At 70.4% G+C, this 57,671-nt stretch carries 53 protein-coding genes (2 of these 53 only partly in view); 21 read left to right on the forward strand and 32 right to left on the reverse strand.

The genetic code is table 11. The annotated features are described in order from the left end of the window. Positions 1 to 204: the final stretch of an enoyl-CoA hydratase/isomerase family protein gene (locus tag MMF94_RS30780; protein WP_241040915.1), read on the forward strand. The gene continues 942 nt to the left of window position 1, outside the view; only the last 204 of its 1,146 coding nucleotides appear in the window; the start codon falls outside the window, past its left edge; its stop codon occupies positions 202 to 204. 18 nt (positions 205 to 222) lie between these two features. Here MMF94_RS30780 and MMF94_RS30785 read toward each other — a convergent pair whose 3' ends face one another. The 3 genes from MMF94_RS30785 to MMF94_RS30795 all read right to left on the reverse strand — a co-directional run bounded on the left by MMF94_RS30785 (position 223) and on the right by MMF94_RS30795 (position 3,991). Next, entirely contained in the window at positions 223 to 738 is a 516-nt protein-coding gene (locus MMF94_RS30785; RefSeq protein ID WP_241040916.1) for a lipocalin-like domain-containing protein, read from the reverse strand. Between the two features lie 84 nt (positions 739 to 822). Further along, entirely contained in the window at positions 823 to 2,226 is a 1,404-nt protein-coding gene (locus MMF94_RS30790) for an FAD-binding oxidoreductase (RefSeq protein ID WP_241040917.1), read from the reverse strand. A gap of 310 nt (positions 2,227 to 2,536) precedes the next feature. Then, positions 2,537 to 3,991 carry an MFS transporter gene (locus tag MMF94_RS30795; RefSeq protein ID WP_241040918.1) on the reverse strand — a complete coding sequence of 485 codons (1,455 nt, stop codon included), beginning with the start codon at positions 3,989 to 3,991 and terminating at the stop codon, positions 2,537 to 2,539. Positions 3,992 to 4,139: 148 nt separating this feature from the next. On the opposite strand from MMF94_RS30795, the gene MMF94_RS30800 reads away from it, so the two are divergent. Together MMF94_RS30800 and ctaD are read left to right on the forward strand one after the other, a co-directional pair. Continuing rightward, on the forward strand, positions 4,140 to 4,790 hold the full coding sequence (locus MMF94_RS30800) for a TetR/AcrR family transcriptional regulator C-terminal domain-containing protein (protein WP_241040920.1): 651 nt from the start codon (positions 4,140 to 4,142) through the stop codon (positions 4,788 to 4,790). Positions 4,791 to 5,056: 266 nt separating this feature from the next. Then, a complete protein-coding gene (gene ctaD / locus MMF94_RS30805) occupies positions 5,057 to 6,811 on the forward strand; it encodes an aa3-type cytochrome oxidase subunit I (RefSeq protein ID WP_241040921.1) in 1,755 nt (584 codons plus the stop codon). A 240-nt stretch (positions 6,812 to 7,051) separates the two neighbouring features. Here ctaD and MMF94_RS30810 read toward each other — a convergent pair whose 3' ends face one another. The 13 genes from MMF94_RS30810 to MMF94_RS30870 form a co-directional block, all read right to left on the reverse strand. Further along, positions 7,052 to 7,432 (reverse strand): NUDIX hydrolase, encoded by a 381-nt coding sequence (locus MMF94_RS30810; RefSeq protein ID WP_241040922.1) that lies wholly within the window; start codon positions 7,430 to 7,432, stop codon positions 7,052 to 7,054. Positions 7,433 to 7,449: 17 nt separating this feature from the next. Beyond that, positions 7,450 to 8,796 (reverse strand): LLM class flavin-dependent oxidoreductase, encoded by a 1,347-nt coding sequence (locus tag MMF94_RS30815; protein WP_241040923.1) that lies wholly within the window; start codon positions 8,794 to 8,796, stop codon positions 7,450 to 7,452. 15 nt (positions 8,797 to 8,811) lie between these two features. Further along, entirely contained in the window at positions 8,812 to 9,717 is a 906-nt protein-coding gene (locus tag MMF94_RS30820) for an HpcH/HpaI aldolase/citrate lyase family protein (RefSeq protein ID WP_241040924.1), read from the reverse strand. Positions 9,718 to 9,825: 108 nt separating this feature from the next. After that, positions 9,826 to 11,025 carry a CaiB/BaiF CoA transferase family protein gene (locus MMF94_RS30825; RefSeq protein WP_241040925.1) on the reverse strand — a complete coding sequence of 400 codons (1,200 nt, stop codon included), beginning with the start codon at positions 11,023 to 11,025 and terminating at the stop codon, positions 9,826 to 9,828. 10 nt (positions 11,026 to 11,035) lie between these two features. Continuing rightward, the gene (locus tag MMF94_RS30830) at positions 11,036 to 12,349 is read right to left on the reverse strand and encodes an MFS transporter (protein WP_241040926.1); all 1,314 of its coding nucleotides are present in this window, start codon (positions 12,347 to 12,349) and stop codon (positions 11,036 to 11,038) included. A 427-nt stretch (positions 12,350 to 12,776) separates the two neighbouring features. Beyond that, positions 12,777 to 14,048, reverse strand: coding sequence for a sugar ABC transporter permease (locus MMF94_RS30835; RefSeq protein ID WP_241040927.1), 1,272 nt, complete (start codon positions 14,046 to 14,048; stop codon positions 12,777 to 12,779). Continuing rightward, positions 14,045 to 14,824 (reverse strand): ATP-binding cassette domain-containing protein, encoded by a 780-nt coding sequence (locus tag MMF94_RS30840; RefSeq protein WP_241040928.1) that lies wholly within the window; start codon positions 14,822 to 14,824, stop codon positions 14,045 to 14,047. Before MMF94_RS30840 ends, MMF94_RS30835 begins: the two co-directional genes overlap by 4 nt. Then, on the reverse strand, positions 14,821 to 15,927 hold the full coding sequence (locus MMF94_RS30845) for a substrate-binding domain-containing protein (protein WP_241040929.1): 1,107 nt from the start codon (positions 15,925 to 15,927) through the stop codon (positions 14,821 to 14,823). The genes MMF94_RS30840 and MMF94_RS30845 overlap by 4 nt, the downstream gene beginning before the upstream one ends. A 40-nt stretch (positions 15,928 to 15,967) precedes the next feature. After that, positions 15,968 to 16,567 (reverse strand): histidine phosphatase family protein, encoded by a 600-nt coding sequence (locus MMF94_RS30850; RefSeq protein ID WP_241040930.1) that lies wholly within the window; start codon positions 16,565 to 16,567, stop codon positions 15,968 to 15,970. Next, a complete protein-coding gene (locus MMF94_RS30855; protein WP_241040931.1) occupies positions 16,564 to 17,607 on the reverse strand; it encodes a 2-hydroxyacid dehydrogenase in 1,044 nt (347 codons plus the stop codon). The genes MMF94_RS30850 and MMF94_RS30855 overlap by 4 nt, the downstream gene beginning before the upstream one ends. Continuing rightward, complete coding sequence (locus MMF94_RS30860; protein WP_241040932.1) at positions 17,604 to 19,091, reverse strand: FGGY-family carbohydrate kinase; 1,488 nt, start codon at positions 19,089 to 19,091, stop codon at positions 17,604 to 17,606. The genes MMF94_RS30855 and MMF94_RS30860 overlap by 4 nt, the downstream gene beginning before the upstream one ends. Then, entirely contained in the window at positions 19,084 to 20,622 is a 1,539-nt protein-coding gene (locus MMF94_RS30865) for an FGGY-family carbohydrate kinase (RefSeq protein WP_241040934.1), read from the reverse strand. The genes MMF94_RS30860 and MMF94_RS30865 overlap by 8 nt, the downstream gene beginning before the upstream one ends. Positions 20,623 to 20,800: 178 nt before the next feature. Continuing rightward, positions 20,801 to 21,616, reverse strand: coding sequence for a DeoR/GlpR family DNA-binding transcription regulator (locus MMF94_RS30870; RefSeq protein ID WP_241040935.1), 816 nt, complete (start codon positions 21,614 to 21,616; stop codon positions 20,801 to 20,803). Positions 21,617 to 21,825: 209 nt separating this feature from the next. Here MMF94_RS30870 and MMF94_RS30875 point away from each other — a divergent pair, with 209 nt between their 5' ends. Beyond that, positions 21,826 to 23,097 (forward strand): cytochrome P450 family protein, encoded by a 1,272-nt coding sequence (locus MMF94_RS30875; RefSeq protein ID WP_241040936.1) that lies wholly within the window; start codon positions 21,826 to 21,828, stop codon positions 23,095 to 23,097. A gap of 107 nt (positions 23,098 to 23,204) precedes the next feature. On the opposite strand, the gene MMF94_RS30880 is transcribed toward MMF94_RS30875, so the two are convergent. The 11 genes from MMF94_RS30880 to MMF94_RS30930 all read right to left on the reverse strand — a co-directional run bounded on the left by MMF94_RS30880 (position 23,205) and on the right by MMF94_RS30930 (position 34,568). Then, a complete protein-coding gene (locus MMF94_RS30880; protein WP_241040937.1) occupies positions 23,205 to 23,546 on the reverse strand; it encodes a hypothetical protein in 342 nt (113 codons plus the stop codon). A gap of 11 nt (positions 23,547 to 23,557) precedes the next feature. Next, a complete protein-coding gene (locus tag MMF94_RS30885; RefSeq protein WP_241040938.1) occupies positions 23,558 to 24,865 on the reverse strand; it encodes a Rieske 2Fe-2S domain-containing protein in 1,308 nt (435 codons plus the stop codon). Between the two features lie 30 nt (positions 24,866 to 24,895). After that, complete coding sequence (locus tag MMF94_RS30890; protein ID WP_241040939.1) at positions 24,896 to 26,005, reverse strand: ABC transporter substrate-binding protein; 1,110 nt, start codon at positions 26,003 to 26,005, stop codon at positions 24,896 to 24,898. 43 nt (positions 26,006 to 26,048) lie between these two features. Then, positions 26,049 to 27,152 (reverse strand): ABC transporter ATP-binding protein, encoded by a 1,104-nt coding sequence (locus MMF94_RS30895; protein ID WP_241040940.1) that lies wholly within the window; start codon positions 27,150 to 27,152, stop codon positions 26,049 to 26,051. Between the two features lie 2 nt (positions 27,153 to 27,154). Next, on the reverse strand, positions 27,155 to 29,029 hold the full coding sequence (locus MMF94_RS30900) for an ABC transporter permease (protein ID WP_241040941.1): 1,875 nt from the start codon (positions 29,027 to 29,029) through the stop codon (positions 27,155 to 27,157). A 196-nt stretch (positions 29,030 to 29,225) separates the two neighbouring features. Then, a complete protein-coding gene (locus MMF94_RS30905; protein WP_241040942.1) occupies positions 29,226 to 30,116 on the reverse strand; it encodes an IclR family transcriptional regulator in 891 nt (296 codons plus the stop codon). A 139-nt stretch (positions 30,117 to 30,255) separates the two neighbouring features. Next, a complete protein-coding gene (locus tag MMF94_RS30910; protein WP_241040943.1) occupies positions 30,256 to 31,029 on the reverse strand; it encodes an IclR family transcriptional regulator in 774 nt (257 codons plus the stop codon). A gap of 31 nt (positions 31,030 to 31,060) precedes the next feature. Then, positions 31,061 to 31,726, reverse strand: a complete 666-nt coding sequence (locus tag MMF94_RS30915) for an RraA family protein (RefSeq protein WP_241040944.1) — start codon at positions 31,724 to 31,726, stop codon at positions 31,061 to 31,063. Next, entirely contained in the window at positions 31,723 to 32,388 is a 666-nt protein-coding gene (locus tag MMF94_RS30920; protein ID WP_241040945.1) for an RraA family protein, read from the reverse strand. The genes MMF94_RS30915 and MMF94_RS30920 overlap by 4 nt, the downstream gene beginning before the upstream one ends. Before the next feature lie 129 nt (positions 32,389 to 32,517). Then, positions 32,518 to 33,552: a DODA-type extradiol aromatic ring-opening family dioxygenase gene (locus tag MMF94_RS30925; protein ID WP_241040946.1), complete on the reverse strand. Its 1,035-nt coding sequence runs from the start codon at positions 33,550 to 33,552 to the stop codon at positions 32,518 to 32,520. A gap of 14 nt (positions 33,553 to 33,566) precedes the next feature. Further along, entirely contained in the window at positions 33,567 to 34,568 is a 1,002-nt protein-coding gene (locus MMF94_RS30930; RefSeq protein WP_241040947.1) for an amidohydrolase family protein, read from the reverse strand. 183 nt (positions 34,569 to 34,751) lie between these two features. Between MMF94_RS30930 and MMF94_RS30935 the strand changes: the two genes are divergently transcribed. Continuing rightward, entirely contained in the window at positions 34,752 to 35,975 is a 1,224-nt protein-coding gene (locus tag MMF94_RS30935; RefSeq protein ID WP_241040948.1) for a cytochrome P450, read from the forward strand. Here MMF94_RS30935 and MMF94_RS30940 read toward each other — a convergent pair. Next, a complete protein-coding gene (locus MMF94_RS30940) occupies positions 35,899 to 36,774 on the reverse strand; it encodes an L-histidine N(alpha)-methyltransferase (protein WP_241040949.1) in 876 nt (291 codons plus the stop codon). The genes MMF94_RS30935 and MMF94_RS30940 overlap by 77 nt on opposite strands. A gap of 29 nt (positions 36,775 to 36,803) precedes the next feature. Here MMF94_RS30940 and pdxR point away from each other — a divergent pair, with 29 nt between their 5' ends. From pdxR to MMF94_RS30960, 4 genes are all read left to right on the forward strand, one after another. After that, positions 36,804 to 38,285, forward strand: a complete 1,482-nt coding sequence (gene pdxR, locus MMF94_RS30945) for a MocR-like pyridoxine biosynthesis transcription factor PdxR (protein WP_241040950.1) — start codon at positions 36,804 to 36,806, stop codon at positions 38,283 to 38,285. Positions 38,286 to 38,430: 145 nt separating this feature from the next. Next, complete coding sequence (locus MMF94_RS30950) at positions 38,431 to 39,543, forward strand: zinc-binding dehydrogenase (protein WP_241040951.1); 1,113 nt, start codon at positions 38,431 to 38,433, stop codon at positions 39,541 to 39,543. 166 nt (positions 39,544 to 39,709) lie between these two features. Then, positions 39,710 to 40,684 carry a ribonucleotide-diphosphate reductase subunit beta gene (locus MMF94_RS30955; protein ID WP_241040952.1) on the forward strand — a complete coding sequence of 325 codons (975 nt, stop codon included), beginning with the start codon at positions 39,710 to 39,712 and terminating at the stop codon, positions 40,682 to 40,684. Between the two features lie 2 nt (positions 40,685 to 40,686). Next, entirely contained in the window at positions 40,687 to 41,160 is a 474-nt protein-coding gene (locus MMF94_RS30960) for a hypothetical protein (protein WP_241040953.1), read from the forward strand. 13 nt (positions 41,161 to 41,173) lie between these two features. Here MMF94_RS30960 and MMF94_RS30965 read toward each other — a convergent pair whose 3' ends face one another. Both MMF94_RS30965 and MMF94_RS30970 read right to left on the reverse strand, forming a co-directional pair. Further along, positions 41,174 to 41,818, reverse strand: a complete 645-nt coding sequence (locus MMF94_RS30965; RefSeq protein WP_241040954.1) for a UbiX family flavin prenyltransferase — start codon at positions 41,816 to 41,818, stop codon at positions 41,174 to 41,176. Further along, entirely contained in the window at positions 41,815 to 42,543 is a 729-nt protein-coding gene (locus MMF94_RS30970; protein WP_241040955.1) for an isochorismatase family protein, read from the reverse strand. The genes MMF94_RS30965 and MMF94_RS30970 overlap by 4 nt, the downstream gene beginning before the upstream one ends. Before the next feature lie 188 nt (positions 42,544 to 42,731). Here MMF94_RS30970 and MMF94_RS30975 point away from each other — a divergent pair, with 188 nt between their 5' ends. From MMF94_RS30975 to MMF94_RS31030, 12 genes are all read left to right on the forward strand, one after another. Beyond that, positions 42,732 to 43,568 carry an ABC transporter ATP-binding protein gene (locus MMF94_RS30975; protein ID WP_241040956.1) on the forward strand — a complete coding sequence of 279 codons (837 nt, stop codon included), beginning with the start codon at positions 42,732 to 42,734 and terminating at the stop codon, positions 43,566 to 43,568. Beyond that, entirely contained in the window at positions 43,543 to 44,367 is an 825-nt protein-coding gene (locus MMF94_RS30980; RefSeq protein WP_241040957.1) for an ABC transporter permease, read from the forward strand. The genes MMF94_RS30975 and MMF94_RS30980 overlap by 26 nt, the downstream gene beginning before the upstream one ends. Positions 44,368 to 44,370: 3 nt before the next feature. Continuing rightward, the gene (locus MMF94_RS30985; protein WP_241040958.1) at positions 44,371 to 45,423 is read left to right on the forward strand and encodes an ABC transporter substrate-binding protein; all 1,053 of its coding nucleotides are present in this window, start codon (positions 44,371 to 44,373) and stop codon (positions 45,421 to 45,423) included. Positions 45,424 to 45,441: 18 nt separating this feature from the next. Beyond that, positions 45,442 to 46,893, forward strand: a complete 1,452-nt coding sequence (locus MMF94_RS30990) for a UbiD family decarboxylase (RefSeq protein WP_241040959.1) — start codon at positions 45,442 to 45,444, stop codon at positions 46,891 to 46,893. Between the two features lie 40 nt (positions 46,894 to 46,933). Continuing rightward, positions 46,934 to 47,677 (forward strand): GntR family transcriptional regulator, encoded by a 744-nt coding sequence (locus MMF94_RS30995; RefSeq protein WP_241040960.1) that lies wholly within the window; start codon positions 46,934 to 46,936, stop codon positions 47,675 to 47,677. 37 nt (positions 47,678 to 47,714) lie between these two features. After that, positions 47,715 to 48,644 carry a LysR family transcriptional regulator gene (locus MMF94_RS31000; protein WP_241040961.1) on the forward strand — a complete coding sequence of 310 codons (930 nt, stop codon included), beginning with the start codon at positions 47,715 to 47,717 and terminating at the stop codon, positions 48,642 to 48,644. Between the two features lie 78 nt (positions 48,645 to 48,722). Further along, a complete protein-coding gene (locus MMF94_RS31005) occupies positions 48,723 to 48,914 on the forward strand; it encodes a hypothetical protein (RefSeq protein WP_241040962.1) in 192 nt (63 codons plus the stop codon). Between the two features lie 151 nt (positions 48,915 to 49,065). Continuing rightward, positions 49,066 to 50,088 carry an amidohydrolase family protein gene (locus MMF94_RS31010; RefSeq protein ID WP_241040963.1) on the forward strand — a complete coding sequence of 341 codons (1,023 nt, stop codon included), beginning with the start codon at positions 49,066 to 49,068 and terminating at the stop codon, positions 50,086 to 50,088. After that, the gene (locus MMF94_RS31015) at positions 50,081 to 50,980 is read left to right on the forward strand and encodes an alpha/beta fold hydrolase (RefSeq protein WP_277398861.1); all 900 of its coding nucleotides are present in this window, start codon (positions 50,081 to 50,083) and stop codon (positions 50,978 to 50,980) included. The genes MMF94_RS31010 and MMF94_RS31015 overlap by 8 nt, the downstream gene beginning before the upstream one ends. Further along, positions 50,977 to 51,870 (forward strand): FAD binding domain-containing protein, encoded by an 894-nt coding sequence (locus tag MMF94_RS31020; protein ID WP_241040964.1) that lies wholly within the window; start codon positions 50,977 to 50,979, stop codon positions 51,868 to 51,870. The genes MMF94_RS31015 and MMF94_RS31020 overlap by 4 nt, the downstream gene beginning before the upstream one ends. Beyond that, entirely contained in the window at positions 51,860 to 52,390 is a 531-nt protein-coding gene (locus tag MMF94_RS31025) for a (2Fe-2S)-binding protein (protein WP_241040965.1), read from the forward strand. Before MMF94_RS31020 ends, MMF94_RS31025 begins: the two co-directional genes overlap by 11 nt. Then, positions 52,359 to 54,731: a xanthine dehydrogenase family protein molybdopterin-binding subunit gene (locus MMF94_RS31030; protein WP_241040966.1), complete on the forward strand. Its 2,373-nt coding sequence runs from the start codon at positions 52,359 to 52,361 to the stop codon at positions 54,729 to 54,731. Before MMF94_RS31025 ends, MMF94_RS31030 begins: the two co-directional genes overlap by 32 nt. Positions 54,732 to 54,830: 99 nt before the next feature. On the opposite strand, the gene MMF94_RS31035 is transcribed toward MMF94_RS31030, so the two are convergent. Next, the gene (locus MMF94_RS31035; protein WP_241040967.1) at positions 54,831 to 56,507 is read right to left on the reverse strand and encodes a glycoside hydrolase family 13 protein; all 1,677 of its coding nucleotides are present in this window, start codon (positions 56,505 to 56,507) and stop codon (positions 54,831 to 54,833) included. Beyond that, a protein-coding gene (locus MMF94_RS31040; RefSeq protein WP_241040968.1) for an enolase C-terminal domain-like protein crosses the window boundary here: on the reverse strand, positions 56,504 to 57,671 show its 3' portion. Its footprint extends 23 nt past the window's final position; 1,168 of the gene's 1,191 nt are visible here — the last part of the coding sequence; the start codon falls outside the window, past its right edge; its stop codon occupies positions 56,504 to 56,506. The genes MMF94_RS31035 and MMF94_RS31040 overlap by 4 nt, the downstream gene beginning before the upstream one ends.

A 57,671-nucleotide genomic window follows, 5' to 3' on the forward strand; every position in this document is an offset into this window, starting at 1 on the left:
CGGGTGAGCTACCGCTTCCTGGACGGCCCCGACCTCGTCGAGGGCATCCGCGCCGCGGTGATCGACAGGAGCCGATCCCCGGTCTGGTCGCCGGAGCGGCTGAGCGATGTGACACCGGCGATGGTCGAGAGGCACTTCGCGCCGCTCGGCGCAGCGGATCTCGATCTGAGCCCGGTGCTGGGCCGGCGCGCCGGGAGGCCCTGACCAGGACGATGTGCGAGGTCAGCGCTTCCCGGACGCTCGGACGCCACCACCGTTGCGTGCGCCGGACGCCGCCGCCCGATCCCAGATCAGCACCGCGGTGTGCGGTCTGCCGTCGATCACTATCGGCGTGATCGTGGTCAGCTCCAGCCTCCGGCCGTCGAGCGTCACCTTGCGGTGGAGCGATTCCCCGACCCAGTTGGGCAGGAGACTCACGTCGATCTCGTGGACGACGACCGAGTTGTCGACGACGCGATACGCGCCCGAGTAGGCGAGGTACCCGTCCGCGGCGTCGGCACGCTCCGCGGCCGTCCCGTCGCCGGGGCCGGCGACCTGGTAGGGCGGCCGGCCGGGTCGCATGATCTGTACCGACACGTGACCGTCCGGGGTGTACATGACGTACCCCGAGGCGTCATCGCCCAGGGGATGGACCGTCCGCCCATCGTCGTCGCTGCGCGCTTCGTAGGACACCAGTTCCCATGCGCCGACGAGCTGTTCCTGCAGCGGCCGTGCGGATGCGACGTCGTTTTCCGGCACCGGGTGCTCCGTTTCGTGCGGCGGTTTCCCTCCACTCTATGCCGCAAGAAATCTTCGCATGTCCGGAAACGGGGTAAGGGACGCTCAGCCGGGCAGAATGTTCTGGTTTCGGTGGAACACGTTCTGCGGGTCGTATTCGGCCTTGATCCGGGCCAGCCGGGGGTATTTCTCGCCATAGGAGGCCCGTACCCGGTCGTCCTCGAACTCGGACATGGCGTTGACGTAGCTGCCGATCCCGATGGCGTGGGGCTGCAGAGCCTGCCAGCAGGACCGCACCCAGTCGCGGTCGGTGGCCATCTCCTCGTACTCGAGCGACACACCGGTGATGAACACGCCGAACTGGGGTGTGCGTGTACCGCCGAACGCGGTGTCGCTGTCAGGAACGTCGCTGTAGGCGCCGTCCAGCCGGACCATCAGGAACATGGACAGCGGTGAGGTCCGCAGCGGTGCCTGTGCGACGAGGATCTCGATGACCTCGTCGGACAGCTCGGTGAAGTTCGCGCTCTTCTCGTAGCAGTAGTGGCCCCAGGCCGTCCTTTCGTCGGAGAGCTTCTGCAGCTCGACGAAGGGCATCGGACCGACCGTGTCGAACAGCGGCGGCAGCTGCTCCCGGATCCGGGCGACCACCTGGTCGTGCGCCTCGGAGCCCTCCTCCTCCGGGCTGACGTCGGCCAGCAGAATGGCGTAACCGCGCTGGTTGTGAAACTGCTCGGGGACGAACGGAGCCGCCGGGGCGTCCGTCGCGGCCATCAGCAGCGTGAACTGCCGGGGCAGGTCGGCCAGCACCTCGCGGCCGAGCCGGAACATCTCGGCGGCCTGCTCCTGACCGTAGAACAGCATGGCGAACCGAATGTTCGGGCCGACCTCGTGGAGGCGGAACTCGAACTGCGTGACCACCCCGAAGTTGCCACCGCCGCCGCGGACGGCCCAGAACAGCTCCGGATTCTCGTCGGCGGCGGCCCGCACCACCTGTCCGGCTGCGGTGACCAGCCGTACCGACACCAGGTTGTCGATGCTCAGCCCGGCCGTTCTGGTGAGCCACCCCAGGCCGCCGCCGAGCGTCAGCCCGGCCACCCCGGTGTGGCTGATCATTCCGGCGGGTGCGGCGAGGCCGTGCTTCTGGGCGGCAGCATCCACATCGCTGAGCAGTGCACCACCACCGACCTTGACGCGCCGGGCTGCCGGGTCGACCTGCACGCTGTTCATCAGGCTGAGGTCGATGACCAGCCCGTCGTCGACGGTGGACATCCCTGCGATGCTGTGGCCGCCGCCCCGCACCGCGATCTCCAGGCCGGCGTCCCGGGCGAAGCCGATCGCCGCCACCACGTCGGCGTCCGACTCGCACCGGACGATCACCGCCGGGTGGCCGTCGGTGTCGGCGTTCCACACCCGCCTGACGTCGTCGTACTCGGACGACTCCGGGGTGACGAGCTGTCCGGTCAGCGCCGCACGGAGGGTGTCGGCGCCGGCGGCGAGTGTGCTGGCCATGTAAGAACTACCTCCAGTAGCCATGGACGACGGATTGCGCGTGCACCCACTCGGTCGGTTCGAAGAGATTGCCGGAGCCCATCGAAGAACCGGATCCGCTGCCTCATTGCAGGTATGCGTTACCGGCTCATGGGTACTCGTTTGGTGGCGCGCTATTCTCCGGTGGGCGGCGCCGCTTCCGACGATGCCGGAGGCGGCCGGGGGCGTCAAGGTCAATCACTGCGCGCATCGAATGCGCGATCGGTCGCAATTCGACGAACTACGCCGGTGTCTTCTCCGCGGACGAAAGTGGTCGTAGCCGATTTCTCGGTCAGTTCTCGTCGTGGGCGGCCGCCGAGTGGTGATCGGCAGGTGGGCGCCGGGGGATGACCAGCCCGACGGTGACGGCGGTGGCGGCCAGGATGGTCGCCGCGGTCACGAGCGCGGCATCGAACCCCGCGACGGTGGCCGGGACGAGGCGATCGGAGGACGCGAAGTCCGGGGAGCGCTGCAGTCCACGCATCGTGACCATGGCGGCCACCGTGTTGAGCAGGGCGGTTCCGACGGATCCGCCGAGTTGCTGCACGGCGTTGACGGCTGCGGCCGCCGCTGCGGTGTCGTCGGGCCGGAGACCGTGGGTACACGTGTTGACCGCGGCGGTGAGGGCGCAGCCGAGGCCGAGGCCGATGAGGGCTTCGGCCGGCAGGAACCGGGTGAGGTAGAGAGCCGGGTCGGTGGGGTCGAGCCCGATCAGCAGCCCCGTGCCTGCCGCCATGACCAGGAGGCCCGCCGGGATGAGAACGCGGGTGGGGACGCGGGGGCCGAGACCGCCCGCGATCACGGTCGAGCCGATCGCGATGGCGACGGCGAGAGGCAGGAATGCCAGGCCGGCCTGGAGGGGCCGGTAGCCCAGGATCTCCTGGAACCAGTACGTCAGCACGAGGAAGAACCCGAACATCGCCAGCTGGGGCAGCCCGATCGCCAGGAAGGCGCCGCCGCGCGTGCGGTCGAGCACGACGTGGGGTGGCAGCAGGGGCGCGCCGACCCTGAGTTGAGCGACGCCGAACGTGACCAGGCCGATCACCCCTAGCACCAGAGATCCCTGCACCAGCGGATCGGTCCATCCGCGGGTGGCGACCTCCGTGAGCCCGAACACCGCCGCACTCATGCCGATGGCGCTGGTCGCCGTGCCGAGCAGGTCGAGCCGGACCGCTCGTCCTGCTGACCGGGGGACCACCAGCCACGCACCGGCGACAGCGATCGCGACGATCGGGACGTTGATCCAGAGACACGAGCGCCAGCCGAGGGCCTCGGTGAGCAGTCCGCCGAGCAGCAGGCCGACCGCGGCTCCCGCTCCCGTCAGGGCGCCGAACACTCCGAACGCGAGGCTTCGCTGACGGGGTTCGACGAACACCGTCGAGATGACCGCGAGGCCTGCCGGGGCCAGGAGGGCGGCGGACACCCCCTGCCCGGCCCGCCCGGCGAAGAGCAGCGCCGCGGTGGGCGCCGAGCCGGCGACCATCGACGCGATGGCGAAACCGGCGAGACCCGTGACGAAGGCGCGGCGTCGCCTCAGGCGGGCGACGAGTCCTCCCCCGAGAAGGAGCAGGCCCCCGAAGGGGAGGGCATACGCGGTGATGACCCAGCTGCGGGATGCATCGGTCATCGCCAGGTCCTGCTGGGCAGACGGGAGCGCGATGGTGACGACCGTCGAGTCGAGCACCACGACCAGCTGTGCCAGACCGGCCGTGACCAGCACCCACCACCGGCCGGACGATTGCGTCAACCTGACTCCTCGAACGTTGGACTAGTTATCGAACGTTGGTCTAGAGACGGTGCACCGTACTAGGGTGTGGGGCGTGGGCGCGACCGATTCCCGTTCATCTGCCGGCGGACGAGGTGGGCGGACCAGCGGGACCGCCGGTTCGGTGTGGATGCGCGAGCCCCGTCGCTACCGCAACTCGCCTCCGCTGACCCGGGACCGGATCGTCGAGGGTGCGGTCGAACTCCTCGACGGGGAGGGCGCCGACCGGCTGACGATGCGGAGGCTCGCCGAGCACCTCGGCGTGGGCGCCACCACCGTCTACTGGCACGTCACGACCAAGGAGGACGTCCTCGACCTCGCTCTGGACCACATCTTCGGCGAGGTGGCGCTGCCGCAGGTGAGCGACGACTGGCGGGCCGATGCGCGTGAGCTGATCCACGGCTGGCGGGCCGCCATGTTGCGTCACCCGTGGGCGCCCGGCCTGCTGGGCAGGCCGATGCTCGGACCGAACGTGCTCGCGAGAACCGAGTGCCTCCAGTCCACGCTCGCGCGGGCCGGGTTCACGGGCGTCGGGCTCGCGGCTGCCACCCACGGCCTCGCCAACTACGTGATCGGATCCGCGCTCACCGAGACCACCTGGCGGCGCACCGACGATCCCGACGCCCGCCAGGGGGCGCGCAAGCGCCTCGAGGGCAGCCCGGCGACCTACCCGACGCTGGTCGCCTCCGGCCACCTCGGTGACCAAGCGTGGAGCGACGACGAGCTGTTCGCCCGCGGGCTGGACATCATGCTCGCCGGTCTGGGCCAGGCCGCCCGGTAGGCCGGCTCGCCCACCGCAGGTGTCCCTGCCCGGGCCTGGCGACCACGGTCACGGGTGACCACCCTCCGGCCCTCCCCGGGCGGGATGGTTGTATTGCGGCCTCGGCGAGAGATGGGTGTTCCGTCCCCGACCCGGCTGGGTTCTCTACGTCTGGTAGAGCTAAGCTGCGATCACCCGATATGTCCGATCGCCGGGCAGTGCAGCGGAGGTCCAGTGCAGGAGGCAATGCCAGTGCAGACACCAGCCCTCGCGCAGGAGGTCGCACCTTGACCGCGGTCGCACCGAAGCCGATCGCAGGACACCCGTACCCGGCGAGACGCACCCCCAAGGGTTCCGTGCTGCTCAAGATGCTGCGGACCACGGACCCCAAGGACATCGCCATCCTCTACCTGGTGACGTCGTTCGGGTTCTTCCTGGCCGGCGGCGCGATGGCGCTGCTGATCCGGGGTGAGCTGGCCGTACCGGGCCTGCAGTTCCTGTCGAACGAGCAGTACAACCAGCTGTTCACGATGCACGGCACGATCATGTTGCTGCTGTACGCGACGCCGATCCTGTTCGGCTTCGCCAACTACATCGTGCCGCTGCAGATCGGGGCGCCCGACGTCGCGTTCCCGCGGCTCAACGCGTTCTCGTACTGGCTCTTCCTGTTCGGTGGGCTCACCGTCATCAGCGGTTTCATGACACCGGGTGGGGCCGCCGACTTCGGCTGGTTTGCCTACACGCCGCTGTCGGACGTGACGTTCTCACCGGGCGCGGGTGCCGATCTGTGGATCGTGGGTCTGGCGGTGTCCGGGCTGGGCACGATCCTCGGTGGCGTCAACTTCGTCACCACGATCGTCTGCATGCGCGCGCCGGGCATGACGATGTTCCGGATGCCGATCTTCACCTGGAACATCCTGGTGACGGCCATCCTGATCATCATCGCGTTCCCGCTGCTCACCGCCGCGCTGTTCGGCCTGCTGGTCGACCGCCACCTGGGCGGCCACGTGTTCGACCCCGACAACGGCGGCGTCATCCTGTGGCAGCACCTGTTCTGGTTCTTCGGCCACCCCGAGGTCTACATCGTGGCGCTGCCGTTCTTCGGCATCGTGTCCGAGGTCTTCCCGGTGTTCGCCCGCAAGCCGATCTTCGGCTACAAGGGCCTGATCTACGCCACGCTCGGCATCGCCGCGCTGTCGGTGGCGGTCTGGGCGCACCACATGTACGCCACCGGCGCCGTGATGCTGGCCTTCTTCTCGTTCACCACGTTCCTGATCGCGGTCCCCACGGGCGTCAAGTTCGTGAACTGGATCGGCACGTTGTGGAAGGGCCACATCACGTTCGAGCCGCCCATGCTGTTCGCGCTGGGCTTCCTGGCGACGTTCCTCTTCGGCGGCCTCACGGGCATCCTGCTGGCGTCCCCGCCGCTGGACTTCCACGTCTCGGACACCTACTTCGTGGTGGCGCACTTCCACTACGTGCTGTTCGGCACGATCGTGTTCGCCACCTACTCCGGCATCTACTTCTGGTTCCCGAAGATGACCGGCCGGATGATGGACGAGACCTGGGGCAAGGTCCATTTCTGGCTCACGTTCATCGGGTTCCACCTGACGTTCCTGGTGCAGCACTGGCTGGGTAACGAGGGCATGCCCCGCCGCTACGCCGACTACCTCCCGACCGACGGCTTCACGATCCTGAACTCGATCTCGTCGATCGGTGCGTTCGTCCTCGGTGCCTCGACGCTTCCGTTCATCTGGAACGTCTTCCGCAGCTACCGCTACGGACGGGTCGTCACCTCCGACGACCCGTGGGGCTTCGGCAACTCGCTGGAGTGGGCCACGAGCTGCCCACCGCCGCGGCACAACTTCACGGAGCTGCCGCGGATCCGTTCGGAGCGTCCGGCGTTCGAGCTGCACTACCCGCACCTCGTCGAACGCTTCCGCAACGAGGCACACGTCGGCCACCGGGCGTCGCCGTACGAGGTGGCGGCGCAGGGCACGGCGGGGGAGACCCAGCCCGACGCGGATCCACGCTCCCGCTAGTGTCGCGGAAACGGGGTTCCTTGCCCGGATCCGGTGTCCAGGCGGATGGATCGCAAGGCGGAGGAGGCGCCGATACCGCTGTTGTATCGGCGCCGACGACAACGCCGCGAGGCGCCGCCTGGGCGCCGGAGATGGGTAAGACGACCTCGTTTCCTCGACACTAGGACATCGGGCCCACTGAGCCACGGTGCCGACGCCGCGCGTCGGCACCGTGGCTCAGTCCGTTCGGGCGCCCAGTCGTCAGGTGCCGAGTCGCACGAACCAGGAAGCGATCGAACGCCGATACCCGGCGGGCATGCACAACCGCGCCGTCTCGTCGAGACCGAACAGCCCGAGTTCCCGGTGTTCGCCCGACAGCACGGGTTCCGCGTCGGTGTCGAGCCGGCAGCCGTAGGTCACGATGAAGACGTGCCGCGGGGCGGCGGCGATGTAGTACATCCAGCTGTCGAGGATCGGTCCGATGCTGACCGTCCAGCCGGTCTCCTCGCGGATCTCGCGTGCCACACACGCCTCGGGCGTCTCCCCGATCTCGATCCGGCCGCCCGGCAGCTCCCACTCGTCGCGCTCGTTCCTCAGGAGCAGCACCCGGTTCGCCCGGACCACGACACCTTTCACGGACACGGGAAACGTCGTTGCCGTCATGAGGGCCGGGCGAGCCCGAGGTGATCGCGCAGCGTCACGCCCTCGTACTCGGTGCGGAAGAGGCCCCGGCGCTGCAGGATCGGCACCACCATCCGCACGACGTCCTCGAATGCCCCGGGCAGGTGGGTCGCCGCGATGACGAACCCGTCGCACGCCCCGCCCCGGAACCACTCCTCCATCTGGTCGGCGACCTGTTCGGCGGTGCCGACGAAGCGCGGGCCCTGGAGCAGGGTGGCGCGATGCGCAGCCAGGTCGCGCACCGTGACGTCGCCACGGCCCAGGTGCCGGCGGACGCCGTCGGCCAGGCCACGGATCCCCGAGGCGGCGTTGATCATCTCCTCGGTGACGACGTCGTCCAGATCGTGCTGGGAGAAGTCGTAGTTCAGCACCTCGGAGAGCAGCGTCAGCGACGCCATCGGATGCACGTAGCTCTCGAGGAACAGCCGTTCCTTCTCCGCGGCGATCGCCTCGGTCTCCCCGATCACGGTGTAGGCCATGGGCAGGAACTTGACGTCGTCGGGCGAGCGGCCTGCCGCGGCGATCCGGTCGCGCTGGTCGCGGTAGTGCTGCTGGGCGACCGCGAGGCCGGGATCACCGGTGAAGATCAGGTCCGCCCACTGCGCGGCGAACTCCCGGCCGCGACCGGACTGCCCGGCCTGCAGGATCGCGGGCCTGCCCTGTGGGGTGCGCGGCACGGTGAGTGGCCCGCGGGCGTTGAACCACTTCCCGCGATGGTTGATCTCGTGGACCTTGTCGGGATCGGCGAAGATCCCCGTCTCCCGGTCCATGACCAGGGCGTCGTCATCCCAGGACTCCCAGAGGGCGACCACGGTCTCGATGAACTCCTGCGCGCGGTCGTAGCGCTCGTCGTGGCCGAGATGCTGCTCCAGCCCGAAGTTCTGCGCTTCGGAGTCGTTGACCGACGTGACGACGTTCCAGGCGGCCCGGCCGCGGGAGAGGTGGTCGAGGGTGGAGAACGTGCGGGCCACGTGGAACGGGTCGTAGTAGGTGGTGGAGTAGGTGGCCCCGATCCCGATCCGGTCGGTGGCACCGATGATCCCGCCGAGGATCGCCGTCAGGTCGAGCTTGATCGGCCGCGCGCCGTAGCGGACCGCCTCGGCGACCGAGTCGCCGTAGACGCCGGGCATGGCGAGCCGGTCGTCGAAGAACACGAGATCGAACTTCCCCTCCTCGAGGGTGCGCGCGATCTTCTGGTAGTAGCCGAGGTCGAGGAAGGACAGGTCCGCGGACGGGTACCGCCAGGACCCGGAGTAGACGGTCACGTTGCCGGCCTGCATGAACCCGACCAGGGTCATCCGGCGTTGCCGAGGTGCTGACGACATGTGTGCCCTTCCTGGTCAGAGCCCGAGCAGTTCGGCCCGGCGGGTGATGTTGTCGGCCAGGCGCAGGTGGGCGGCGTCGACGAGCATCCCGTCGAGGCCGGTGGCGCCGCGGCCGGTCGCCTCCGCCTCGCGGTAGGCCGCCACGACCTTCCGGGCGTGTGCGATCTCGTCGTGCGTGGGTGCGAAGGCTTCGTTCGCCGGTCCGACCTGGCTGGGGTGGATGGCCCACTTGCCGACGTATCCCATCGCCGCGGCACGGTCGCAGGCGGTGCGGTAGGCCTCGGGATCGCGGTAGGCGGGAAACGGTGCGTCGATCGCGTCGATGCCCGCCGCCCGGGCGGCCACGACGATCCGCGCCCTGGCGTAGTGCCACATGTCGCCGGGATAGTCGACGACCGGGTCGAAGTTGGTGTCGACGCGTGCGCCCTGCGACGCCGAGAAGTCGCCGGCACCGAAGACCACGGCCTCGAGCCGGTCGCTGGCCCTGGTGATCTCGGCGACGTTCTGCAGGCCCTCGGTCTCCTCGATGAGCACCTCGAGGGCGATGCGCTTCTGCAGGCCCAGCACCTCTTCGAGCTGGGTGAGCAGCACGTCGACCCACCACACGTCCCGGGCGCTGCGGACCTTCGGCACGATGATCACGTCGAGGGCCTCGCGCGCCTGCGTGACGACCTCGATCACGTCGGCGTGCGCCCAGCGGGTGTCGACGGCGTTCATGCGGATCGCGCGCACGGTGCGGCCCCAGTCGAGGTCCCGCAGCGCAGCGGCAGCCTTCCCCCGCGCGGCCTCCCGCTGGGCCGGGGCGACGGCGTCCTCCAGGTCGAGGAACACCAGATCGGCTCCGGAGGCGGCGGCCTTCGCGAACATCCACTCGTTGCTCGCGGGCGTGGCGAGCTCGGAGCGGCGGGCCCGGACGGTCATCTCTCGCACCTCTTTCTCCAGTGTCGCGGAAACGGGGTTCCTTGCCCGGAGGCGGGTAAGACGCTCTCGTTTCCTCGACACTGGCGTTGTCGGGATGCGGGCACGGCGTCAGATGACACCGTCGGCCTGCATCCGGCGGTAGCGGTCAGCGTCGAGGCCGAGGAGGTCCAGATAGACCTCGTCGTTGTGCTCGCCCAGCGCGGGACCCAGATGCTCGACCCGGCCCGGCGTCTCGGAGAACCGGGGGACCGGGCCCTGGACGCGCATCGTGCCGAGGTCGGGGTCGGGATGTGCGGCGTAGACACCGCGGGCCTGCATCTGGGGATCGGCGAGGAGCTGCTCGGCGTCGTAGATCGGGGCGGCGGCGACCTGCTCCTCGTCGAACACGTCCATCACGGTGTCGAGGGTGCGCTCACCGATCCACTCGGCCATCACGCGGTCGATCTCGGCGGCGTTGGCCAGCCGCTGCTGCGCCTCGGCGAACCGAGGGTCCTCGGTCAGGTCGGCGCGGCCGACCGCCCGCAGGGCCCGCATCGCGATGGTGGGCGCGCTGCCCGACATCGCCAGCCAGTACCCGTCCTTGGTGCGGTAGGCGTTGCGCGGCGCGCTGATGTCCCAGCGGTTGCCCGTGCGCCCGGCCACGGTGCCGAGCTGGTCGTAGGTCAGCACGGGCTGCTCGATGAGCCGCGCGAGGGGCTCGATCAGGTTGATGTCGATGTGCTGACCTGTACCGCCGTGTACGTCACGGTGATACAGCGCCATCATCACCGCGTAGGTGGCCGTCAGCGCGGCGACGCCGTCGCCGAGCATGAACGAGGGCAGCGTGGGCGGGCCGTCGGGATGCCCGGTGATGTGGGCGAACCCGCTCATCGCCTCCCCGAGCGTGCCGAACCCCGGGCGGTCGCTCTTGGGACCGCCCGCACCGAACCCGGACACGTGCAGCATGACCAGGCCCGGGTTGTCGGCCTGCAGCCGGGGATAGTCGAGCTCCCACCGGTTCAGCGTGGACGGCCGCAGGTTCACGATCAGCACGTCGCTGTGGCTCACCAGCTCACGCAGCAGGTCCCGTCCCGCTTCCTGGCGCAGGTCGAGTGTGGCCGACTTCTTGTTGCGTCCCAAGCTCTTCCACATCAGCCCGACGCCGTCCTTCTGCGCGCCCCACTGCCGCAGCGGGTCGCCGCCGCGGGGCTGCTCGATCTTGATCACCTCGGCGCCGAACTCGGCGAGCCAGGTGGCGACCAGCGGTCCGGCGGCGAGGGTGGCGGCGTCGACCACCCGGATTCCGGATAGCGCGCTCTCGGTGGTCATCCGTTCCTCCTCATGATCCGGCTCCCGCCGCGCTCGATCGCGCGTCTCCCATTCCTGCGACCGGTCGACCCGCCACCGATGCCGTGGGCGCGCTGCGCATGCCGAACGCCCAGGCGAGCGCGCCGACGAGCGCGAGCCCGGCCGCCACCACGAGCGGGACGACGAAGGAGCCCGTCGCGTAGACGAGCGCCCCGGTGACGATCGGGCCGAGGATCCCCCCGACGTTGCCCAGCCCGTTGACGAAACCCGTGGCCGAACCGGACAGGTTCAGGCTTCGCATGATGTCCGTGGTGGCGGCCCAGACCGCACCGTTGGAGAAGATGATGCCGGAGGTGGAGACCGACAAGCAGAGCACCGCCACGGCGCCCGACGCGGAGAACGCGGTACCCAGGATCGCCAGCGCCGCCACCATCCCACCGACCAGCACGATCTTGCGCGCGTCCAGCGAGGACATGCCCCGCCGCACGGCGACGTCGGAGATCCGGCCGCCGAGCAGCCCGACGACGAACGCGCAGATCCAGGGGATCGAGGTGGTGAATCCCGAGCTCAGCACCGTCATGCCCCGGTCCTGCACCAGGTAGCTGGGCAGCCAGGTGATGAACGTGTAGAGGATGTAGAGCAGGCAGAAGTACCCGCTCGTGATCGCCCAGATGTCGCGGTGCCTGATGATCGCGCTCCACGGGGCCCGGCCCTCCTGCTGTGGGGGCTCCTGGTCGGCGACGATGAGCTCTCGCTCTCGCCCGGTCAGCCTGCTGTCCTCGAGGGGATGGCGGTACCAGGCGTACCAGATCACCGCGGCCAGCAGCGACAGCGTGCCGGACGCGATGAAGCAGCTCTGCCAGCCGTACGTGCTGACCAGGAACGCGAGACCGGGCGGCCCGACCGCGGTGCCGAGCGCGACTCCGGAGATGAACATGCTGCTGCCCGTGCCACGCTCCGACTTCGGCAGCCAGTCGGCGAGCGTCCTGATGGCGGCGGGAGCGAACGGCGCCTCGCCGACGCCCAGGAGCAGCCGGGGGCCGAACATCGCCGCCACGGACCCTGCCAGCGTGGTGAGGAAGCTCGACACCGCCCAGATCAGGAGTGCCGCAGAGTAGAGAATCCGCGTGCGCACGCGGTCGACGAGCATGCCCGCAGGCAGGTTGAGCAGGGTGTAGGTCCAGGTGAAGCTCGACAGCAGCAGACCCATGACCGCGGCGTTGGTGTGGAACTCGGTGGTGAGCACGGGAGCCGCGATCGAGAGGTTGACCCGGTCGATGTACGCGATCGCGGTGATCGCGAGAACGAACGCCGCGACGAGCCAGCGCCTGCGGGTTCTGAACATGAGCTGATCCTCCTGGCACGTCCGTGTGCAGCGGGGGCGACCGCGGCGGATGCGGGTGTGGGCGGTTCAGGTCGTGCGCTGTCCGGCCGCCGGGCCGGGGAGACGGTGAACAGGAGGTCCGGGGGAGGGAAAGGGTGGTGCGGCGTGCCGAGCGCAACGGACGGCGCCGGACACTGCGCGATACGGTCCGCCCTCGACGTCATTGTGGGAAATCCTGCACCGGGAAATGTGAAATATTGTACTTTACTTTCTCCAGTACATCACCCGACGCGTCCGGCGTCAATGTCGAAGAATTGTCCGAATCGCATTCTTCGGTGGGCTCTGTTCGGCGGCTGCCGGAATGCCCGAAACAGTCGGAGACGTCGCGGGGGCGGTGGCACCCCTCGTGGCCACCGCCCCCTCCCATCCGACCGAAGGCGCCAGCCGGTCACGCCCGTCCGTGCGACGCGCGGCTGCGCCTCGCCACCGAGTCCAGCGCCACCGCCAGGGCGAGCACCAGCCCGGTCACCATGAACCGGAACGAACTGTCGAGGTTCAGCAGCGTCAGGCCGCTGGAGATCGACTGGATCACCAGGATCCCGAGCAGTGCCGCGAAGGCGTTGCCGCGCCCGCCGAAGAGGCTCGTGCCGCCGATGACCGCAGCCGCGATGGCGTTGAGGTTGACATCGCCGCCACCGCTGCTCTGGTTCGCAGCTGCCAGCCGGGCCGCCGCGAGCACGCCGCCGAGCGCGGCGAGCCCCGAGCAGAGCACGAACACCGATATGTAGACCCGGGACACGTTGATGCCCGCGCGCCGGGCAGCTTCCACGTTGCCGCCCACCGCGTACACCGACCGTCCCCACCCGGTGCGCGTGAGCAGGTAGTGCATCACCACGACGAGCGCCACGAACAGCACGAACATCCAGCCGACGCCGCGACCGCGGTTGAGGTACCAGACCGCCGCCCCGAGCCCGACGAGCACGGCGGCGCTCTCGGCCGCGATGAGCTGCGTGGAGCGTGCCGACAGCCCGGCCCGCCGGCGTTCCCGCGCCAGGAGGAACCGGCTGGCGAACAGTCCTGCCGCCGCGACCAGCACGAGCACGTAGGAGAGCACCTCGGGCACGAACGCGAGCTGCGCGAAGAACACCAGCCCGGAGGTGAAGGGCAGGTTGATCGCACCGGCCGCGCCGAGCAGCCAGAGCTGCGCACCGAGGAACCCGAGGAGCCCGGCCAGCGTCGCGACGAAGCTCGGCACCCCGAAGCGCGTGAACATCTGCGAGTAGAGGAACCCGATCGCGCATCCCGCCGCGACCGCGGCGAGGAGTGCGACCCACACGGGCAGGTGCCGGCTCACGTACGTCACGGCGAGGATCGCCGCGGCCAGGCCGCTGACCGAGCCGACCGACAGGTCGATCTGCCCGACGAGGAGAACCGCCACGATGCCGAGGGCGATCACGCCGACAGCGACGCTCTCCATCGCGAGGTTCACGAGGTTGGCGGGCGAGAGGAAGATCGGGTTGAGCACCTGGAAGACCGTCCAGATCACCACGAGCCCGGCCACGACGGGCACCACGCCGAGGTCGCCCGACCGGATCCGCTCGAGTGACCCGGCGACCGCACCCCGCACCCCGACGGACCGCCGCAGCCGTTCGTCCTGCCGGTCGAGCGCCTCCCCCGAGGCCGGCGGCGCGGCCTGGGGACCACTGTGGATGCCGGTCACGGCATGCCTCCCGCCTGCGCGGCGGCGCGACGGGTCACGGCGTTGTCCGTGGCCCCGGTGATCGCAGCGATGATCTCCTCGGATGTCACGGAGGCGACGTCGAAGACACCGTTGTTGCGTCCGAGCCGCAGCACGGCCACGGAGTCGGCCACTGCGCGGACATCCTCCATGTTGTGGCTGATCATGATCACGCCGAGCCCTCGCTCGCGCAGCCGCTCGATGAGGTTGAGCACCTCGGCGGTCTGCGCGACACCGAGCGCCGCCGTCGGCTCGTCGAGAATGATGATCTTCGGGTCCCCGAGCAGCGACCGGGCGATCGCCACGGTCTGGCGCTGGCCGCCCGAGAGCGACGCCACCGGCACACGGACGGTGGGGATCTTCGCCGAGAGCTGGCGCAGGAGCTCCCAGGCCCGCGTCTCCATCGTCACCTCGTCGAGGCGCCGACGGCGCAGCTCGCGGCCGAGGAACAGGTTCTCGACGACGTCGAGGTTCTCGCACAGGGCGAGGTCCTGGAACACGGTGGCGATCCCGAGTGCATGGGCCGCCGCCGGGTCGGTGATGCTCACCGGCTCGCCGCCGAACGTGATCGTTCCGGAGTCGGGCGGGTGGACGCCGGCGAGCACCTTCACCAGCGTGGACTTGCCGGCACCGTTGTCGCCCACGACAGCCACCACCTGGCCAGGTGCGACGTCGAGGTCCACATCGGTCAGGGCGGCGACAGCACCGAAGCTCTTGCTGATGCCGCGCAGCGCTAGCGCCGGACCACCGGCCGTCATGCGAGCCCGGCCTGGCTGCAGGCGGTGGCGTACTCGGGGGTGCACAGGTCCGAGGCCTTGATCTCCCCGGAGTCGATCAGCACCTCCTTGAGGTTCTCCTTGGTCACCACGGTCGGCGTGAACAGCTCGCTGGGGGTGTTGAACAGGGTGGTCTTGCCGGCCGGGCGCTCACCGTTGACGAACTGGAGCGCCGTGACCGCGGCGGCCTCGGCAACGATCTTGATGGGCTTCGAGATGGTGTTGTACTGGTCGCCCGCGATGATCCGCTGCGCGGCCGCGAGCTCGGCGTCGTTGCCCGTCACAGGCGGCACCGGGGCGCCCGCGGCCTTGAACGCGGCGATGGAGCCGCCGCCGGTGCCGTCGTTGGCCGCCACGACGCCCACGATCTGCGGGCCGAACTTCGTGATCTGGCCGCTCACCCAGTCCTGCGCCTTCGACGGTTCCCAGTCGGGGGTGTCGAACTCGGCGAGCAGCGGCAGGCCACTGGGGTCGATCGAGGAATGGATGCCCTTCTTGATCAGGCCCGCTGCCGCGTCGGTGGGCGAGCCGTTGACCTGCAGCAGCCCGCCCTGCACACCGTCGGCCTCGAGCTTGTCGACCAGCGACTTCGCGATCATGGAGCCGATCGCCTCGTTGTCGAACGAGATGTAGTAGTCGGCAGGCACGTCCGGGATCGGGCGGTCGTAGGCGATCACCGGCACACCCTGGGCCCGTGCGGTGGTGACGATGCTCGCTGCCGCCGTCGAGTCCACGGGGTCGAGGACGATCGCCTTGACACCCTGCGCAAGCGCCGAGTTCGCCTGCTGCTGTTGCTGGGCGGCGTCACTGTTGGCGTTGGCGTAGACGACCTCGCAGCCCGCACACAGCTGCTTGACCTTGGCCTCGAACAACGGCCGGTCGGCCAGCTCATAGCGCGTGGAGGCGATGTCGGGCATGAGGAACGCGACCTTCGCGTTCTGCGTCTCGCCGTCGCCGCCCGCGGCGGGCGTGCCGCCGCCCTCGTCGACGTCCGCGCACGCGGTGAGACCTGCGGTCACCACGGCCGCTAGGGCGACGGCGAGGGCCTTGCCCAGATGACGACTACGGAGAGCACCATTGCTCATGACCACTCCTCTGCACGAAACACCACAGGACGGGGGAACATCACGGGACGGGGACGTTGAGGGAGAGCAGCGCAGCGGGGGCCGCGCGGTCGGCGGGCACGGCCACCTCGGTGACCGCACCGTTCTCCAGTCGGGGGAAGACGTGCCGGTAACGGGCCACGGGCAGGCCGATCAGCGTGCACAGCCCGAGCCGCAGCAGCGTGTTGTGCGCGACCACCAGCACGGTGGATCCGCGCGCGGCGAGAGCACGCAGCGTCTCGGCGGCCCGCTTCGCGGCCGCGGCCGGATGCTCGGCTCCCGGGAAGGGGTGGGCGGCCGGATCGGCGCGGAACCGGGCGGCGACATCCGGATCGAGCTCGTCGAGCGTGAGCCCCTCGGCGACGCCGAAGCCCACCTCGCGCAGGTCGTGGACGATCTCCAGCTCGGTCTCGCAGGCCAGTGCACTCGGGCGGGCCGTCTCGACGGCTCGGCGCAGCGGCGAGGCGACCACTGCGTCGACGCCGCGCTTGCGGGCCCAGGAGGCGAGCCGCTCGGCCTGCAGCACACCCGCGGGGGTGAGGTCGATGTCGCTGTGTCCGCCGGCGTAGCGGTTCTCGGCGTGCCAGACGGTCTGTCCGTGCCGGGCGAGCAGCAGGGTCATCGGACCCGCGCGAGGACGTCGGGGTTGGCGCAGTGCAGCGGTGGCCGGCCCCGCAGCCATCGGCCGGCCTCGGCCGCCACCATCCGGCTCGCCCGCTCCGCGACCGCGCGGCTGGCCCCGGCGAGGTGCGGGGTCATCACGACGTGCGGGGCGTGGCGCAGCGGATGGTCGGGGGGCAACGGCTCGACGTCGAACACGTCCAGGCCCGCGGCGAACAGGTGCCCGTCGGTGAGGGCCGCGGCGAGGGCGGTGTGGTCCACCAGCGCTCCTCGCGCGCAGTTGACCAGCACGGACCCCGCAGGCATCGCGGCGATGCGCGCGGCGTTCATCAGGCCACGGGTCTCGTCCGTGACGCGCGCGTGCAGCGACACGACCTGTGACGTCGCGATCAGCTCGTCCAGCTCGACGAACCGAACGCCGGGCGGCAGGGTGGCCGGATCGGCGTAAGGGTCGGCCACCAGCACGTCGGCACCGAACGCCAGCAGGATCCGCGCCACCCGCGAGCCCACCGCCCCGGCACCGACGAGCCCGACCGTTGCCCCTTCCAGTTCGAGCCCGGTCTCCTCGTAGGCGTAGAGCGAGCTCTCCCAACGCCCGTCGACGACGCCGAGGTGGCTCTGCGGGATGCGGCGCATCGCGGCGAGCACCAGCCCGACGGCGTACTCCGCGGTGGAGGTGGCGTTGCGTCCGGGTGCGAACGTCACCGCGACGCCGTGCTCGGTGGCCGCCTCGAGGTTCGCGTTGACCGGCCCCCCGCGCGACACGGCGAACAGCTCCAGATCGGGGCAGGCCGCGAGGATCCGGCGGGTGAGCGGCGCCATCTGTGTCAGGCACACGCGGACGCCCTGCAGGGCCGTCATCAGCTCTTCCTCGGAGCCGGACGCCTCGTCCACCTCGGCGACCGGGCCGAAGGGCACGTGTGGCCACGGGAGCTCCAGCTCGCGGACGTCGAACGCTCCCTCGGTGGCCAGGTCCGTCGCCAGCAACCGGTTCAGCACGAACCGGTCGCCGGCGACGAGGGCGCGGGCCCGGGTGGTCATGCGTCGTTCCTCTCGGTGCGCGCCCGCGCGTGTGCGGCGAGCTCTGGGTCGAGCCACCCCCGCCGCTCCAGCGCATCGACGAACGCGCGGTGCGCGCGAGCGAGGGCGGCGGTACGGGTGAGATCGGGTTCGAGCGTGCGATGCAGGCGCACGATCCGTTTCGCAGCGCCTGCGATGTCCCTGTCGTGGGCGCCGGCGGCGAGCACGGCCATGCCGAGCGCGGCCTCCGCGTCGGCCGGTACCCGCACGGGCACGCCGAGCAGGTCGCAGCGCAGCTGGTTCCACCAGGGGTTGCGGGCTCCGCCGCCGGTGGTGCTCACGGGGCCGCAGACGTCGGCACCGGCGTGGTGGAGGAGGTCGAAGCAGAGCCGCTCGACGTGCGCCACGCCGTGGCAGACGGCGGCGAACCGGGTGGCCGGATCCGGGATGTCGAGGCCGAACCCCTGCGCGTCCGGTGCCACGAACGGGAACCGCTCGCCCGTGCCCGCCAGCGGATAACACAGTGGAACGTCGTGGACCTGGGCGGCGGCCGCGGTCAGCCCGTCGAGATCCTCGTGCGGGAACAGCTCGCTGATCACGCCCGCGCCCGTGCTGGAGGCCCCGCCGGGAAGCCAGAGATCCCCGTGCGGGGCGCGGTGGGAGTAGACGGCGCCGGTGGGGTCGTGCAGAAGCGTTCTGCTCACCCACTTGAGCGTGAGGGTGGTGCCGAGCACCGCGTTCCACTCGCCGGGCTCCAGCGCGCCCGCGCCGAGCTGGGCGGCGCATCCGTCCGTCATCCCCGCGACCACCGGGGTGCCCGGCGGGAGTCCGGTCTCGTCAGCGGCCGCGGCGCCGACGGTGCCGAGCACCGAGCCCGCCCGCTGCACGGGCGGCAGCACGGCGGGGTCGAGGTGCAGCCGGGCCAGCACGTCGAGGGGCCAGCACTCCTCGAGCAGGTCGTACCCGGTCTTGAGCGCGTGGCTCGAGTCGGCGGCCACCGGACGGCCGACCAGCCGGGTGGTGATCACGTCGGGTTGATGGGCCAGGCGGGCGCCGTCACGCAGCAGGCCCTGGTCACGCCACCAGAGCAGCTTCGGCAGCGCCCAGGCGGGCTGCATCCGGTAGGCGAGGCGGCCCCAGAGGTCCGATCCGGCGTTCTGGGCCTCCTCGGCCAGGTCGCCTGCGCGGATGTCGTCGTACATGAGGCCGGGCGTGCGGGGGGTGCCGTCGGGTCCGGTGAGCAGCACGGTCCCGGACGTGGCGCAGACGGCCAGTCCGCCGATTGCGCGTGTGCCCGCGCCGGCGATCGCGGCCGTCACCTCGGCCAGCGCGGCGGATGTGGCGGACCACCACTGGTCGGGGTCCTGCTCGTGGCGTGGACCGTCACGGTGGCTGGTGAGCGGCCGTGACGCGGCGGCCAGCGGGGTGCCGTCGTCGGCGACCGCGAGCGCCCGGACGCTCTGCGTGCCGAGGTCCACGCCGATCCAGGCGAGATCCTCAGACATGCAGCGCACCCGGGCGGGCCGCGCGCCAGTGCGCCCATCGCTGTGCGGCGAGGGCCCGGGTGGCGAGGAACTCGGCGTGCTCGGCGTCGTACAGATCCTGGACCGTGCTGTCCGGAACGAAGCGATGCCGCTCGCGCACCAGCGCCGCCGCGGCCGCGGACACGTCCGCATAATCGCCGAGTGCGGCGAGCGCCGTGAGCAGCGCGCCCTTCGCACCGGTCTGGGTGTCCTCGGTGCAGACGGCGTCGACGCCGGTGACGTCGGCGATGAGCTGGCACCACAGTGGACTTGCGGTGCCCCCGCCGCAGAGTCGCAGGTCGGTGGGCGCGGCGGTTTCGGTCGGACCCGCGCTGCCGCTGCGGACGGCGGTGAGGCAGTCCCGGATCACGTGGGCGAGGCCTTCCAGCACCGCCCGTGCGACGTGATCCCGGCCGTGGGCGAACGTCGCACCGGTGAGCAGGCCGCTCGCGGCGGCGTCGAGGAACGGCGCGCGCTCGCCCGCGGGGGAGAGGTAGGGCAGCATGCGCAGCCCGTCGGCACCCGGGGGTGCCTGCGCGGCGAGGTCGGACAGCACTGCGGGGCCGGGCAGGCCGAGCAGCGCGACGGCCCAGTCGATCACGCCGGTGCCGGCGAGCGTGGGGAAGACACGCAGCAGCCGCTCCGGACGGCCGAGCGCGAGCGTGAGGCCGCTCGGCTCGCCTGCGGTGTCCGGCCGCGTGATCACCGTCTCGGTGCAGAGCGTCGTGCCGAGCACGCTCGTGGCCTGGCCGGGATCGGTGGCTCCGCTGCCCACCGCGGTGGCGGCGACGTCGAAGGGTGCGATCACGACCGGCGTGCCTGCGGGGATCCCGAGCTGAGCGGCGGCGTCGGCGCTGAGCGGGTGCACACGGTCGGAGTCGGGGATGAGCGGGGGGAGCAGATCGCGCCGGTGCTCCAGCCCGTAGAGCGCGACGAGCGCGTCGGAGTAGGCGCCCTTCCCGATGTCGAGCCACGGCGCTGACGCCTCGGACGTGTCGATCCCCAGCACGCCGGTCAGCCGCAGGAGGAGCCAGCTGCCGCAGGTCAGCACGGCTGCGGCCCGGTCCAGGACATCCGGCTCCTCGACGTCGAGCACGCGGAGCACGGCGTTGGGGAGCCCCGCGTTGGTCAGCGAGGCGTTGGTGCGGAAGGCCTCGTCGAGCACGCCCTCGCTGCGCCAGGAGGCGACGATGTCGGCCGCGCGGCCGTCGTTCCAGAGCACGGCGGGCCGGACCGGGCGCCCCGCCGCGTCCACCAGCCAGGCACCGTCGCCCTGCGCGGTGAAGGCGATCAGCCGGACCGGGCGATCCACTCGCTGCACGGCCTCGCGCACCGTGGCGACCACGGCGTCCCACACCTCGCCCATGTCCTGCTCGGAGCGTTCGCGCGTGGGATGAGCCACGGCCGTGTCGCGACGGGTGACGACGAGCTCGCGGCCGCCGGCATCGAAGACGACCGCCTTGATCACGGTGGTGCCGGCGTCCACGCAGAGCGCCACTGCGTCCGAGGTCATCGACGGCTCCTCCGTTCTCCAGCTCGGGTGCGGGGCGACGATCAGTAGACAGGCGATGACCCCAACTTCGCAAGATTTAACATCGGAGAGTGAGAGCCGCCGAGAAAATGCAGTTCAGTGAGCGTTCGAGACCTTCCTCGGGGGCCGAACTTAACATCCGATCTCATCCAGCCCCCGTTTAAGGGAGCGCGACGATGTCGATCCGTGCCCCGCGAGCGCGCAGGCCCGACACCACGGCGGAGGGAGTCGCGCTGTCGACGAGCACACGGTCGAGCGTGGAGAGCTCGACGAGCCGGTGCAGGGCACGCTTCGCGAACTTCGTGTGGTCGACGAGCGCGACGGTGCGGGCCGCGCTCGCGATGAGTGCCCGGCGGGTGATCACGGTGTCCTGCGACTGGATGTAGCAGACGCCGTCGGTGACCGCGGTGGTGGACATGACGAGGAGGTCGGTGCGCAGGTCGGCGGCCGCCTCGGCCGTGGCCTGGCCCAGGAACGAGTCGTAGGCCGGGTCGTAGCGACCACCCAGCCCGATGACCTCGACACCTGCCCGTCCCGCGAGCGCACGGACGACGGGCAGGAAATGGGTGACCACCGTGAGCGGCGCCTTCTCCGGCAGGAGCCGCGCCAGCGCGAGAGCGGTGGTGCTGTCGTCGAGCGCCACGACCTGACCTGCGTAGACCTCGTCGGCGAGCGCCGCGGCGGCCAGCGCCTGCTTCTCGGCCTGCTCGGCCTGCATGCGGTGCGGCAGGTCGCCGTGGAAGGTGGCGGTGGGTGCGCTCGTGGCGCCGCCGCGCACCTTGCGCAGGAAACCGCGCTCCTCGAGTTCGTCGAGATCGCGGTGGACGGTCATGATGCTCACGCCGAACTCGCCCGCGAGCACGTCCACGCGTACGAAGCCCGACTCGGCCACCCGCCGTCGTACCGCCTCACGCCGCATCTCGGGGCTCGTGCGGGCACCGGCGGCCAGGTACGGGTCGGGCATCGCGTCGGACACCCGCTCAGCCTTCCATCGCGGGGCCGGACGCGGCCATGGCGCTACGTGATGACGACGTGCACCGCTACCGGGCACCGTGAACCGGCTGCTATCTCGAGCGCACGATGCGTCCGCGATCGCCGGTTCGTCCCTGTTTCTCGGCTGAATCGTACCGATCGACTCTCGACGAATTCGCGGCATCCCGTGGGGTGGCATCCCGGCGTCCTGAGATGCTGACAGAAAGTCACCAGCTCAGCGTGGATCGGTGTCAGGATTTATCGGTGGAGGCTCGATTGTCCGGTTCCATCCCGCCCGCGCCCTTTTTTCTCACTACCGATCTCGATGAGCGTCATCGGCTGTACGGGGAGCTCAGCAGGTCCGGCCCGGTGCACCGGGTCGTGCTGCCCCACGGTGAATGGGCGTGGCTTGTCGTCCGCTACGAGCAGGCGCGCGCCGCGCTCACCGATCCGCGGCTGGCCAAGACCGGACCGCCCTTCGCCGCCGAACTGGATCCGGCCCTGCGCTGCGCCATCAACAGCAACATGCTCAACGTCGATCTGCCCGAGCACGGCCGGCTGCGGCGGCTGGTGGCCGCCGCGTTCACCCGGCGGCGGGTGGAACGGCTGGCTCCGCGGATCCAGCAGTTGACCGACGAACTGCTGGATCCGCTCGTGGCACGGGCGGCCGACTCCTCGTTCGATCTCGTCGCGGAGTTCGCCTATCCGCTGCCGGTCGCGGTGATCTGCGAGTTGCTCGGCGTGCCGGAGAGTGGCAGGGAGAAATTCCGGGAATGGTCGTTCGCCGACGTCAATGCGTCCGTGATCGGGGTGGAGGCGTACGCCGAGGCGGCCACGGCGTTCGTCGAGTACCTGCGCGACCTCATCGCGCGCAAGCGCCGAGAGCCCGCCGACGATCTGACATCGGCCCTGGTCGGGGCGCGTGACGGCAGCGACTCGCTCACCGAGGACGAGCTCACCTCGATGATCTACCTGCTGCTGGTGGCCGGGCATGAGACCACGGTCAACCTCATCGCCAACGGCGTGTACATGCTGCTGCGCAGACCGGGGGCGTGGGCGGTGCTGGGCGCCGAACCGGAGCGTGTGCCCAGCGCGGTGGAGGAACTGCTGCGCATCGACGGGCCGGTGCAGACGAGCACGCTGCGGATCGCCGTGGAGACCTTCGAGTTCGCCGGTGTCACCATCAAGGAGGGCGACACCGTGCTGGTGGGATTGCTGGCCGCCAACCGCGACACCACCACCCGGCCCGACGCGGAGGAACTCGACCTGACCCGCTCTCCCAACCAGCACGTCGCGTTCGGTCACGGCATCCATCTCTGCCTCGGGGCACCGCTGGCGCGGCTGGAGGCGCAGGCGGCGTTCACCGGCCTGCTCGCCCGGTTCCCCGGCCTGCGGACGGCCGTGTCACCGCACGAGATCGTCGCCGAGCCGGGCCTGCTGATGAACGCGTTGCGCGCGCTTCCGGTCACGACCCGGCCGGCGTGATCACGATGATTTCCGGGCGGGGCCGGAAATCATCGTGACGTCGACCGATGTGCAGTGAAGCAGAATTCGCTGAATCGGTAGGAGTTCGGTCCACGCCCGACCGGGAGTCACGTCGATGCGCTGTGCCGGCTCCGCCTCCGTTCCGTCTCCGCAAGCCTGTCCCGCAAGCGCGTGAGCGTGGCGAGCGCCTGTGTCCGGTCGCCGTCGCCGATGTGGTCGTGCGCCTGCCAGAGGAGCTCGAGCCACTCGGGGGCGTCCGTGTCGCCCGCCTGGGCCGCCATGTCGGCGAGGGTCCAGAGCGCGTCGATCTCCGACTCCCGGTAGGCCAGTTGATCAGCCCGCGGCGAGACCTCAACCTGGTGGATGACCAGGGCGACCGTGTCGACGTCCAGCGTCTCCACGTCCACGATGTGCCACGGGTCGGCCCCGTTCGTCTCCCCGTTGATCATCGAGCGGACGCTCATCCCGGCGTCACGCGACCGGGCGTCAGCTCGGACATGTGCTCCGCGAGCACGTCCTCGAACTCGGCGTGCTGCGACACCACGTCGTAGCCCCGGGTACGGAACGCCCAGGCTTGCTTGGCGAGGGCAGGCTCCACCCCGTCGGCGAGGTCCCTGGCCATCTTGATCAGGCGCCGGCGCATCGCGATGATCGCGATGTCGCTCGTCCCGAGGTGTTCCTTGCTGCGGTCGAGCACCGGCTCCATCGTCTCGGTCATCGCCCGGTCCTCCTCGGGCGGCGTCCCGAGGATTCCGCTGAACCGCTTGGTCCGCTGCACGTGTCGGTCGATCTTGAAGTCGTTGTCGCGGTTGAGCGGGGACCGGCGCGTGTCGATCACATACCCGTCGGCGAGCTCCCACGGATGCAGCGGCTGCCCGTTGTTCCGCCCGTTCGCGATGGCCTCCTCTGCGGAGAGTGCACGGTGCGGGTGCCAGACGAAGGAGAACGACATCGAGTTGTGGTCGTCGATCGGGACGACGATGCGCCCGGGGCGCTCGGCCGACCCCGGTGTCTCCGATGTGGACGGCACGAGCCAGTGCGAGAACCGCCAGTAGTAGTCGTCCTCACCACCGACTCGCCTGCCGCCGTAGACGAAGCCGTAGTCGGTGCTCTTCACGGTCAGCGACGGCGACCGGTCCTTGGTGACGTACTCGGTGAAGTTCTCGACGAACCGCGCCCACTTGAGCGTGGTGCCCGGATTGAGCGTGCGGTGCAGGAACGACACATGCGCCGTGTCGATGTCGCCCTCGAGCGTCTGCAACCAGTTGCATTCGACGAGGCTCGCGCTGATCACGCGTTGGTTCGCCGGAACGTCGGCCCACTCGTACTCGGGGAACTCCGGCTGCTTGTCCGGGGGCCCCATGTAGGCCCACACGAGCCCTCCGCGCTCCTGCGTGGGATATCCCGGGGCGCGTACCTTGTCCTTGAAGTTCGAGCGCGCCGGTTCCGACGGGATGTGCAGGCAGCGGCCCGTCACGTCGAACTTCCAACCGTGGTAGATGCACCGCAGGCCGCCCTCCTCGTTGCGGGCGTAGAACAGGTTGGCCCGCCGGTGGGGGCAGTAGGCGGACAGGACGCCGACCTTCCCGTCGGTGTCGCGGAACGCGACCAGATCTTCACCGAGGATCCGGAGCCGGACCGGAGCGCCGTCGGGATCCTCCATGTCCTCGCTCGCCACGACCGGGAGCCAGAAGCGGCGGAACAGTTCGCCCATCGGGGTCCCCGGCCCGACCTCCGTGATCAGCTTGTTGTCCTCAGGCCGAAGCATGTGCGCGTCCTCCCGTGCCGGTGGCCGGTGTCATCGGGACCGCCCGAAGACGGTCTGGAACTGTTCGAGGTACTTCTGCTGACGCTCCAGCTCGGTGTAGTCGACCGGCCGGGGCGGGGTGACGGCGTCGAGCTCGTCGAGTGGGGGGAAGCCGGGCGGGCCGGGCACGCCGTCACGTACCGGGTACTCGTTCCCCTCCTGGGAGAGGCAGGTCTGCCCCTCCTCGCTGAGCAGCCAGCTCTCCAGCAACCGGGCCGCGTTGGGGTGCGGGGCGTTCGTGATGACGCCGATGAAATGGCCGGTGACCGGCGAGGCACCCGTCACGGGGAACACCCACTTCAGGGTGGAGCCCTCGGCGAGAGGCGGTCCCGTCATCTGGTCCAGCCCGCCCATCATCACCGCATACTCGCCGCTGCGCAGCGCCTCGATGGCCGGCTGAACGCCCTGGATCAGGGCCGGTTCGTTGGCGGCGTAGCGCTCCAGCCACGCGTCGTCGGTGGCGCCGCCGGTCTGCAGGAGCTCCTGCAGGATGCTGAGTCCGGCCCCGGGGCCCGTCGGGTCCGGCATCACGATCTTGCCCTTGAGCCGGGGGTCGGCCAGGTCGGTCCAGCTCTTCGGGGCCTCGTCCGGGGAGATCTGGGCCGTGTTGTAGGCGATCCCGGCAACGCGCCTGGTGTCGACGACGAACGCGTGGTCCGGGCCCCAGGCCTCCTCCGGGATGCCCTGGACGTCCGCGGGTGTGAACGGCGTCAGGATCCCGCTCTTGGTGAGGGCGAGCATCGTCGTGGAACCGGTGCGCAGGACGTCGCCGACGTTCTGACCGCTGACGTGCTCCTGCTCGAGCCGGGCCTGGGTTTCCCCGACCATGTACTGCGACTCCACGGTGATGCCCGGGAAGCGCTCCGAGAACCGGTCGTAGCAGGCGTTGCCCTTGATCCCGTAGACGACGACCTTGTCCTCACCCGCGGCCTGCGCCGCGGCGTACAGCTCCTGGACCGGCGCTCCGACCGCCGACTGCCGGCCCCCTCCCGTGTCTCCTCCTGAACCGCACGCCGCGAGCAGGAGGCCGACTGCCCCCGCCACGGCTGCCAAGAACCAGCGGGATCGTCGTCGTCCCAGCTTCGTCGCTGCCGACTTCATCGCCGTCTCCTCCGTCGCGCCTTGTCTTCGCCACGAGCTGCGCTCAGGCGCCGATCTCCACGAGCTCCTCCGGCCGGATGCTGAGGTCCACCTGGTCACCGCTGACCGGGACCGTGCCCTGCGTGGCGGCCCGGACGTCCGCGTCGCGGATCCGTGCAAGGAGCGCGACCTCGCCCGCTTGCACCTGGATCTCGAGGTCCTCTCCGAGGTAGGTCACCGTGCTGACCCGGGCGCGGAACGACAGCCCGGGTTGAGGCACGCCCGGGGCGAGCCGGAACGCACCGGCCCGCGCCGCGAGCTCCACGATGCTGCCGGGCGGGCGCACGCTGGTGGTCGCGCACCGGACGAGGGGACCGTCGCCGCCGAGCCGAACCAGCGCGCCGTCGCGGTCCGAGGCGACCACCTCGGCCGCCACGAGGTTGTCGAACCCGATGAAGTCGGCCACGAACCGGTTGGCCGGGCAGGTGTAGATCTCCCGCGGAGTGCCGATCTGCTGGACGACACCGGCCTGCATCACCGCGATGCGGTCGGAGAGCGCCATGGCCTCCGTGCGGTCGTGCGTGACGTAGATCGACGTCGAGCCGAGCGTGTCGTGCAGCCTTCGCACCTCACGGCGCATCTGGGACCGCAGCAGGCTGTCCAGGTTGGACAGCGGCTCGTCGTAGAGCACCACCTGGGGACGGTTGACCAGCGCACGTGCGAGCGCGACGCGCTGTTGCTGCCCGCCGCTGAGCTTGCTCGGGAGCCGCCCTCCGTACTCGGCGAGCCCGACCACGTCGAGCATCTCGGCGACCCGGGCCGCCACTGCGGTGCCGTCCAGGCGCGCCCGCCGCAAGGGATAGGCGACGTTGCCGAAAGTGGTCATGTGGGGCCACAGGGCGTAGCTCTGGAAGACCATCCCCATGTTGCGCTTCTCCGGCGGCACGAACACGCCGCGGGACACCATGGGCTCGCCGTCGAAGTGGATCTCCCCGCTCGTCGGCCGCTCGAGGCCCGCCACGCAACGCAGGGTCGTGGTCTTCCCGCAGCCGCTCGGCCCCAGGAGGCTGAGGAACTCGCCGTCCTGGACGGTGAGGTCGAGGTCGTCGACGGCGGCAGCGCCGCTGTCGAACCGCTTGGTGAGTCCGGCGATGTCGATCTGCGCCACAGCTAGTCTCCTTCGGCCGCCGTGCGGAGGGGCACCGCAGGCGACGGCTCCCTGGCCGGCGCAGCGGTCGGAACGGACCCGGCGAGCGGGGACGGTTCGGCTGTCGGGGCAGCGGTCGCCGCCGGTGCCGGCCGCGCGCGCAGCACGCGGGTGCCGACCGCGCGCACCGCGAGCGCGAGGACCAGCACCGCCGCCATCGCCGCCAGCATGAGCGTGAAGACGGCGGCCGCTTCGGACGAGCGGCCGGACTCGGTCATCTCCAGCAGCACGACCGGGACCGTCTGGCTTCCCGGTCCGGAGAGGAGCACCGGCACCGCCAGCTCGCCGGCCATCACCACACCACAGATCAGCCACCCCGCCAGCAGGCTCGGCAGGATCAGACGCAGGACCACCCCGATCACGGCGCGCAGCCGGCCCGCCCCGTGCACGCGCGCGGCTTCCTCGAGCTGCTTGTGCACCTGTGCGATCGCCGCGTTGGCCAGCCGCACGGCCACCGGCGTGGCCACGACGATGAGGCCGAGCATGACCAGCCAGATCGAGGCGAAGAGCGTGCGCAGCCCGGGGACCGAGAGGTACGCCCAGAGCATCCCGAGTCCGAGCACGACACCCGGGACCGCCCATGGCAGCCACGTCGCGCCCTCCAGCACCCACCGCAGCTTCGACGTGCCGCGCTGGACGATGTAGGCGATGAGCGTGGCCAGCGCCACCGCGAGGAACCCGCCGACGACCACGACGAACGCCGTGTTCTGCAGCGCGGAGATGACCCCGGGCTCGCCGAGGACCGTGCGGTAGTGATCGAGGGTGAGCCCGGAGGACAGCACGCCGAACACGGACTGGACGGAGCCGAGCACCAGCTGCACCAGCGGGAAGGCCAGGGCCAGGAGCGCGAAGGCGCCGACGGCCGCGGTGCAGAGGTACTTGCGGGGCCCGAGGTCGAGGAGCTCGATGCGCTGGCCCTTGCCGCCGAGCGTGGTGAAGTCCCGCCTGCCGAGGAACCGCCACATCAGGACGACCAGGACGACCATGATGGCCATCACCAGCACGGACAACGCGCTCGCCTGGGCGTACGCGGGAGGGAAGTGGTTGCGCAGGTAGTCGTAGATCTGGGTCGAGAAGACCTCGATACCCGCCGGGGCGCCCAGCAGGAGCGGCACGTCGAACGACTCGAGCCCACGCACGAACCCCATGAGGGCGAGCGCGAGGAGCACCGGCGCGAGTACCGGCAGCTCGATGCGGAAGAACGTCGCGGTCCTGCTCACGCCCGCCATCAGGGAGGCCTCCCGGAGCGCCGGGTCCAGCGTGCGGAAGACGCCGAGCATGAGCATGTAGTTGATCGCCGTGATCTTGAGGACGGCGACGGCCACGATGCCGGGCCAGGACCGCACGTCGAGCGGGCCCTCCTCGACGGGGACGACCAGCCTCAGGATCTGGTTGAGCAGGCCGGTGCTCGAGTTGCCGAGCATGGCCCAGCTGATCCCGAAGAACAGGAACGGCAGGGTGATCAGCGTGATCATCATCGGCGTCACGAACCGGCGTCCCGGCGTGTTCGTCTGAGTGACCACCCAGGCGAAGAAGACGGCGAGGACCAGCGAGATCACCATCACCGAGAACGAGTAGGCCGTCGAGTTCCAGAGCAGCTCGTAGGTGGCGGGTTCGGTGTAGGCGTCGACGAAGCCCTGTAACGACCACTCGCCGGGGAAACCGGGGGAGGAGGTCCGGAATGCGCCGACCACGACCATGACGGCCGGGTAGACGAAGAGAACGAGGATCACGAGACCCAGGGCGGCCGCTCCGAGGAAGGCCAGCGGCCGCGCACCGCGGCGACGCAGCGCCGGCAACGCGGAGAGGCGGGCACGGTTCGGCGGTCTGGTGGTCACTGGTGTTCCGCCCGGCATGCGGTTCCTCCACATCGAGGCGCGGCGCAGGATCGTGCGGATCCGGCGTTGCGGGATGAAGGAAACGTATGCGCGGGCGGAACAGTCCCGGGTGGATCGGACCCTGTTTTCCGCTGGCGCGAATAAGCCGGGTTTCGGGCCTCTCAGCCGGCGTGCGCGTCCCGACGTGCGGAGGGCGTCACAGCGAAGCCGCGTCGGCCAGCAGGTCCTCGCCGATCCGGGAGACGGCTTCCTGGAGCGGGTCGAGCAGCGCGCGGGTGGGCACGGCGCCGATACGTGCGGTGGGCGCGGACACAGCGACCGCCGCGAGGGCCGTGCCGTCGGGGCGCCGGACCGGCATGGCGACGGCAGTGATTCCGTCCTCCGACTCGCCGACGTTGGTGGCGTAGCCCAGCTCCCGCACCGTCTCCAGTTCGTCGCTGAGCTCGTTGAGCGTGGCGATGCTCCGCCGGGTCATCGGCAGCAGCCGGTGGCCGGCGAACAGGGCCCGGAGCTTCCGTGGAGGAAGCTCGGCCAGCAGGGCCTTTCCTCCCGAGACGGTGTGACACGGCAGGACCGTGCCCACCCGGACGATGGTGCGGAGGGGACGCGCACCGCGGACGCCGCTGATGAATCGGCAGAACAGTCCGTCCAGCACGATCAAGGTGATCGTTTCCTCGACGGATTCCGAGAGCCGTCTGAGGTGCGGGCGCAACCGGACGGAAAGATCGTCTGCGGGCTGGGCCGCGGTGGTGAGGGCCCAGAAGGCCGGACCGGTCCGATAGGTCCGGGTGTTCACGTCCGCCGTGACGAACCCGCGGTGGGCGAGCGTCGACAGCAGTCGGTGGGCGGTGGACGGGGCGACGCCGAGCTCGCGGCTGACGTCGGTGACCCGCAGCTGCCGCTGTTCGGGGAGCAGGGCGAGCAGGCGCAGGGCCCGGTCCACCGACTCGAGCGCGTACGGCGGCAGCACGGCGGATGCGGGTGCTGCGAGATGCTCGTGCGTGGCGCGAGACGCCGTTCGCGAGCGGGGTGGGTGATCGAAGGGATCGTGAGCCGTAGTTGCCCGAGGCGGTTCCGTCGCGGTCATCGCTCCTCCTTGAGCAGCACCACACGGGAGGAATCCCGGATCAAGCTACGGACGGTTTCCTTTCAGCGGCAAGACGCCCCGGATGGTTTCCGCATGGAAGAAAAAAGTCGCGCCGGGCGGTGAGTTCGGCGCGGAGGAATCACGGGCCTGACTGCTCGATCAGCCTGTGGACGTCGTCCACCGCAGCGAGAAGCTCGTCGGCGAAACGGCGTTCGGCCGCGTCGTCGGTCATGCGGGTCGACGGAACGGCGATGTTGAGGGCGGCGATCGGCGTGCCGATCCGGTCCCGCAGGCATGCCCCGACCGCGCTGATGCCGATCTCCGCCTGCTCGCGGTTGATCGCGTACCCGCGTCGCCTGATCTCCTCGAGCTCGGTCCCGAGCTCGTCGAACGTGCGCAACGAATGCGGGGTCGGAGTCGGCAGGACCAGCTCGGGCAGGTGGTGGGCGAGCTGCTCCGTCGGCAGCGCGGCGAGGATCGACTTGCCACCGGCGGTGCACGTGGCGGGGAGCAGAACACCGGTGCGGCTGCCGACCCGGACGGTGCGGCGGCCTTCCGCGCAGTCGATGAACCGCACGCAGCCCCGCTCCAGCACGAGCAGGCTCGCCGTCTCGTGCGTGGCCTCCCTGAGGGCTTCGAGCGCAGGGCGCGCCACGGTGCGCAGGTCGATGCGACCGATCACCGCGAAGCCGAGCTCGGCGAGCACCGGGCCGGGCCGGTACGGGGTGTTGGGCCGGTCCTGGACGACGAACCCGTGCTGCATCAGCGAGGACAGCAGCCGGTGGGCCGTGGAACGGGCGACGCCGAGCGAGTCCGCGGCGTCGGACAGCCGGACCGGTCCGCGTTCGGCGACGAGTTTGAGCAGGTGGAGGGCGTTGTCCACCGAGGACAGTCGATTGATCGGGTTCGGCATGACGGGCCTCGACCTCCGGGGCGGTGGGTGGTCACATCCGCTCGTCCGGCCGCTGCATGTGGTGATAGCCGTGGCGCACCCTGGCCTGTGCCAACGTCGATTTGCCGGCGAGGACGTCGGCCAGGATCGCCTCCTCGCCTGCCGCGATCAGCGTGGCTGTCCCCAGCACCGCGTCCTCCATACCGGCGGGGACGACGACGATCCCGTCCGGATCACCGAGCACGAGGTCGCCCGCCTTCACCTGGACGCCCCCGATCGACACCGGGCCGCCCACGTCGGACACCTCGACGCGATCCTTGCCCGTGCGCATGAATCGACCCCGGCTGTGGATGGGGTAGCCGAGCTGGAGCGCCCGCGCCACGTCGCGGCAGACCCCGTCGATCACGGTGCCCGCGACGCCCCGGTCGGCCGCGATCGTGGTGAGGATGTCGCCCCAGACCGTGCAGTCCGTGCGCCCGGCGTTGTCCAGCACGACGACCTCTCCCGGGGACACGTCGTCGAGATAGTCGCCGACGGTGCCGGGCGAGGCCCCTGCGGCCACGTATCGAACGGTGAACGCACGGCCCCAGAACCGGGCCGACGTGTCGGAGAGCGGGCGCAGCCCGTAGGCGCTACCGGGCAGCCCGAGGCGGTCGAGTGCGTCGGAGACCGTGGCGGTGGAGAACCCGGCCAGGGGATGAGTGGGTGGAGTGGTCATCGCTCACTCTCCTCGGACTCGATCGACGGGAACCGCGAGTCGTGCATGACGTCGGTGACCGGGCGCCCGGCGCGGACCGCGGCCACCATCGCCGCCTCACGCTCGACGATCCGCTCCGCGAGGCCGATCACGTCCCCGCTGCGGTCGTGGGGGACGAACACCACGCCGTTGCGGTCGGCCAGAACGAGGTCACCGGGGCGGACGCGGATGCCGGCCACGTCGATGGGCTCGTCCATCGCGAGTTGGACGATGCGGCCGCGCGCGCTCACCGGCACGACAGCGCGGCCGAACACCGGGAACGCGAGCTCCTCGCTCTCCGCGATGTCGCGGCACGCCCCGTCGATCACCACTCCGCGCAGGCCACGTCCCTCCGCCGCGACGGCCAGGATGCCGCCCCAGCAGGAGACGTCCGTGCGCCCGGCGTTCGCGATCACCAGCACGTCGTCGGCGTGGGCCGCCTCGATCGCCGCGGTGGCGATGTGGTCGGCGGGTCCCTCCGACGGGCGGGGGCCGGCGCGCACGGTCCGGACGAACCCTGCGACGACACCCGGAACCGGCCACAGCGGCCGCAGGCCGGTGGTGGCTCCGGCCAGCCCCAGCGTGTCCAGCGCATCGGACACCGCGCAGCTGTCCAGGGCCCGCAGCCGGTCCAGGAGGTCCACCTTCAGTTCCGTCCCGTCGCTGCTGTGTCTGATGGTTCGCTCGCAGGCTCGCTCACGCATCCTCCTCGCTGACGCTCGTCGGCCACGTTCGCAAAGCTGCTGTGTCTGATGGTTCGCTCGCAGGCTCGCTCACGACGCGGCCGCCGGTTCGCGGGTCCAGGTGACGAAGCCCATCGCGCATCCCGTTCCCGCCTCGGTCCGGTAGCAGGGCTGGTACTCCACCACCTCGGGACGCAGACCGGTGCCCGACATCGCGCCGGCCACGACGATCCAGTTCCGCAGCTCGGACGTCCCCGAGCGCAGCAGTGCGTCGGGAAGCTGCGTCATGTACCCGGAGTCGTCCTCGAGCAGGGCGTCGAGGAAGGCCCGGTCGAGCTCCTCGTCCACGACCATGTGGCTCAGTCCACCGGAGGCGACGACTCCCACGCGATCCGCGCCGGAGAAGGCCGCGATGCCCGCGCCGAGCGCGCGCCCGAACGCGTAGCACCGCGCTGCGGTCGGCGGGTTGGGCTCCCAGAAGGTGTTGACGAAGACAGGGACGAACGGGATCTCCCCGCTGCCGTCGAGCACCTGCTGGTAGACGAAGCCCCAGCCGTGGGGGATCCCGTGGTCGCCGTAGCGTCCGGCCGGGAGCGCGCGTGACGCGGCCGGGTCGAATCCCGCCTGCCCCACGTGCTTCACGAGGTGCTGAGCGAGCTCCGGATGGCACGTGCGCGTGACGGGGGCGTCCGGGACGTTCGCCACCTCGGCGATCGCCAGCCCCGGCGGCATCGCGTCGAGGTGCTCTTGCGTGAACGGCACGTGCTCGACCGTATCGCCGTGATAGATCGCGAACGCAGGGAGCAGTTCGTCGCCGAAGGTCTCCTTGTGGTCGCTGCTCACCACCACGAGCGCGTCGAGCCCCGCGCCGCGCACCACGTCGCCGAGAGTGCGGATCGCCCGACGGCACGCGGCGTGCCGGTCGCGCCAGACGTCGGGCAGGCACTCGCCGGCGAATGTGCCACCACCACGCAGCCGGTCGAGCTCGGCGAACGTGTGTTCCTGCCCTTTGTAGACCAGCGCCGGGTTGCCGCGGTCCGCCTTGCCGCGCTCTCCCCAGCTCGCGGGCGGGGTGTTCAGCAGGGGACCGTGCGAGGTCCCGACGCCGACCACGATCTCGGCCATGTTCCCCTCGCCTCTCAGAGCCGGAACAGCTCGCGTGCGTTCGTCTCCATGAGCTGCTTGCGCTCGCCCGCGGTCAGCCAGTCGATGTCCGCGATCAGGTGGTGGATGTCGTCGATCCAGCGGCCGGTCCCGGGATCGCGGACCGAGCCGGTGCCGGGCTTCTCCGTGCCGAACAGGCAACGGTCGACGCCGACGGCGCGCAGCAGCAGCTCGATGGAGTCCTGGGTGTAGAGGCAGGTGTCGTAGTACAGCCTGCGCAGCCGGTCCTCGAACCGGCCGCCCCCGCGCAGAGCCCCGGGCTGGAACCGGCCGCGCTGGTAGGGGATCGCGCCGCCGCCGTGCGACACGATGATCTTCAGGTCCGGGAAGTCGGTGAGGACGCTGGAGTTCAGCAGCCCGACGACGGCGAGCGTCTCCTCCTGGATGAAATGCAGTGAGTACGTCTCGCGAGCGGGCGCGCGGCAGCCTGCCGAGTGGATCAGCGCCGGGACGTCGAGCTCACACAGCGCCTCCCACACCGGGTACCAGAACCTGTCGCCGAGGTTCGGCGGCTGCTGGGTGCCCTCGTAGGGGTCCGGGTTGAACGTCGCACCGACGAAGCCGAGCTCCTGGACACAGCGGCGCAGCTCACCGACCCAGTCCGCTGGGGAGCGCTCCATGCTCTGTGGAAGTCCGGCGATCCCGCGGAACCGGCCCGGCACGAGCGCGCAGACACGGGCGATGACGTCGTTGGTCTCCTCGGTGAACCACTCGACGAGTTTCGCGGGCGACTCGCTGTGCATCATCTGGTACGGCCGTGGCGAGATCAGCTGCAGGTCGACGCCGGCCTCGTCCAGGTGGGCGAGGTGGGACTGGTTGCCGAAACTCGGGTTGGGCGCTTCGAGAGCGGCCCGCAGCTGGTCGTCGGAGATGCCGGCGCCGCCACGCCCGTGCGCACCACGGTGGGAGAGCAGGCCGGCCTTGTAGGCGTAGAGCTCGCTGGGTGCGCTGACGTGGCCGTGCACGTCGATGATCATGGGTGTCCCTTCGCCGAGCTGCCCGCCGTAGACGAGCGGACACTAAATGCCCTGTCGCATCCTGCGGAGCAATCCCGACGACTGTTCTTCTCTGCCGAAAATGCTTCCCCGACCCCGTCCCGGGCGATCACAGTCGTCGGGGTGCGGGGGAGTGGCCTTCGCGCGGACCTCACAGGAGTGGCCGTGCAACTGGCGGATCTTGTCGCCCTCGACCAGGACGGGCTGCGCTGCCCAGCGGAGGCGTACGAGCGGATGCGGGAGCGCGGGGTGCACTATGCCCCCGAGGTGGACGCCTACGTGGTCAGCCGGCACGCCGACGTCGTCGCGGTGCTGCGCGACGGCGAACGGTTCTCGTCGGCCAACACCGTCGGTAACCCGCCCGTGCGCCCGGAGGACGACGACACGGGCCTGCGGCCGCTCCTGCTGCTGTCCGACGACCCCCTGCACGCCCGGCGGCGGTCCATCGTCAACCGGGTCTTCACCCCCGCTCGGGTGGCGGCGTGGGAGCCGCAGATCAGTGAGGTCTGTGCCCGGCTCGTGGACGGGTTGCGGGGGCGCACCGACATCGATCTCGTCCGGGACCTCGCGGCCCTGTTGCCGATCCGGGTGATCAGCCTCGTGCTCGGCGTGCCGCAACGCGACGTCGACCGGTTCCGTGCGTGGTCGGAGGAGATCACGAGCTCCCTGGGCGGTCACTCCGGAGACGCCGCCCGTCGCGAGCGAGTGCAGGCCGCGTTCACCGAGTACATCGGCACTCTGCTGGACGAGCGCGACGGCATGCCTGGTGAGGACGTCCTGTCGCTCATCGGCGAGGCCGAGCGCCAGGGGGAGCTCTCGCGGCGCGAGTGCGTGAGGTTCGTGATCGAGCTCCTGATCGCCGGCAACATCACCACCACCCACCACCTCGCCAGCAGCATGGCCCTCCTCGGTCGCATGCCGGGCCTTTTCGATCAGCTGCGCCGCGAGCCGCGGCTGATCGGGCGGTTCATCGAGGAGTCCCTGCGGCTCGAAGCGCCGATCCAGTGCTTCTACCGGCTGGTCACGGTCGACAGTCTCGTCGGTGGCGTGGAGGTGCCGGCCGGGTCGCGCCTCCTGGTGTTCTACGGCTCGGCCAATCGCGACCCGCAGGTGTGGCAGCAATGCCCGCACCTCGTGCTGGACCGGCGGAACGGCTCCGCACACCTCGCCTTCGGCAAGGGCGCACATGCGTGCATCGGGGCGTCACTGGCGCGCCTGGAGAGCCGCGTCGTCCTGCAGGCCCTGATCGAGCGGATCGAGTCCGTCGAGTTGCTGCTTCCCCATGAGCAGCAGCCCTACCTGCCGAGCTTCGTCAACCACGGCCCGATCTCCCTGCCTGCGCGGCTGGTGTTCCTGGGCACGACGGTGGGTTCACCGCGCGTGCCGTGAAGAACGTGTAGTGGAAGGTTCCGTCGGGCTCTGCCGTGCGTCGCAGGTCGGCGATGCCGCGGTCCCACGCGGGAGCGGCCAGGAGGCCGGTGACCAGGGCGGCATCGCGCACCGACTCCATCATCGCCGTGAAGGTGTTGCGGATGAAGCCTTCGACGAGGGCCGGGCGGGTGTGGTCGGCGTAGACCGTGCGGGGGCGGGTCACGGCCTCGACGAAGCCGGCGTCCTCCAGCAGGGGCTGTAGCTGCCGGCCGAGTAGCGCGTTCCCACCCGCCTCGGCCTGTAGCTGGACCTGGCAGTCGATCACCGCCCGTGCGAAGAGGCTGTCGGGGTGGAAGAACGCCGACCCGTGGTCGCCCTCGATCACGGTGATGGTTCCTCCGGGCCGCAGGACACGCCGGAGATCGGCCAGCGCGCGCCGCGGATCGGACAGGTGCTCGAGCACGAAACAGAGGAAGAGGTGATCGAACGCCGCGTCGGCGAACGGCAGGTCGAACAGGTCGGCGCGGTGCCACTCCACGGTCGCCCCCGGGGCGCGCGCCGCCACCCGGGCACGGGCCTGCGCGAGCGAGTCCTCCGAGATGTCGACGGCGACGAGATGAGCGTCCGGGCTCGACCTCACCAGGTGCACCGTCTGCGCGCCGACCCCGCACCCGACCTCCAGCACGCGGCTGCCGGGCGGGAAGAACGTGTCGGAGTGCAGGAGTTCGGCGAGCGTGTCGGCCTGGTCGCTCAACCGGCGGGCCTCATGTGTCGAGTACCCGTGCACATATCCGGTGGTCGGCGTGGTTGTGTCCATGTCCGTCACCCTGATGCCAGTATGGCCCTGTGGGCAGGGCCAAACGTGAGCCGGACAACCGGACCATAAGCCGGGGATCAGACTTCCTCCAGCTCGACGTCGACGGCGCCCCGGCCGGGGGTCTGGCCGACTGGCTGGCCGCCCAGCTGAGGGAGGCCATCGCCGACGGGCGGGTGCCGCTGGGAAGCAGGCTGCCGGCCACGCGGGTGCTCGCGAGCGAGCTTCACGTCTCGCGCGGTGTGGTCACCGAGGCCTACCAGCGCCTCACCGAGGACGGGCACGTCGCCGGGCGTGGTCGCGCAGGCACCGTCGTCGTCGCGGCGCCCGTGGTGTGCCCGACCGACGCCCTGTCGGAGGAGCCCACCGCCCCGCCTGCCGCGCTGTTCGCGGCACCACCAGGCGTGGACATCTTCGATGCGCTGCGCGCCGTGCCCGCCCGGATCGACCTGACGCCTGGCGTCCCCGACCTGGCGGCCTTTCCCCGGTCGGCCTGGGTGCGCGCGGAACGATCCGTGCTCGCCGAGCTGTCGGCGGCGAACTTCGGATACGGCGATCCCCGGGGGTGTGCGGTACTGCGTCTCGCCGTGGCCCGGTGGCTCGCGCGCAACCGCGGGATCCGGGTCGATCCTGTCGAGGTGGTCGTGGTCGCCGGGGTCACCCAGGCGCTCGGCCTGATCGCGCAGGTGCTGCGCCGGCGCGGCATCACGGAGATCGCCGTGGAGGATCCCGGGTCCCTCGGGGTCCGCCAGCACCTGCAGAGCTGGAACGTCGACACCCCGCCGATCGAGGTCGACGGCGGCGGCCTGCGCGTCGACGTCCTCCGCGACGGCGGCGCCCCCGCGGTTCTGCTCACCCCGGCACACCAGTTCCCGACCGGTGTGGTCCTCGACGGTGGGCGCCGCGGCGAGCTGATGCGGTGGGCGGGTGACGGCGGGCTGGTCGTCGAGGACGACTACGACGCCGAGCACCGGTACGACCGCCCGCCGGTCGCCGCGCTGCGCTCGATGCTCGGGCAGGTCTTCTACACCGGGAGCGTCTCGAAGCTGCTCGCTCCGGCGCTGCGCGTCGGCTGGCTGCTCGCGCCGTCCGAGTACCGGGACGACCTCGTCGCGGCCAAGCGCAACGCCGATCTCGGCAACGCCGTGCTACCGCAGATGGTGCTGGCCCGGCTGATGGAATCGGGCGAGCTGGAGCGCCACCTGCGCCTGCTCCGCGGACGCCACCGTCGCCGCCGCGATGCGATGATCCGCGCGATCAGGACGCAGCTCCCGGGGGCCACCGTGCACGGCGCCGCGGCCGGCCTGCATCTGACCGTCACCTTCGAGGACGACGTCCCCGACAGGGAGCTCGCATCGGGGGCGCTCGCGCAGGGGATCAAGGTGCAACCGCTGTCGTGGCATCGCCAGCGCCCGGGGCCGCCCGGGCTCGTCATGGGCTATGCCGCGCGCCCCGTCTCGGAGATCGAGGAGGCGGTCGCCACGCTGGGTGCGGTTTTGCGGCGTCTGGCCTGAATGAACCGGTGGATTCGTGGTAGCGATACTGCGACCCCGCGGCGGCTCCGCGCACGGATACTGTCGTCCGGGTTCGAGACCAGCGCTGTTCGACGGCCCCGCAATGCCCAGACGTTCGCAGGTGGCCGGAAGGAACGGGAATTTCGTGATCTCGGCAGTGGTGATGACCGCCCCGGACGCCCCACTCGAAGTGCGCGCCTTCGAACGGCCCGAGCTCGAACCGGGCGGGGTTCTGCTGCGGACCCTCGGCAGCGAGGTGTGCGGAACCGATGCGCACCTCTGGAAGGGACAGCTCGCGGGCGTGCCGTATCCGATCATCCCGGGGCACGTCAGCGTCGGTCAGGTCGCCGAGCTCGGCCCCGCCGGCGCGACAGCGGACGTCGCGAGGGATGTGTCGGGAGCGCCGCTTCAGGTGGGGCAGATCGTCACGTTCCTCGACGTGTACGGGACGTGCGGGCGCTGCTGGTACTGCACCGTCGGGCACGCCACCACCCGCTGCCCGTCCCGCAAGGTCTACGGCGTCACGCTCTCGGCCGACGACGGGCTCCTCGGAGGCTGGTCGGAGTACATCTACCTGCGGCCCGGCGTGCACGTCGTCCCGCTGCCCGCCGAGCTGGACTGGCGCGCGTTCCTGGCCGGTGGATGCGGGATGCCGACCGCGCTCCACGCCGTGACGCTGGGCGAGATCGCCTTCGGCGACACCGTCGTCGTCCAGGGCGCCGGGCCCGTCGGTCTGTGCGCTGCCGTTCTCGCGCAGCTGCGGGGCGCGGGGTCCGTGATCGTCGTCGGAGGTCCCGAGGTCAGGCTCGACGCGGCAACGCGGTTCGGCGCCGACGCCGTGATCGACATCGGCTCGACCACCCCGCAGGAGCGGCTCGCTGCCGTCCGCGACGCGACGCAGGGGCGGGGAGCGGACGTCACCATCGAGGCGACGGGAGCGCCGGGAGCGGTTCCCGAAGGAATGCGGCTCACTCGTGATGCGGGGCGCTACGTCGTCGTCGGGCAGTACACCGACGCGGGAGACGCCACGTTCAATCCCCATCTGGATCTCAACCAGAAGCACCTGGAGATCCGCGGGTGCTGGGGGAGCGACGTCGGCCATGTGTACCGATCCGTGCAGGTGATGGCCCGCTACGGGCGGCAGTTCCCGTGGACCGAGCTGATCAGCAGGGAGTACGGCCTCGACAGCGCCCAGGCCGCGCTCGAGGACGTCGCCGCGCAGCGCGTGGTGAAGGCGCTCATCGTGCCGGCGAGATAGCGCCTGAGGGCCATTGCGCGGCGTGGGTCGAAATGATCTGCTGGGTTCGGCTATCGGCGTCCGTTCCCCGGCATATCGGAGCGGTGCGGGATATTGGGTGAAACGCCCGAATTCGGCATGTCGACGGCAGTCCGGATCGACGGGTTCGAACGGGGGCGGACAAAGCATGAGCATCGGACAGGCACCGCCGGCGAAGACGCGGCAGGAGGCGGTCGAGCAGTCCAGCCTGGCGCAGATCGGTGACGTGGACATCGACGACGTGCTGGACTACGTGCACGCCGATCTGAAGCGGCTGCCGGACCACATGGAGCTCTACCGGCGCTACCTGCGCCAGCGCTGGGACGTCTACGAGCTCGACTTCACTCAGGACGTGATCGACTGGCGAACGCGCATGAGCCAGGAGGAGCGCGACGCGTTCGTGGCGATCTCGTCGGGCTTCCACCACGGCGAGCGTCAGGTCGCGGTGGACCTGCCGGTGTTCATGCTCGGCGGCACTGAAGAGTCCAAGATCTACATGTCGAGCCAGATCGAGGACGAGGCCCGGCACACGGTGTTCTTCGACCGGTTCTACCGGGAGGTCGTCGCGCTCCCGGGCAGCACGGTGCAGGAGGTGCTGGACGCCTCTTACCCCTACGTGTCGGAGACGTTCGTGGGGCCGTTCGGGCTGCTCGCGTACCAGGCCGACGAGCTGCGGCGCGATCCGGAGGACCTTGCGGCGCGCACCCGGTACGGCACCACGTACTTCCTGTGGATCGAGGGTGTGCTCGCGCTGTCGGTCATGAAGATCACGCTCACCTACTGCCGCACCCGAAAGTTCCTGCCCGCCTACTACGCGGGGTTCACCGCCACCTGCCGGGACGAGGCGCGCCACGTGCAGGGCGGGATGCGGTTCCTGCGCGATGCGGTGCAGTCCGATCCCTCGCAGCTGCGCGAGATCCACGAGACGCTTCGCACGATCTTGTCCATGAACGGGGCCGTGAGCCGGCGTCTCGCGTTGGAGGCCCTGGGCTGGACGCCGGAGGAGGTGCGCCGGTTGATGATCCGGCAGCTGTCGATGAAGCTCTCCGACGTGGGCATCGACCTCCCGCCCGATATCCAGCAGATGATCCAGCGCATCGAGCCCGAGCTGGCAGGAGGCTGACGGTGACCACGACCGTGACGCAGGCGCCCGGCATGTTCGGGCCGCAGTGGGCGCAGGCCGTGCGCGAGGCCGTCGACGCCGACCCGGACGAGGAGCTACGGGCGAGCAAGTTGCCCACCTACTGGGAGTGGATCGAGAAGGTCCGCGCCGATTACGACGCCACGTGGGTGCTGTCGGACGCCGAGCTGCCCGCAGCGCTGGGCGGCGGTCCGGCGCATCTGTTGCTGGAGTGGCAGAAGGGGCGCTGCGTGCGCGCCGCGGTCGTGGACGCGGCCGCGGTGGCGGGGGCCGACTACGTGCTGGCCGCCCCGAACGAGGTGTGGCGGGAGCTGGTCGGTGGCGCCAACGCCGGGCAGCTCGTGATGTACCGGCGGATCCGGCTCGAACGCGGCAACGTCCTGCGCTTCTTCCGTGGCATCTACTTCGTGGTCGAGGCACTCGACGCCCTCGGCCGCGTGCCGGCGCGGGTGGACTAGCAGCCCACCGGCGTCACCGTCCGTCGCGCAACGGGATCACGTGCCCGTTGGCGGCGTCGCCGGTGTCATCGGGGTCGCCTCTGTCATGCCGGTTCTCGACCCTGCCGTCCCATTCGGCGGGAGCGGCGCCGGGAACCCCGACGCGGGCCAGCGCTCGGCGCACCGTGTGATCCACGATGTCCTCCACCGAGGTCGGACGGGCGTAGAACGCCGGGGCCGGGGGCATCAGGATCGCGCCCGCTTCGGCGGCCGCGGTCATGGTGCGGAGATGGCCGAGGTGCAGCGGTGTCTCCCGCACCATGAGCAGGAGTGGGCGACCCTCCTTGAGACAGACGTCCGCCGCGCGGGAGATGAGGTCGTTCGCGTAACAGTGGGCGACGGCCGACAGCGTCTTGATCGAGCACGGCGCAACGAGCATCGCGTGCACGGAGAAGGAGCCGGAGGCGATCGTCGCCCCGATGGCGGAGGGTTTGTGCACGACGTCGGCCAGCTCCTCGACCGCGCGCACGTCGAGGCCGCATTCGTGGCGGATCGTCAGTGCCGCCGCCCGTGAGATCACCAGGTGCGTCTCGACGGCCGGGTTCTCGCGGAGGATTTCGAGCATCCGCACGCCGTAGGGCGCTCCGCTGGCCCCGGTCATCCCCACGATGATCCTCATGCCCCGGCCTCGTCGGCGTCCACTGCCTCGGCGCCGGTTCCCTCCAGGTACCGGAGGGCGGCGGCGGAGTCGATCACATCTGCGTACTTCTGGTCCAGGTCGAACAGGCTCATCCAGTGGCTGGCCTCGATCCGGTCGAAGCAGCAGTCCTCGACGACGCCGACCCGGTAGCCGAGCACGCAGGCATCGATCGCGGTGGCGCGGACGCACCCGCTGGTCGCCTCGCCGCAGAGCAGGACCGTGTCGATCCGGGCAGCGGTGAGCAGGGCGTCGAGCGGGCTGCTCGTGAACCCGCTCGGCGTGCACTTCTCCAGGACGACGTCGCCGTCGGCGGGTGCGAGCTCGTCGACGATGCGCATGTCCCGGGCCGTTCGGACGGGGTCTCTGGGCCGCTCGCGGCGCTTGCGGTTCCACGGGTTCGGGTTCGCGGCGAGACCGGTGAGGTAGAAGACGGGGACACGCCGGCCGCGGGCGGCGGCGAGGACCGGCGCGATGCGGTCGACGGCGGCCCAGCCCGCGGGACCGCACGCGGACGGCCAGGCGTCGACCGCTTCCAGAAGTGGCCTGCGGGAGTCGCCGAGCGCGGCGCGGTAAGCGTCGACGACGATGACCGCGGGAGTCGTGCCCAGTCCGAACGGCTCGCGTTTGGCCCACGATGTCCGGGCGAGCAACTGCGTGTCCTGTTCGGTGAGGAAGCGGTTCCAGCCCTTCGTCGCGCGGTCCACCTCGGCTCCTCTCGAGTCGCTGGGGATATCTCGTCACCCTACAGTCGCGTCGACACTTGTGGGTCCCATGTGGCGTCTGGACGGCCAGCTCGGGCCTAGACGGGTTGAAAGCTGAGTGATTCACTTCAAGTGTCGACACTTTGACTTATGTCTCGTGGAAGAACGGCTCGATCAAGGAGGACGAGCACATGGCATCAGCCGTGACGAAACTTCGCATTCGGGATATTCAGATCGGTCACAGTTCGGGCCGAAAAGGCACCTTTGCACTCGCCGTCGACGGGCTGACCTTCGACGTCGCGGCGAACGAGTTCATCGCCGTCGTCGGCCCGAGCGGCTGCGGCAAGACGACCTTCCTCACCGCGGTGGCCGGACTGACCCCCGTCACGTCCGGCGAGCTCAGCCTCGACGGGCGCCAGATCGTCGGTCCCGGCACGGAGAGATCGCTGGTCTTCCAGCAGGCCTCCCTGTTTCCGTGGCACACCGTCGTCGAGAACATCCAGTTCGGCCTCAAGGCCCACGGCCGCCTCGATGCGGACGGCCGGCGGCGGACGCTGGAGCTGCTCGAACTCGTCGGGCTCGAGGGAAAGGGTGGGAAGTACCCACGCGAGCTGTCGGGCGGGATGAGCCAGCGGGTCAACCTGGCCCGCGCGCTGGCCACCGATCCCGAGCTGATCCTGCTCGACGAACCGTTCTCGGCCCTGGACGCCCAGACCAGGGAGGTCATGCAGGAGGAGCTGACGCGCATCTGGCAGGCCGACGGGATCCAGGCGGGCAAGACGGCCATGTTCATCACGCACGACGTTCCGGAGGCGGTGTTCCTCGCGGACCGGGTGATCGTGCTCTCGAAAGGACCGGCGCACCTCGTCGCGGACATCCGTGTCGGCCTCCCACGACCGCGGCTTCCTGCGGTGAAGCGGTCGCCCGAGTTCCTGGCACTCGTCGACGAGATCACCGGTCTCGTGATGAATCAGTCCCAGCCCTTACGGAGGATGACGTCCGATGACGACGCACGTCTCGCCGGCTAGAACCGCGGCCTCTCCGGTCGAGCCCCGGCGTCCGCGGCGCGAGCGTCGGCTGAAGTCGGGGACGCTGGGCCTCATCGGGCTCGTCGTCGTGCTGGGTGCCTGGCAGCTCTGCGCGTGGACCGGTGTGGTGGACGACAGGTTCACCAGCTCACCCGTCGGTGCCATCGGCGGGCTCGTCGAGATGATCCGGACCGGGGACCTGTGGCTCCCGCTGCTGTCCACCGTGTCGAGCGTGGTCTACGGAATGATCATCACGATCGTGGTCGGCATTCCGCTCGGCCTGATCATCGGGCGCAGCCGGATTCTCTTCGACCTCACCGAACCCGTCGTCAGCATCATGTACGCGGTGCCGTTCGTGGTGTTCCTTCCGATCGTGATCTTCTGGTTCGGCATCGGTGCCGAGGCGCGGCTGGTGATCGTCGTGTGGAGCGCGGCATTCCCGCTCCTGATCAACGTGGTCGCCGGGGCACGCAACATCGACAGCAACTACCTGCACGTCGCACGGGTGTTCTGCGCCTCGCGGCTGCTCACGCTGCGCGCCATCGCCTTCCCTGCCACGTTGCCGTTCATCCTGGCCGGCGTACGGCAGGCCGTGGGCCGTGCCCTCGTCGGGGCGATCGTGGCGGAGCTGTTCATGGGCAACTCGGGCCTCGGTTACGTCGTGCAGACGCAGACCTCCAACGTCGAGATGGACAACGCCATGGCCGCGATCGTCGTGATCGCGGTGCTGGCCGTGCTGCTCACGCGCAGCGTCGCCTGGCTCGAACGCCGCCTCACCTTCTGGTCCAGCTCGGTCTGAACCGTGCCAACACCGGCGCGCAATGCTGCGCCCCGCACGAAGGGCATCGTCATCCGTCCACGACTCCTCCTCACCGCCGTCGCTGTCGTCATCGCGGCCGCGTCGACCGCCTGTGGCACCGCGGGCGCCGCCGCCCCGTCGTCGGACATGTCGATGACGATCGGTTACACCGCGGTCGGCGCCGCCTACGACGACCTCTACGTCTGCGAGGACAAGGGGGTGTTCACGAAGAACGGCCTCGACGTCACGCTGACGCTGCTCAACAGCAGCTCGCAGCTCTTTCCTGCCATCGCCAGCAACAGTGTGCAGATCGGCGCCGGTGAGGCCCGCACGACCGCGGCGGGCGCGCTCGCCGGCTTCGGCCTGAGCTACATCGCCCTGCCGATACCCCGCTACTACCTCGAGATGTGGGGCTCGCCGAGCATCACCTCACCCGACCAGCTCAAGGGCAAGCGCATCGGGCTGAGCTCTCCGGGCTCGCTCGGCGACGCGTCGGTGGACGCTTTGCTGCGCGACAAGGGCTGGACGGAGAACGACGTGCGGAAGACCTTCCTGAAGAGCACCTCGGCCGAGGTGACGGCGCTCCAGACCGGCGCCGTCGACGTGATCGTGACCCAGCCGCCGACCGGGACGAAGACCCGCGCGCAGGGCTTCCACAAGGTCATGGACTTCACGCGGTACCCGTCGGCGGCGAACGCCTACGTGACGACGACCGACTTCCTGAAGTCCCATCCCGCGGCCGTGGCGGCGTTCGTCAAGTCGGAGGTGGAGTGCCTGGCCATGCTGCACACCGACAAGGCGGCCGCCATCGCGAGCATCCGCAAGCACAGCGGCTCCACGGACCCGAGCCTGGCCGAGTACGCCTACGACTTCTTCGAGCCGTTGTGGGCGAAGGTGCCCACCGTGGATCCCGCGCTGGCGAAGGAGGCCTTCGACGACGCGGCGGCGCAGCGGCACGACCCACCACCGGCCGACATCTCGTCCTACCTGGACAACACGATGGTCGACGACCTGCAGCGAAGCGGATTCATCGACTCGCTCTACAAGAAGCCTTAGCAAGGAGTCACGAGCATCATGGGAACCTCGCTGGATCAGGTCGACGACCTGCGAAGCTGGCTGGAACTGGTGAACGAGCTCGGCGAGCTGAAGGTCGTCGAGGGCGCACACTGGGATCTGGAGATCGGTGCGGCGTCGGACGTGAACTACCGGCGCACGTCACCCTCGGCACTGCTGTTCGACCGTGTCGTGGGGTACTCGCAGGGTGCACGTGTGCTCTCCGGCAGCATGTCGAACGCCCGCAGGCTCGGCCTCACGCTGCGCCTGGGCACCGACCTCGACGACCGGGCACTGGTGCAGGCGTTGCGGAGCAAGCCCAACCAGTGGATCGAGAACGCCCCGCGCCACCGGGCGCGGGTGGTCGACTCGGGGCCGATCCTGGACAACATCGACCATGCAGATGCCGTCGACCTGCTGAAGTTCCCCGTGCCGCGCTGGCACGAGGGCGACGGCGGCCGCTACATCGGCACCGGGTGCGCGGTCTTCACCACCGATCCGAACACCGGCGAGGTCAACGCCGGGGCGTACCGGATGCAGGTGCAGGACGACGGACGCGCGGTGAGCGTGAACATCGAGGCCGGCAAGCACGGCGCGATGCACGTCCGGGAGTGGTTCGCGAAGGAGGGACGCGCCCCGGTCACGGCCTCGCTGGGGCAGGACCCGCTGTTGCTCATCGTCGCCGGCACCGAGGTGCCCCGCGATCTCTCCGAACTGGACTACGCCGGTGCGGTGCTCGGCAGGCCGGTCGACATCATCCGCGGCGAGGTGACGGGCTTGCCGATCCCGGCCACGGCCGAGGTCGCCGTCGAGGGCTGGCTGTACCCGGACCGCAAGGCCGACGAGGGCCCCTTCGGCGAGTGGACCGGCTACTACAGCGGCGGCTCCGAGCAGATCCTGACGATGGACGTCCAGCGCGTCTACCACCGCAAGGACCCGATCCTGCTGGGCGCGCCCCCCGGGAAGCCGCCGCACGACTACTCCTACATGCGCAGCGTGATGAAGTCGGCGATGATCCACGACGCCCTCGTCTCCACGGGGCTGGCCGGGCTGGAGGGCGTGTGGGCCCACGAGGTCGGCGGCGGGCGCCAGCTGCTCGCCGTGTCGGTGCACCAGCGCTACGCCGGGCACGCCCGGCAGGCGGGGCACCTCACCGCCCAGTTGCCTGCCGCCGCGTACATGAACAAGCTGGTGATCGTGGTCGACGGGGACGTCGACCCGCGCAGCCTCAACGACGTCATGTGGGCCGTGTGCACGCGCACCGAGCCCGGGCGCGACATCGACGTCCAGCGCTACACCTGGGGCAGCCGGGTCGACCCGCTGCGCGAACCGGGCGCGCCGCCCTACAACACGAGGGCGGTCATCGACGCCTGCCGGCCGTTCGAGAGGCTCGCGGGATTCCCGCGAGTGGCGGAGACCAGCCGGGAGCTGCGCGACCAGGTGCTGGCGAAGTGGCCGGACGTGCTCGGCTGACGCGGGAGCGGGTCCGGGAACAGCGAATGTGGAGGTGGCGATGAGCACGGCCGAGACGACGATGTCGGGCCCGGTGCACAGCCTGGGGCGGCGGGAGCTGCTCCGGGTGCTGAACCGGACCGGTGGCACGAGCATCGTCGACGAGATCATCGTGAAGGTCGGAACGGACATCATCGAGGGCAGGCTGCTGCCCGGTGACGACCTGAACTCGGTGGAGCTCGCCCGCACGTTCGGCAGCAGCCGCACACCGGTGCGGGAGGCCCTGCTCACGCTGGAACGCGAAGGGTTCGTCGAGATCTCCGCCCACCGCAGGCCGCGCGTCGCGCCCCTGCGGATCGAGGAGGTGCGGGAGCTCTACCGCGTGCGCGCGCACCTGTACGCGCTGGTCAGCCGCGAGGTCGTGCAGGTCGCGGCCGACGCCGACATCGCGCGGCTGCGGGTGCTGCAGGAACAGCTGGAACAAGCGGTGGAGGACGACGACGTCGACCGCTACTTCTGGATCAACGTCCACTTCCGCAACACCGAAGCGGAGATCGCCGGCAACCGCACGCTCTGCCGGGTGCTCGACAGTCTCGGGCTGCGGATGCTGCAGCTGCGTCACGTCAGCCTGTCGCTCCCGGGCCGCATCCAGCGTTCGGTGGAAGACCACGAGCGTCTCGTGCGCGCCTACGAGGACCGGGACGCCGACCTCGCCGCCGCTCTGACGTCCGGGCTGGTCATGCGCGGGCTCGCCGCGATCGAACGGTCCGGATGGACGGGGCTCGGATCAGCGGATGGACGCTGAACGTCGCCGTCGCCGCTGAGCGCCAGGAAGGAGGGCCGTGCTCGACACCAGAAGGCTGCGGATCTTCTGCACGGTGGCGGAGGAGGGGTCGTTCACGGCTGCGGCCGCGCGGCTGCACCTCACGCAGTCGGCGATCTCCCAGCAGATGGCGATCCTCGAGCGGGAGGTCGGCACGGCGCTCGTCGAGCGATGCCCGCGCGGCATCCGGCTGACGGCCGCGGGGCGGCTGCTCGCCGACCGGGCCCGACTGCTGCTGAGCGAGCTGGCCTGCCTCGAACACGACCTGCACCGCCTCGGTGAGCGCCCCGCGTCGGTGCACCTCGGCGTCTTCTCCACCGCGGGTGCGTACCTGATCCCGCTCGTGGTGCAGGAGTACCGCCAGCGCCACACCGAGACACGTCTCGTCCTGCACCCGTGCCAGCCCGACGAACTCGCGGCACAGCTCGCCGACGGTGCCGTCACCGTCGGGCTGACGTGGGACTACGACTTCGCCCCCCGTCCGCTGGACATGCTGGAGCGCCACCACCTGCTCGACGACCCGATGTGCGTGCTGCTGCCGGCAGGCCATCCGCTCGCCGATCACACCGAGCCGCTGCGGCTGCGTGACCTGGGCGCGGAGGCGTGGGTGGCGCGCCCGCACCGTGCCCCGTACACCGATGCGTTCGAGGTGATGTGCCGCATCGCCGGGTTCGAGCCCGACGTCGTCTTCCGCACGGAGGACTACCCGTCGCTGCAAGGTCTCGTGGCCGCGGGCGTGGGGCTCGCGGTCGCCCCGCGGCTGTCGCTGGTTGCGCAGCGCCCGGACGTGGTTGCCGTGCCCTTCGACGAGCCGGCGTTCAGTCGCCGGATCCACGCCGCCACGTTGCCGGAGACCCGCCGCGACCCGCTGGTCGGCCAGCTGCTCGACGTGCTGCGGGAGGTGTCGGCCGCCTCCGTCGAGCTGGCCGCGGGCGCGGAAGGTCTCTGACTCCGCAGCCCGTCGCCCGGGCGTCACGTATCACGCGGCTCCGCCGGTGCTCCTGTCAGCAGCGTCGGAAGGAGTCCCATGAACGTGTTCGTGATTCTGCTGATCGCGGTGGGCCTCGCCGCGGTGTACGGGCTCCTCATGGTGCTGGAGGACCGGGCCGCATGGACAGCTCACGAAAGCCTCGTGAAGCGTGCGCGATGGGGGGTGATCGTCCTGGCCACGGTCGTCATGCCCATCGCTGCGATCGAGGTCGTGACAGCCGCGTGGTAGCACGCCGGTCCCGGTGACCGGTCCCATCCGATCTACCATGGACAGCGGCTGATTCCGCAACGGACGTATGGCGTAGTTCATTAGCCAGGCTAATCTCCGGCATTAGATCTTCCCGCTGGTCGGTATGCGTGGGCGGCCATACGGTCGGGTCGTGGAGAGCATCGGTCACAGCGTCGTCGACGCACACGCGCACACCGTGCCCCTCGCCCTGCTGGAGGAGGTCGCCCAACGATCGGATCTCGACGGCGTCAGCGCTCGCAAGCTCGAGCGGGGATGGGCCATCGAGTTTCCCGGGGCGGGTACGACCGTCGTCGCCCCCTTCCTGTCCAAGAGCGAGCTCCGCGAGGAGTACCGCACGCGGACCGGCATCGACGGGCAGCTCCTCTCACCGTGGGACGGCGTGCTGCCCACCCCCGGCATGTCGGCTGCCGACGCGCGCAGCTGGGCTCACCGGGTCAACGAAGCGGTCCTCGCCGAGGCGGGGGGAGCCGGGCCCGGAACGCTCGCCGTCGTGGCGCTCGACGATCCGGAGCAGGCGGCGAAGGACCTGGAGTCCGCTGTCGTGCACGACGGGATGGCGGGCCTCGCCTTCAGCACGAATCCGGTTCATTGCCACGACCTCGCCGACCGGCGACTCGACCCGCTGTGGGCGGCCGTCGAGGGACTCGGCGTCCCGGTGCTGGTGCACCCGCCGAGCATCGGTCCGGCTGCCCAGGGGCTGCCCGACAGCGCCGACTTCGCCAACGCCTACTGCCGGCTCGTCGACACCACATTCGGCTTCGCGCGCCTGATCCTGTCCGGGGCGTTGGACCGATTCCCCCGGCTGCGGCTGATCACCGTGCACGGCGGTGGCTTCCTGCCCTACCAGGCCGGACGGCTGGACGGGGCACATCGCAGTGAGCGGCTCTCGTCGTACACGATCGATCGGGACCGGCCGTCGGACTACCTCGGCGACCTCTACTTCGACACCGTGACCATGACACCGGATGCGATTCGGTACCTCGTCGACACCGCGGGCTCCGAGCATGTGTTGCTGGGCACCGACTTCCCGTTCCCGCTGGGCGATCCGCAACCCGTCGAAAGGGTGCGGGAGGCAGGCCTCGCAGCGGATGTGACGACCGCGGTGCTCGGCGGCAACCTCGACCGGCTGCTCACCAGGAGTGCTCGTGCCTGATCACCTGCTACCCCCCACCGCCGCGTTCGACAGGAACCCGGACTCCGTGGACGGGCCCGTCGGCCCGATCGCCTACCGCCGGACGGGAGGTGGGCACCCGCTGGTCCTGCTGCACTCGCTGGCCCTTGACGGCCGCATGTGGGGTCCGTACGCCGCGCGGCTCGCCCCGCACTTCGACGTCATCGCCCCGGACGCCCGCGGGCACGGCGCAAGCGGCTGGGACGGCAGGCCGTTCGACACGGCCGATCTCGCGGCCGATCTCGCCGCCCTCCTCGACGGGCTCGGCCTGGCGAGCGCCCACGTGCTCGGCATGTCGATGGGTGGCAGCGTCGCGATCGAGTTCGCCGGAACGCACCAGGCACGCGTGGAGCGGCTGGTGCTCGCCGACACCACCGCGTGGTACGGCGAGACGGCGCTGGGCGCCTGGACCGAGCGCGCCGAACGGGCGGTCGCGCTGCCCCGCATGCGGCAGGTGCCGTTCCAGGTCGACCGCTGGTTCACCGAGCGGTTCCGGCGCACCCACCACGACGAGGTGCGCCGCATCGCCGGGATCTTCGTCGAGACCGACTCCGGCGCGCACGCGGAGGCGTCGCTCGCGCTGGGCCGGCTCGACGCGCGCCACCTGCTGGCGGGCATCACCGCACCGACGTTGTCCGTGACGGGCGAGGAGGACTACGCCACCCCCGTGCAGATGGGCCGCGAGATCGCCGAGGGCGTCGCCGATGGGCGTCACCGCACTCTGGCCGGGCTCCGTCATCTGTCGCTCGTGGAACGCCCTGACCTGGCCGGGCTCGTGCGAGCCCACCTCGACGGCGCTGAACCGGCCGAACCCGACTCGGCCGGCACCTGCTGTCTCGCCGGGGCGCCCGGACATGCGGCGGTGGTCGCATGAAGCCGGGCCGGTTCGCCTACCACGCGCCACGGTCGAGCGCCGACGTGCTCGAACTGCTCGCCGACCACGGAGGCGAGGCCAAGGTGCTCGCGGGCGGGCAGAGCCTGATTCCGCTGCTCAACTTCCGGATGGCGGCCCCCGAGCACCTCGTGGACATCAACCGCCTGCCCGGACTCGACCAGCCCGTCCGGACGGACACGGGATGGCACATCCCCGCGCTCGTGCGGCAGCGCGTGGTGGAGCGGTCGGTAGAGCTCGCGGCCGACCTTCCGCTTCTGCGCGCGGCCCTCACTCAGGTCGCCCACCCGCAGATCCGCAACCGCGGCACCGTCTGCGGCAGCCTCGCCCACGCCGACCCGGCGGCCGAGCTGCCTGCGGTCATGACGGCGCTCGGAGCGCACCTGCACATCGCCTCCCGGCGCGGGGAACGGATGGTGCCGGCCGACGACTTCTTCGTCTTCCACCTCACGACCGCTCTGGAGGAGGACGAGATGCTCATGGGCGTCTCGATCGACGACCTGGCGCCGGGCACCGCGACCGCCTTCCGGGAGTTCGCCGCGCGGCACGGCGACTTCGCTCTCGCCGGCGTGGCGGGCGTCGTCACCCGCGACGACGACGGGACCGTGACGGCCTGCAGGCTCGTCGCCGCAGGGATCGGCGCGACCCCCCAGCGGCTCACCGCCGCCGAGCAGGTCGTGATCGGCAGCCGGCTCGAACCCCGCGCGCTCGCGTCCGCCGAGCGGGCCGTACGCCAGGAGGTCGAGCCCACCGGGGACGTCCACGCCCCCGCGGAGTACCGACGCGATCTGGTCGCGGCCCTCGCGCGCCAGGTGCTCAGCGACATCTCTCACGGCGAGCAGACTCGGGAAGGACGAAGCCATGCCGCCTGACCTGTCCGATCAGGACGACGTGGTCCGGGTCGTCACGACCGTCAACGGCGTTCGCCACGACGAGATCGTCGACAGCCGGCTCAGCCTGGCCGACTTCCTCCGCAACCGCCTGCGCTTGACCGGCACCCACCTCGGCTGCGAGCACGGTGTCTGCGGCGCCTGCACCGTGCTCGTCGACGGCGCGGCGGTGCGGTCCTGCCTCCTGCTCGCCGCCCAGGCGGACGGCGTCCAGATCGAGACCGTCGAGAGCCTGGCGGGCGAGGACGGCGACCTGGGCGATCTCCAGGCGGCGTTCCGCAAGCACCACGCCGTCCAGTGCGGGTTCTGCACGAGCGGATTCCTGATGAGCACCACGGCGGCCCTGCGCGAAGGACCGGTCGCGTCCGCCGCGGAGGCCCGTGAGGTGCTCGCGGGCAACATCTGCCGCTGCACCGGCTACGCCGGGATGGTTGCGGCGCTGCTCGAGGTCTCGGAGGGGAAGGGTCGCGATGACCAGCGTGTTGACCACAGCCACGCCTGACCGTGCGCCGCGGGTGGCGAACCCGCAGATCGGCGCGCCGCTGCGGCGCCGCGAGGACCACCGGCTCCTCACCGGCGCCGCGCGCTACCTCGACGACCTCGACCTGCCCGGTTGCTACGAGGCGGCGTTCCTGCGCAGCCCGCACGCCTCCGCCCGCATCGTCGCGATCGACACCAGCACCGCTGCTGCCCTGCCCGGCGTGTTCGGGGTGTGGACGGGCGCCGACCTGCGGGTGCTCGCGAAAGGGATCCCGCCGAAGGTCACCCATCCGCAGCTGCGAGACATCCCGCGCCTGCCGCTCCCGCCCGAGTCGGTGCACTTCGTCGGGGAGCCGGTGGCCGTGGTCGTCGCCGTCTCCCGGCACGTCGCCGAGGACGCGCTCGAGCTGATCGATGCCGAGTACGACGTGCTGCCGGCGGTCTCGTCCACCGGGGCGGCACTGGCCGACGGCGCTCCGCTCGTCCACGACGAGATGGACAGCAACGTCGCGGTGCACGTCATCCAGACGGCGGGCGACCCGGACGCTGCACTGGCCGGCGCCCCGCACCGGCTGCGCGAACGGTTCACGGTGGCGCGCGGGGGCGGGCACTCGATGGAGACCCGCGGGGTCGTCGGGTCCTACGACGCCGCCACCGGGCAGCTGACCGTCTGGGACACCACGCAGTCCCCGCACTACGTGCGCAACCAGCTCGCCTACCTCTACGAGGTGCCCGAGGACGACATTCGGGTGGTCGCGCCTCCCGACGTCGGCGGCGGGTTCGGGCCGAAGGCCCAGTTCTACGGCGAGGAGGCGGTGATCCCCTACCTCGCGAAGATTCTGCGGCACCCGGTCAAGTGGATCGAGGACCGCCAGGAGAACTTCGTCGCCACGATGATGGAGCGCACCCAGGTGCACGACGTCGAGATCGGGTTCGACGACGAGGGCCACATCCTGGCCGTCCGCAACGTCTTCCAGCACGACCAGGGGGCGTACTGCGCGGGCCTGCAGGTGCCCATGATCACGCTGAGCACCCTGCCCGGCCAGTACCGCATCCCGAACATCCACTCGGAGCTGATCGCCTGCTACACGAACATGGTGCCGACCAGCTCCGTGCGCGGCGCGGGACGTCCGCAGGCCGTGGTCGCCATGGAGCGGATGGTGGACCGCGCGGCAGAGCACCTGGGCATGGACCCCGCCGAGTTCCGGCGCCGCAACCTCGTGCCGGCCGACGAGTTCCCCTACCGGGTCGGGCTCACCTTCCGCGACGGCAGCCCGCTCACCTACGACAGCGGCGACTATCCGCAACTGCTCGAGGCGGTGCTCGCCCGCCTGGACTACGACGGCGAGCGCGAGCGGCAACGCGAGCTGCAGGCACAGGGACGCCTGATCGGGATCGGCCTCGCCGCCTACGTGGAGGGCTGCGGCCTCGGCCCGTACGAGGGGTCGCGCTTCCGGCTCGCCAACGACGGCACGATCATCGTGACGCTCGCCGCCGCGCCGCAGGGCCAGGGCTACGAGACGGTCTACGCACAGATCGCCGCCGACGCCCTCGGCATGGACATGGACCTGATCCGGGTCACCACCGGCGACACCAGCCGGATCCCGTTCGGCCAAGGCACGTTCGCCTCCCGCAACACCGCCACGGCGGGCCCGGCCACGCTGCAGGCCGGGCGCGAGATGCGCGAGAAGCTCTTCCTGGTTGCCGAGGCGATGCTCAAGACCAGCTCGGAGGGGCTGGTCCTCGTCGGCGACCGGATCTGCGTGGCGGACGAGCAGGAACGCGGGGTGTCGTTGCGGGAGATCGCCCAGGCCGCGAACGTCGGCAAGCACGGGATCACGCTGGCCCCGGGGATCCTGCCGGGACTGGAGACCACCTCCTACTTCGCTCCCGAGCGAGCTGCGTACGCCAGCGGAACCCATGCCGTGGTCGTCGAGGTCGACCCGGAGACCGGGGGGATCGAGATCCACAAGTACGTGATCGGCCACGACTGCGGCACGGTCATCAACCCGTTGCTGGTGGACGGACAGGTGCTGGGCGGTTTCGCCCACGGCATCGGCAACGCCCTCTACGAGGAACCCTTCTACGACGAGACGGGACAGCCGCAGAGCACCAGCTATCTGGACTACGCCCTGCCGTCCGCCGTGGAGGTGCCCCCGGTCGAACTGGTGCACCTGCACACCCCGAGCCCCCTGAACCCGCTGGGTGCCAAGGGCGCGGGTGAGGGCGGCACCATCCCGGTGCCCGCCGCGATCGCCAACGCCGTGGAGGACGCCCTGCGCCCGTTCGGGGCGCGGATCACCGAGCTGCCGCTGAGCCCGGCGAAGGTCGTCGGAGCGATGACTGCAGCACCTGGAGCCTGACGCCGGCCGCACCGGAATGCCCAGGCAACAGGACCTCTTTCATCGCGTAGCGCACCCGATCAGAGCACGCTGCCGACAGTGAGCTGATCGGCAACGGCCTCAGCCGGTGCCGCGGCGCACGACGACGGATTCCCACGGACGCAGTCGCACTGAGCGGTGCAGCGTCGGCGGTGAGTCGGGATAGTTGCCGATGACCAACGGGGATCCCGGCCAACCGGCCATCGCCCCGTCCGGGACGGCGACGGCGTCGGACGAGAAGTTGGCGAGCACCAGCAGTCCGCGTTCCGCGTGTGTGCGCGTGAACGCGTAGATGGCCGGGTCGTCGGGCAGGAGCAGGGTGAAGACGCCGTCCGTGACGAGCGGTTCCGTCCTGCGCAGGGCGATCAGCGCCCGGTAGTGCGCGAAGACGGAAGCGGGGTCGTGGAGCTGCGCGGCAGCGTTGATGTGCACGAAGTTGGGGTTGGTCGCCAGCCACGGCGTCCCGGTGCTGAACCCGGCGTTCTCGGTGTCGTCCCACTGCATCGGCGTGCGGCCGTTGTCCCGGGAGCGTGCGCGCAGCGCGTCGAGCACGACGTCCGCGGGCTCGCCGCGCCGCGTCACGGCATCGGTGTAGTAGTTGCGTGACTGGATGTCCGCGAAGTCGTCGATCGAGCGGAAACGCGTGTTCGTCATCCCGATCTCCTCGCCCTGGAACACGTAGGGCGTGCCACGGTGCAGGTGAAGGACGGTCGCCAGGAGCTTCGCGGACTCCTCCCGATACGTCGTGTCGTCGCCCCACCGCGAGACGATTCGGGGCTGGTCGTGGTTGTTCCAGTACAGGCTGTTCCATCCGGCGTCGGACAACCCGTGCTGCCAGCGCTCGAACGTCCGCTTCAGCGCGACGAGGTCGAGCGGGCGGATGTCCCATTTGTCCCGTCCCTGGTCGATCTCCACGTGGTCGAACTGGAAGATCATGTCGAGCTCCCGGCGGGACGGGTCGGTGAGCAGGCGCGCCTGGTCCACCGACGTTCCGGGGGTCTCGCCGACGGTCAGGAGCACGGCCTCGCGCCCGGCGAACACCTCGCGGTGCATCTCCTGCAGGAAGTCGTGCAGCCGTGGGCCGTTGGTGTAGAGCGCCTCGGCGTCGCCGTACCGGGTGCCGTCGGTGAGGTGGGCGTCGGGGAGGCCGACCGGCTTCGAGATGAAGTTGATGACGTCCATGCGGAAGCCGTCGACCCCACGGTCGAGCCACCAGCGCATCATCCGGTGGATCTCTTGCCGGAGGTCGGCGTTCTCCCAGTTCAGGTCCGGTTGCTTGCGGGAGAAGATGTGCAGGTAGTACTCGCCGGATCGGTCGTCGAACTCCCACGCCGGCCCGGAGAAACGCGATCCCCAGTTGTTCGGCAGCGGCCGCCACCAGTACCAGTCCCGCTTCGGGCTCCCGGGATCACGCGACTCCACGAACCACGGGTGCTCGTCGGAGGTGTGGTTGACCACGAGGTCCATCACGACCCGGATTCCGCGGGCGTGCGCCTCGCGGAGCAACTCGTCGAAGTCGGCGAGCGTGCCGAACATCGGGTCGATGTCGTAGTAGTCGCTGATGTCGTAGCCGTTGTCGTCTTGCGGGGACGGATAGACCGGGGACAGCCAGAGGGCGCCGACACCGAGAGCGACGAGGTGATCGAGCCGTGAGATGACTCCTCGAAGATCGCCTACACCGTCGCCGTCGGAGTCGGCGAAGCTGCGGGGGTAGATCTGGTAGACCGTGGCCGTCCGCCACCACGTATCGGCGGTCAATCCAGGACGATTTCGTCGGTGGTCGCGCGGGACGTGTCGAGATCCATGCCGATGCCCGGGGTGTCGGTGGGACGCAGCGTCCCGGCGACGGGCACCACCGGATCGGCGAGGAAGAACTGGTGGATGCCGTTCCATTTGACGAGGTCTTCCTGGAACGGCGTGTGCATCGGCGACTGGGTGAGGGAGAAGTGCAGAGTCGCTGTTGCCGAGTGGCCGTGCGGGATGACCACGAGATCGTGGGCCGTCGCGTAAGCCGCGATCTTCAACGTCTCGGACAGCCCGCCGCACCAGTAGATGTCCGGCTGGACGACGTCGAGTGCGCCGCTGTCGATGAATCGGCGGAAGCCCCAGCGCGTGTATTCGTGCTCGCCCCCGGCGATGGGGATGGTGCATCTGTCCCAGAGCCGCCGGTACCCGTCGACGCGGTCGGGCATGACGACCTCCTCGAGCCAGCGCGGACGGTAGGGCGCGATGCGTGACGCCAGTGCGGTGACGTAGGAGACGTCCATCGACTGCCAGCAGTCGAACATGAGGTCGTAGTCCTCGCCCACCGCGTCGCGGACGGTCCGCACAAGCTCGACATTCGCGTGCAAGCCCTGGTAGCCGCTGGTGGGCCCGTAGCGGAAGAACCATTTCTGCGCTGTGTAGCCGAGGTCGCGGTATTCGAGCGCGCGCTTGCGGACGAGGTCGGGATCGCGCACCGAGAACCCGAGCATGGAGGCGTATGCGGGAACGGCATCGCGCGTGGGGCCGCCGATGAGGCGGTACACCGGCTGGTCGAGCCACCTGCCCCGCAGGTCCCACAGCGCGCAGTCGACGGCGCTGATCGCGAGCATCGAGACGCCCTGGCGCCCGTGGACCTGGCTGCGGTGCATCTGGTCCCAGAGCTTCTCGCCGGCGATCGGGTCACGCCCGATCAGCAGAGGGCGCAGCTCGTGGGCGACCAGCCAGGCGACGGTTTCGGGGACGGGACCGGCGCGCCCGACCAGACCGCCGTCGGTCTCGATCTCGACGAAGTGGGCCGTGATCTCGAAACCGTCCGGGGTCTGCACGCCGCCTTCGTGGTCGTCCCGGGATCGGTACTCGGGGTAGACGTCGATCGGGCGGACCAGGCGCTCCTCCCAGTAGTCGCCGTCGGTCGGAATCGTGCTCGTGAGCCTGCGC

This window comes from Pseudonocardia alaniniphila, assembly GCF_022524485.1.
Lineage (GTDB): Bacteria > Actinomycetota > Actinomycetes > Mycobacteriales > Pseudonocardiaceae > Pseudonocardia > Pseudonocardia alaniniphila.

Coding starts and splice junctions, on each gene's coding strand:
- MMF94_RS30790 (WP_241040917.1), bottom strand. CDS start 2,226: ATGGCCAGCACACTCGCCGCCGGCGCCGACACCCTCCGTGCGGCGCTG.
- MMF94_RS30800 (WP_241040920.1), top strand. CDS start 4,140: ATGCGCGAGCCCCGTCGCTACCGCAACTCGCCTCCGCTGACCCGGGAC.
- MMF94_RS30815 (WP_241040923.1), bottom strand. CDS start 8,796: ATGTCGTCAGCACCTCGGCAACGCCGGATGACCCTGGTCGGGTTCATG.
- MMF94_RS30820 (WP_241040924.1), bottom strand. CDS start 9,717: ATGACCGTCCGGGCCCGCCGCTCCGAGCTCGCCACGCCCGCGAGCAAC.
- MMF94_RS30825 (WP_241040925.1), bottom strand. CDS start 11,025: ATGACCACCGAGAGCGCGCTATCCGGAATCCGGGTGGTCGACGCCGCC.
- MMF94_RS30830 (WP_241040926.1), bottom strand. CDS start 12,349: ATGTTCAGAACCCGCAGGCGCTGGCTCGTCGCGGCGTTCGTTCTCGCG.
- MMF94_RS30840 (WP_241040928.1), bottom strand. CDS start 14,824: ATGACGGCCGGTGGTCCGGCGCTAGCGCTGCGCGGCATCAGCAAGAGC.
- MMF94_RS30845 (WP_241040929.1), bottom strand. CDS start 15,927: ATGAGCAATGGTGCTCTCCGTAGTCGTCATCTGGGCAAGGCCCTCGCC.
- MMF94_RS30850 (WP_241040930.1), bottom strand. CDS start 16,567: ATGACCCTGCTGCTCGCCCGGCACGGACAGACCGTCTGGCACGCCGAG.
- MMF94_RS30855 (WP_241040931.1), bottom strand. CDS start 17,607: ATGACCACCCGGGCCCGCGCCCTCGTCGCCGGCGACCGGTTCGTGCTG.
- MMF94_RS30860 (WP_241040932.1), bottom strand. CDS start 19,091: ATGTCTGAGGATCTCGCCTGGATCGGCGTGGACCTCGGCACGCAGAGC.
- MMF94_RS30865 (WP_241040934.1), bottom strand. CDS start 20,622: ATGACCTCGGACGCAGTGGCGCTCTGCGTGGACGCCGGCACCACCGTG.
- MMF94_RS30875 (WP_241040936.1), top strand. CDS start 21,826: ATGCTGACAGAAAGTCACCAGCTCAGCGTGGATCGGTGTCAGGATTTA.
- MMF94_RS30880 (WP_241040937.1), bottom strand. CDS start 23,546: ATGATCAACGGGGAGACGAACGGGGCCGACCCGTGGCACATCGTGGAC.
- MMF94_RS30885 (WP_241040938.1), bottom strand. CDS start 24,865: ATGCTTCGGCCTGAGGACAACAAGCTGATCACGGAGGTCGGGCCGGGG.
- MMF94_RS30890 (WP_241040939.1), bottom strand. CDS start 26,005: ATGAAGTCGGCAGCGACGAAGCTGGGACGACGACGATCCCGCTGGTTC.
- MMF94_RS30905 (WP_241040942.1), bottom strand. CDS start 30,116: ATGACCGCGACGGAACCGCCTCGGGCAACTACGGCTCACGATCCCTTC.
- MMF94_RS30910 (WP_241040943.1), bottom strand. CDS start 31,029: ATGCCGAACCCGATCAATCGACTGTCCTCGGTGGACAACGCCCTCCAC.
- MMF94_RS30915 (WP_241040944.1), bottom strand. CDS start 31,726: ATGACCACTCCACCCACTCATCCCCTGGCCGGGTTCTCCACCGCCACG.
- MMF94_RS30925 (WP_241040946.1), bottom strand. CDS start 33,552: ATGGCCGAGATCGTGGTCGGCGTCGGGACCTCGCACGGTCCCCTGCTG.
- MMF94_RS30930 (WP_241040947.1), bottom strand. CDS start 34,568: ATGATCATCGACGTGCACGGCCACGTCAGCGCACCCAGCGAGCTCTAC.
- MMF94_RS30940 (WP_241040949.1), bottom strand. CDS start 36,774: ATGGACACAACCACGCCGACCACCGGATATGTGCACGGGTACTCGACA.
- MMF94_RS30955 (WP_241040952.1), top strand. CDS start 39,710: ATGAGCATCGGACAGGCACCGCCGGCGAAGACGCGGCAGGAGGCGGTC.
- MMF94_RS30965 (WP_241040954.1), bottom strand. CDS start 41,818: ATGAGGATCATCGTGGGGATGACCGGGGCCAGCGGAGCGCCCTACGGC.
- MMF94_RS30975 (WP_241040956.1), top strand. CDS start 42,732: ATGGCATCAGCCGTGACGAAACTTCGCATTCGGGATATTCAGATCGGT.
- MMF94_RS30980 (WP_241040957.1), top strand. CDS start 43,543: ATGACGACGCACGTCTCGCCGGCTAGAACCGCGGCCTCTCCGGTCGAG.
- MMF94_RS30990 (WP_241040959.1), top strand. CDS start 45,442: ATGGGAACCTCGCTGGATCAGGTCGACGACCTGCGAAGCTGGCTGGAA.
- MMF94_RS30995 (WP_241040960.1), top strand. CDS start 46,934: ATGAGCACGGCCGAGACGACGATGTCGGGCCCGGTGCACAGCCTGGGG.
- MMF94_RS31005 (WP_241040962.1), top strand. CDS start 48,723: ATGAACGTGTTCGTGATTCTGCTGATCGCGGTGGGCCTCGCCGCGGTG.
- MMF94_RS31020 (WP_241040964.1), top strand. CDS start 50,977: ATGAAGCCGGGCCGGTTCGCCTACCACGCGCCACGGTCGAGCGCCGAC.
- MMF94_RS31025 (WP_241040965.1), top strand. CDS start 51,860: ATGCCGCCTGACCTGTCCGATCAGGACGACGTGGTCCGGGTCGTCACG.
- MMF94_RS31030 (WP_241040966.1), top strand. CDS start 52,359: ATGACCAGCGTGTTGACCACAGCCACGCCTGACCGTGCGCCGCGGGTG.